This is a genomic window from Bacteroidota bacterium, assembly GCA_021300195.1.
Taxonomy (GTDB): Bacteria; Bacteroidota; Bacteroidia; order J057; family JAJTIE01; genus JAJTIE01.
Map to the genome: position 1 here is coordinate 1 of JAJTIE010000028.1, position 56,446 is coordinate 56,446.

The 56,446-nt window shown below is 57.1% G+C and carries 56 protein-coding genes and 1 pseudogene (1 of these 57 cut by a window edge); 16 read left to right on the forward strand and 41 right to left on the reverse strand.

All coding sequences use genetic code 11. The features are described 5' to 3' along the window. The 6 genes from LW884_06930 to LW884_06955 all read right to left on the reverse strand — a co-directional run. On the reverse strand, positions 1-748 hold a 748-nt coding region (locus LW884_06930), incomplete at its 3' end, for a hypothetical protein (GenBank protein ID MCE3008060.1). Beyond that, positions 735-1,544, reverse strand: coding sequence for a hypothetical protein (locus tag LW884_06935; GenBank protein MCE3008061.1), 810 nt, complete (start codon positions 1,542-1,544; stop codon positions 735-737). The genes LW884_06935 and LW884_06930, both read right to left, overlap by 14 nt. Positions 1,545-1,595: 51 nt before the next feature. Beyond that, a complete protein-coding gene (locus LW884_06940) occupies positions 1,596-2,054 on the reverse strand; it encodes a hypothetical protein (protein MCE3008062.1) in 459 nt (152 codons plus the stop codon). A 249-nt stretch (positions 2,055-2,303) separates the two neighbouring features. Beyond that, entirely contained in the window at positions 2,304-2,513 is a 210-nt protein-coding gene (locus tag LW884_06945; GenBank protein ID MCE3008063.1) for a hypothetical protein, read from the reverse strand. A gap of 39 nt (positions 2,514-2,552) precedes the next feature. After that, positions 2,553-2,957, reverse strand: a complete 405-nt coding sequence (locus LW884_06950; GenBank protein ID MCE3008064.1) for a hypothetical protein — start codon at positions 2,955-2,957, stop codon at positions 2,553-2,555. A gap of 65 nt (positions 2,958-3,022) precedes the next feature. Continuing rightward, on the reverse strand, positions 3,023-3,259 hold the full coding sequence (locus LW884_06955; GenBank protein MCE3008065.1) for a hypothetical protein: 237 nt from the start codon (positions 3,257-3,259) through the stop codon (positions 3,023-3,025). Positions 3,260-3,378: 119 nt separating this feature from the next. Between LW884_06955 and LW884_06960 the strand changes: the two genes are divergently transcribed. Further along, positions 3,379-4,125, forward strand: a complete 747-nt coding sequence (locus LW884_06960) for a LexA family transcriptional regulator (GenBank protein ID MCE3008066.1) — start codon at positions 3,379-3,381, stop codon at positions 4,123-4,125. 132 nt (positions 4,126-4,257) lie between these two features. Next, positions 4,258-5,172: a sulfite exporter TauE/SafE family protein gene (locus LW884_06965; protein MCE3008067.1), complete on the forward strand. Its 915-nt coding sequence runs from the start codon at positions 4,258-4,260 to the stop codon at positions 5,170-5,172. A gap of 13 nt (positions 5,173-5,185) precedes the next feature. On the opposite strand, the gene LW884_06970 is transcribed toward LW884_06965, so the two are convergent. The 13 genes from LW884_06970 to LW884_07030 all read right to left on the reverse strand — a co-directional run bounded on the left by LW884_06970 (position 5,186) and on the right by LW884_07030 (position 17,617). Beyond that, entirely contained in the window at positions 5,186-5,797 is a 612-nt protein-coding gene (locus LW884_06970; GenBank protein MCE3008068.1) for a TetR/AcrR family transcriptional regulator, read from the reverse strand. Beyond that, on the reverse strand, positions 5,772-6,053 hold the full coding sequence (locus LW884_06975; GenBank protein ID MCE3008069.1) for a DUF2892 domain-containing protein: 282 nt from the start codon (positions 6,051-6,053) through the stop codon (positions 5,772-5,774). Before LW884_06975 ends, LW884_06970 begins: the two co-directional genes overlap by 26 nt. Positions 6,054-6,131: 78 nt before the next feature. After that, positions 6,132-7,526, reverse strand: a complete 1,395-nt coding sequence (locus tag LW884_06980) for a hypothetical protein (protein MCE3008070.1) — start codon at positions 7,524-7,526, stop codon at positions 6,132-6,134. Positions 7,527-7,547: 21 nt separating this feature from the next. Next, complete coding sequence (locus tag LW884_06985) at positions 7,548-10,022, reverse strand: hypothetical protein (protein MCE3008071.1); 2,475 nt, start codon at positions 10,020-10,022, stop codon at positions 7,548-7,550. A 32-nt stretch (positions 10,023-10,054) separates the two neighbouring features. Further along, complete coding sequence (locus tag LW884_06990) at positions 10,055-11,146, reverse strand: hypothetical protein (protein MCE3008072.1); 1,092 nt, start codon at positions 11,144-11,146, stop codon at positions 10,055-10,057. A 60-nt stretch (positions 11,147-11,206) separates the two neighbouring features. Continuing rightward, positions 11,207-11,872: a hypothetical protein gene (locus tag LW884_06995; protein MCE3008073.1), complete on the reverse strand. Its 666-nt coding sequence runs from the start codon at positions 11,870-11,872 to the stop codon at positions 11,207-11,209. Between the two features lie 3 nt (positions 11,873-11,875). After that, positions 11,876-12,784, reverse strand: a complete 909-nt coding sequence (locus tag LW884_07000; protein ID MCE3008074.1) for a hypothetical protein — start codon at positions 12,782-12,784, stop codon at positions 11,876-11,878. Beyond that, positions 12,781-13,209 carry a hypothetical protein gene (locus LW884_07005; protein MCE3008075.1) on the reverse strand — a complete coding sequence of 143 codons (429 nt, stop codon included), beginning with the start codon at positions 13,207-13,209 and terminating at the stop codon, positions 12,781-12,783. The genes LW884_07000 and LW884_07005 overlap by 4 nt, the downstream gene beginning before the upstream one ends. Continuing rightward, positions 13,202-13,654 (reverse strand): phage holin family protein, encoded by a 453-nt coding sequence (locus tag LW884_07010; protein ID MCE3008076.1) that lies wholly within the window; start codon positions 13,652-13,654, stop codon positions 13,202-13,204. The genes LW884_07005 and LW884_07010 overlap by 8 nt, the downstream gene beginning before the upstream one ends. Before the next feature lie 10 nt (positions 13,655-13,664). Continuing rightward, positions 13,665-14,273, reverse strand: coding sequence for an N-acetylmuramoyl-L-alanine amidase (locus LW884_07015; GenBank protein ID MCE3008077.1), 609 nt, complete (start codon positions 14,271-14,273; stop codon positions 13,665-13,667). Between the two features lie 121 nt (positions 14,274-14,394). Then, positions 14,395-15,273: a hypothetical protein gene (locus LW884_07020; protein MCE3008078.1), complete on the reverse strand. Its 879-nt coding sequence runs from the start codon at positions 15,271-15,273 to the stop codon at positions 14,395-14,397. Positions 15,274-15,330: 57 nt separating this feature from the next. Then, positions 15,331-16,086, reverse strand: a complete 756-nt coding sequence (locus LW884_07025; GenBank protein MCE3008079.1) for a Clp protease ClpP — start codon at positions 16,084-16,086, stop codon at positions 15,331-15,333. A 112-nt stretch (positions 16,087-16,198) separates the two neighbouring features. Next, on the reverse strand, positions 16,199-17,617 hold the full coding sequence (locus tag LW884_07030) for a hypothetical protein (GenBank protein ID MCE3008080.1): 1,419 nt from the start codon (positions 17,615-17,617) through the stop codon (positions 16,199-16,201). A gap of 178 nt (positions 17,618-17,795) precedes the next feature. Between LW884_07030 and LW884_07035 the strand changes: the two genes are divergently transcribed. The 3 genes from LW884_07035 to LW884_07045 all read left to right on the forward strand — a co-directional run bounded on the left by LW884_07035 (position 17,796) and on the right by LW884_07045 (position 20,279). Beyond that, on the forward strand, positions 17,796-18,023 hold the full coding sequence (locus tag LW884_07035; protein MCE3008081.1) for a hypothetical protein: 228 nt from the start codon (positions 17,796-17,798) through the stop codon (positions 18,021-18,023). Positions 18,024-18,135: 112 nt separating this feature from the next. Further along, complete coding sequence (gene miaA, locus LW884_07040; protein ID MCE3008082.1) at positions 18,136-19,035, forward strand: tRNA (adenosine(37)-N6)-dimethylallyltransferase MiaA; 900 nt, start codon at positions 18,136-18,138, stop codon at positions 19,033-19,035. Next, positions 19,020-20,279 (forward strand): MFS transporter, encoded by a 1,260-nt coding sequence (locus LW884_07045; protein ID MCE3008083.1) that lies wholly within the window; start codon positions 19,020-19,022, stop codon positions 20,277-20,279. The genes miaA and LW884_07045 overlap by 16 nt, the downstream gene beginning before the upstream one ends. On the opposite strand, the gene LW884_07050 is transcribed toward LW884_07045, so the two are convergent. Further along, positions 20,276-21,697: an MBL fold metallo-hydrolase gene (locus LW884_07050; GenBank protein MCE3008084.1), complete on the reverse strand. Its 1,422-nt coding sequence runs from the start codon at positions 21,695-21,697 to the stop codon at positions 20,276-20,278. The genes LW884_07045 and LW884_07050 overlap by 4 nt on opposite strands. Positions 21,698-21,998: 301 nt before the next feature. Between LW884_07050 and paaN the strand changes: the two genes are divergently transcribed. The 3 genes and pseudogenes from paaN (at position 21,999) to LW884_07065 (ending at position 24,606) form a co-directional block, all read left to right on the forward strand. Then, positions 21,999-23,672 (forward strand): phenylacetic acid degradation protein PaaN, encoded by a 1,674-nt coding sequence (gene paaN / locus LW884_07055; GenBank protein ID MCE3008085.1) that lies wholly within the window; start codon positions 21,999-22,001, stop codon positions 23,670-23,672. Positions 23,673-23,694: 22 nt separating this feature from the next. After that, positions 23,695-24,021: pseudogene (locus LW884_07060) on the forward strand (septal ring lytic transglycosylase RlpA family protein). A gap of 324 nt (positions 24,022-24,345) precedes the next feature. Next, positions 24,346-24,606 carry an SPOR domain-containing protein gene (locus tag LW884_07065; protein MCE3008086.1) on the forward strand — a complete coding sequence of 87 codons (261 nt, stop codon included), beginning with the start codon at positions 24,346-24,348 and terminating at the stop codon, positions 24,604-24,606. A gap of 105 nt (positions 24,607-24,711) precedes the next feature. Here LW884_07065 and LW884_07070 read toward each other — a convergent pair whose 3' ends face one another. From LW884_07070 to LW884_07110, 9 genes are all read right to left on the reverse strand, one after another. After that, a complete protein-coding gene (locus tag LW884_07070; protein MCE3008087.1) occupies positions 24,712-25,368 on the reverse strand; it encodes an LON peptidase substrate-binding domain-containing protein in 657 nt (218 codons plus the stop codon). Between the two features lie 33 nt (positions 25,369-25,401). Next, a complete protein-coding gene (locus LW884_07075) occupies positions 25,402-25,677 on the reverse strand; it encodes an ATP-dependent Clp protease adaptor ClpS (GenBank protein ID MCE3008088.1) in 276 nt (91 codons plus the stop codon). 218 nt (positions 25,678-25,895) lie between these two features. Beyond that, positions 25,896-27,383 carry an alginate export family protein gene (locus LW884_07080; GenBank protein ID MCE3008089.1) on the reverse strand — a complete coding sequence of 496 codons (1,488 nt, stop codon included), beginning with the start codon at positions 27,381-27,383 and terminating at the stop codon, positions 25,896-25,898. Positions 27,384-27,453: 70 nt separating this feature from the next. Further along, entirely contained in the window at positions 27,454-28,785 is a 1,332-nt protein-coding gene (locus LW884_07085) for a hypothetical protein (protein ID MCE3008090.1), read from the reverse strand. 299 nt (positions 28,786-29,084) lie between these two features. Continuing rightward, positions 29,085-30,329 carry a hypothetical protein gene (locus LW884_07090; protein ID MCE3008091.1) on the reverse strand — a complete coding sequence of 415 codons (1,245 nt, stop codon included), beginning with the start codon at positions 30,327-30,329 and terminating at the stop codon, positions 29,085-29,087. Between the two features lie 398 nt (positions 30,330-30,727). After that, the gene (locus tag LW884_07095) at positions 30,728-31,027 is read right to left on the reverse strand and encodes a hypothetical protein (GenBank protein MCE3008092.1); all 300 of its coding nucleotides are present in this window, start codon (positions 31,025-31,027) and stop codon (positions 30,728-30,730) included. Positions 31,028-31,086: 59 nt separating this feature from the next. Further along, entirely contained in the window at positions 31,087-32,139 is a 1,053-nt protein-coding gene (locus LW884_07100) for a sodium-dependent bicarbonate transport family permease (GenBank protein MCE3008093.1), read from the reverse strand. A 175-nt stretch (positions 32,140-32,314) separates the two neighbouring features. After that, the gene (locus LW884_07105) at positions 32,315-32,653 is read right to left on the reverse strand and encodes a hypothetical protein (GenBank protein MCE3008094.1); all 339 of its coding nucleotides are present in this window, start codon (positions 32,651-32,653) and stop codon (positions 32,315-32,317) included. 254 nt (positions 32,654-32,907) lie between these two features. Continuing rightward, complete coding sequence (locus tag LW884_07110; protein MCE3008095.1) at positions 32,908-34,110, reverse strand: HesA/MoeB/ThiF family protein; 1,203 nt, start codon at positions 34,108-34,110, stop codon at positions 32,908-32,910. 195 nt (positions 34,111-34,305) lie between these two features. Here LW884_07110 and LW884_07115 point away from each other — a divergent pair, with 195 nt between their 5' ends. Then, a complete protein-coding gene (locus tag LW884_07115; protein MCE3008096.1) occupies positions 34,306-34,650 on the forward strand; it encodes a hypothetical protein in 345 nt (114 codons plus the stop codon). Positions 34,651-34,790: 140 nt separating this feature from the next. Here the strand turns inward: LW884_07115 and LW884_07120 are convergent, their stop codons facing one another. Further along, positions 34,791-38,243 carry a pyruvate carboxylase gene (locus LW884_07120; protein MCE3008097.1) on the reverse strand — a complete coding sequence of 1,151 codons (3,453 nt, stop codon included), beginning with the start codon at positions 38,241-38,243 and terminating at the stop codon, positions 34,791-34,793. Between the two features lie 70 nt (positions 38,244-38,313). Continuing rightward, entirely contained in the window at positions 38,314-39,522 is a 1,209-nt protein-coding gene (locus tag LW884_07125; protein MCE3008098.1) for an anthranilate synthase component I family protein, read from the reverse strand. 598 nt (positions 39,523-40,120) lie between these two features. Between LW884_07125 and LW884_07130 the strand changes: the two genes are divergently transcribed. Beyond that, the gene (locus LW884_07130) at positions 40,121-40,651 is read left to right on the forward strand and encodes a hypothetical protein (protein MCE3008099.1); all 531 of its coding nucleotides are present in this window, start codon (positions 40,121-40,123) and stop codon (positions 40,649-40,651) included. A gap of 37 nt (positions 40,652-40,688) precedes the next feature. Here LW884_07130 and LW884_07135 read toward each other — a convergent pair whose 3' ends face one another. Further along, positions 40,689-41,423, reverse strand: a complete 735-nt coding sequence (locus LW884_07135; protein MCE3008100.1) for a tetratricopeptide repeat protein — start codon at positions 41,421-41,423, stop codon at positions 40,689-40,691. Positions 41,424-41,550: 127 nt separating this feature from the next. On the opposite strand from LW884_07135, the gene LW884_07140 reads away from it, so the two are divergent. Continuing rightward, positions 41,551-43,002, forward strand: coding sequence for a catalase (locus LW884_07140; protein ID MCE3008101.1), 1,452 nt, complete (start codon positions 41,551-41,553; stop codon positions 43,000-43,002). An 81-nt stretch (positions 43,003-43,083) separates the two neighbouring features. Here LW884_07140 and LW884_07145 read toward each other — a convergent pair whose 3' ends face one another. Then, the gene (locus tag LW884_07145; GenBank protein ID MCE3008102.1) at positions 43,084-43,935 is read right to left on the reverse strand and encodes an SDR family oxidoreductase; all 852 of its coding nucleotides are present in this window, start codon (positions 43,933-43,935) and stop codon (positions 43,084-43,086) included. A 136-nt stretch (positions 43,936-44,071) separates the two neighbouring features. Between LW884_07145 and LW884_07150 the strand changes: the two genes are divergently transcribed. Continuing rightward, positions 44,072-44,434: a helix-turn-helix transcriptional regulator gene (locus LW884_07150; protein ID MCE3008103.1), complete on the forward strand. Its 363-nt coding sequence runs from the start codon at positions 44,072-44,074 to the stop codon at positions 44,432-44,434. A 145-nt stretch (positions 44,435-44,579) separates the two neighbouring features. Here LW884_07150 and LW884_07155 read toward each other — a convergent pair whose 3' ends face one another. Both LW884_07155 and mnmE read right to left on the reverse strand, forming a co-directional pair. After that, a complete protein-coding gene (locus tag LW884_07155; GenBank protein MCE3008104.1) occupies positions 44,580-46,733 on the reverse strand; it encodes a hypothetical protein in 2,154 nt (717 codons plus the stop codon). Positions 46,734-46,913: 180 nt separating this feature from the next. Beyond that, on the reverse strand, positions 46,914-48,263 hold the full coding sequence (gene mnmE / locus LW884_07160; GenBank protein MCE3008105.1) for a tRNA uridine-5-carboxymethylaminomethyl(34) synthesis GTPase MnmE: 1,350 nt from the start codon (positions 48,261-48,263) through the stop codon (positions 46,914-46,916). Between the two features lie 110 nt (positions 48,264-48,373). On the opposite strand from mnmE, the gene kbl reads away from it, so the two are divergent. From kbl to ribD, 3 genes are all read left to right on the forward strand, one after another. After that, the gene (kbl, locus tag LW884_07165; protein ID MCE3008106.1) at positions 48,374-49,573 is read left to right on the forward strand and encodes a glycine C-acetyltransferase; all 1,200 of its coding nucleotides are present in this window, start codon (positions 48,374-48,376) and stop codon (positions 49,571-49,573) included. Positions 49,574-49,663: 90 nt separating this feature from the next. Then, complete coding sequence (locus tag LW884_07170) at positions 49,664-50,620, forward strand: threonylcarbamoyl-AMP synthase (protein MCE3008107.1); 957 nt, start codon at positions 49,664-49,666, stop codon at positions 50,618-50,620. A 117-nt stretch (positions 50,621-50,737) separates the two neighbouring features. Continuing rightward, the gene (gene ribD, locus LW884_07175; protein ID MCE3008108.1) at positions 50,738-51,835 is read left to right on the forward strand and encodes a bifunctional diaminohydroxyphosphoribosylaminopyrimidine deaminase/5-amino-6-(5-phosphoribosylamino)uracil reductase RibD; all 1,098 of its coding nucleotides are present in this window, start codon (positions 50,738-50,740) and stop codon (positions 51,833-51,835) included. Here the strand turns inward: ribD and LW884_07180 are convergent. Genes LW884_07180 through LW884_07190 form a run of 3 tightly spaced genes read right to left on the reverse strand, consistent with a single transcriptional unit; the run spans position 51,798 to position 54,452 of the window. After that, positions 51,798-52,289, reverse strand: coding sequence for a gliding motility lipoprotein GldH (locus LW884_07180; protein MCE3008109.1), 492 nt, complete (start codon positions 52,287-52,289; stop codon positions 51,798-51,800). The two genes, ribD and LW884_07180, sit on opposite strands and share 38 nt — an antisense overlap. Beyond that, positions 52,286-53,362 (reverse strand): tetratricopeptide repeat protein, encoded by a 1,077-nt coding sequence (locus tag LW884_07185; GenBank protein ID MCE3008110.1) that lies wholly within the window; start codon positions 53,360-53,362, stop codon positions 52,286-52,288. The genes LW884_07180 and LW884_07185 overlap by 4 nt, the downstream gene beginning before the upstream one ends. Then, positions 53,340-54,452, reverse strand: coding sequence for an aminotransferase class I/II-fold pyridoxal phosphate-dependent enzyme (locus tag LW884_07190; protein ID MCE3008111.1), 1,113 nt, complete (start codon positions 54,450-54,452; stop codon positions 53,340-53,342). The genes LW884_07185 and LW884_07190 overlap by 23 nt, the downstream gene beginning before the upstream one ends. Positions 54,453-54,515: 63 nt before the next feature. On the opposite strand from LW884_07190, the gene LW884_07195 reads away from it, so the two are divergent. After that, positions 54,516-54,776, forward strand: coding sequence for a hypothetical protein (locus LW884_07195; protein MCE3008112.1), 261 nt, complete (start codon positions 54,516-54,518; stop codon positions 54,774-54,776). A 16-nt stretch (positions 54,777-54,792) separates the two neighbouring features. Here the strand turns inward: LW884_07195 and LW884_07200 are convergent, their stop codons facing one another. The 3 genes from LW884_07200 to LW884_07210 form a co-directional block, all read right to left on the reverse strand. Continuing rightward, positions 54,793-55,191 (reverse strand): biopolymer transporter ExbD, encoded by a 399-nt coding sequence (locus LW884_07200; protein MCE3008113.1) that lies wholly within the window; start codon positions 55,189-55,191, stop codon positions 54,793-54,795. After that, positions 55,188-55,868 carry a MotA/TolQ/ExbB proton channel family protein gene (locus tag LW884_07205; protein ID MCE3008114.1) on the reverse strand — a complete coding sequence of 227 codons (681 nt, stop codon included), beginning with the start codon at positions 55,866-55,868 and terminating at the stop codon, positions 55,188-55,190. Before LW884_07205 ends, LW884_07200 begins: the two co-directional genes overlap by 4 nt. A 140-nt stretch (positions 55,869-56,008) precedes the next feature. After that, a protein-coding gene (locus tag LW884_07210; GenBank protein MCE3008115.1) for a lytic transglycosylase domain-containing protein crosses the window boundary here: on the reverse strand, positions 56,009-56,446 show its 3' portion. Its footprint extends 558 nt past the window's final position; 438 of the gene's 996 nt are visible here — the last part of the coding sequence; its start codon lies beyond the right edge, outside the window — the gene reads right to left on this strand; its stop codon occupies positions 56,009-56,011.

Sequence of the window (56,446 nt, forward strand, 5' to 3'; positions counted from 1 at the left end):
AGAATAGCTCGTGGGTAATCTCTTCCATCCTGTTATCAGCGGTCAGGTAGAAGACCGTAAAATAACTCCTCTCGCTTTCTTCTTCTGCTTCTTCGATATGATACTTTACTATAAAATAAGCCTGATTTCTAAACTTTCTTTTGTAATAAGAAATCCTTTTACGGGATTGGCGATCAATACTTTTTAGAAACGAATGCAGGGAATAGGAATTCAGCTTGAAGTAGGAATTTATAAAACTATCCAGCTGCAAGGTTCTGGTAGTAGGTGGCCCCGGCAGCTGGTAGTAAATGACCCTAGTTCCTATTTTATTTCCATCAAAAAACGGGTTGGTCAAGTAAATAAAAAATAACTCCGAATCGCTGAAACCACACTCCCTAAGCGCAGCATTCTCCCGTATCTCTGCATAGGAACCGAACTCCAGGGCCTGGCACCTTTCCTTGTCGATAAGTATGAGAGGACCATAAATTTCAGCATGTGAATTCATAGAATACTTAAAAAGTATTTTCTTACCACAATCAATTGGTAAACTTACAATGCCCCTTGGAGGAGAAGGGATATATATAAGTCCGGGCGGTGCTATCATTCTTTTGGTCTCCAGATAGTTAGCTGCCAACTGAGTACCAAATCTTTTGTCATATATGATGCAACATAAGTAATCTATGTCACACTTCTTTTTCTGGGCATATCCAATTCCGGAACAGAAGAATGGAAGGACAACAATTAAACTAATAACCTTATCTGGTTTCATAATATCTGTATTCATAATATTCCGAAAACTTTTCACTTTCTATCTCCAGCTGTTTCCTATTCCCAACTGGAAATAATGGATGATCCAGATAAGCAAAAACTCCCCAGTTTTCCAAGTAGTATACAACATGAGCCAATTCATGGACTAATACAGACATCAAGGTTAATGGAGGCACTATTCCTATGTAATTTTCAGAATAATTCTTTTGTGCATTCGTTCTATTTTTTGCTGAATCGTGCGAGATTCTAGCAGTATATAGAGAAATATTTATTTCATGTTTTACTGGAAAATATACAGGAATTCCACTTATAGATTCTCCCAAAACTTGTGGCGGAATACTTACTATACCATAATGATTATTTTTACTATCTATAGTACCAGAATGTAAAACTATTCTCTGGCCCCATTGCACAATTCGATTCCTTAGATTTGTAGCTACCGGATTCTTGCTATAGTTAAATTCTTGAAGTAGGTCGGTAAATAGCTTGTAGTACTCCGTTTTCTGCAAGGATGGATGTACGGTGACTAAGTCCAGAAAGGTTCCTGGTTCTCCAGAGGGGGTCTGGTTCTGTATATAGTCTCTAAACTGTGCTCTTCCCAGCTCCAGGGCGCGGGTTCGGGCCTCGCTTGGGGGTTGGTTTTGGGCGATCAGGGTGTAGTCTACTACCATCTCTAGCCAGCGCTGGTCGCGCTTGGGCTGCTGTACGTAGCTGAGGATGTAGAGCTTGTCGGCCAGAAAATGGGCGAACTCGCTGGGGTCGGGCGGGGGGAGGGTTTTGGTTGGTGTGCGTTGCATGGGTGTGTTGCTTAAAGATAACAGAAATTGGGGTACCTAGTCGGGGGGGGGCTAGAGGCAGCGCCGGTATTCGAAACGGTAGCTGAGCACATCGGCCAGCAGCTGGTTCCACAGGCGGGCTGGCTGGGTGCCGGCTAGCAGCAGGTAGCCAAAGCCTTCGGGCTTCCAGTTGTGCAGGCCGCGCTGTACCTGCTCTACCAGGGCAAAGCGGGGGCGGCCTGCCTGGGTGCCCTGGGCGGTGGTGTAGCTGTCGCCCAGGTGCTGCTGGATGAGGTGCAGGCTCAGGCTGCCCTGTGCGGTGACGATACGGCCCCTGGGCTGCTCCCAGCGGAGGGCCTGAAACTCGATAAAGGCGGCGGGCCAGCTGTACACATGGTCTACCGAGCGCTCGGGCTGGCCGTTGTAGTGGTCTACAAATACGCAGCCCAGGCTGTGTAGCTTGGTGCTTAGGGTTCTAAATGCGTGGTCCAGATCTGTAGACTGGGTGTTGGTGTTTGGGTTCGCTTGCATGTTCTTGGGGTTTGGGTGGAATGGAAAAGTGTTTGCGGTGTTGTTTGCGTGTGTTTGTAAAGGAGGTGGCTTGTATTGCAAGTACGTGGCGGCAGGCAGCGGGTGCAAGACATTTTTTTATGAGAGCGGTGGGCGTGCGGCATCCGCGCAGACCGGGCAGTGGCCAGAAGGGCGTGGGGGCTGGGTGCCCCCTGGTGTGCACGGTGGCATCTGCCCGGCTGCGAGCCGGATGCTGCTGCGGCTGGCCTGCTAGCTTTGTGTTTCTCTGCTCAGTATCCGCTCGATGGTGAGCGGTGCCAGGCAGAATTCATCGCTTAGCTGGTTCAGCACGTCGTCTAGCCGCAGGCGGTGCTGCTCGTATAGCTCACGAAAGCGCTCGCAGATTTTTTCGTTTCGGCGCAGGGTCATCTGGCGGCGCTTTTCGTGGTGCGAGGTGGTGGGGTTTGGGGGGATGTTCATTTGGAAAAAAATTTGAATGATGAATAAAATAATTGATAATCAGATTTTTACCTCAAACTGTGTTTCGGTACAGATGCCCAGGCCCAGCTGCTCGAGTGCCAGCCGTGTTGCAGGGTCTTCGAGCAGTACCTTTAGCTGGCTGATGGCGGGCTGCAGCTTCAGTGCCTGCGGAAAGGCGGCGTATACGGCCTGTGGGCTGTACTGGGCGGCCAGTAGGGCGGTGCTGCGCTGCACGTAGCATAGCTTGCCGTGTGGCAGGGTGTAGGTCTGCTGGTGGGCAAACCATTCGGGGTTTCGTGCTGCCAGGGCTTCCAGCAGATTTTGCAGGGCGTTCAGTTCCTGCTCTGCTGTCCGGCGCGCGGCTTTCTGGTATGCGTAGGCCTGCAGGAGCTTGTCGGCGGCCTGTGCATCGGCCTGGAGCTGGGTGGGGGAGGGGTGTTTCATGTGCATGATTGTTGGATGTGTGTTTGATACAGGTGGAATATACAGAATTGAACAAATAAATAGAATTAATCTATAAATAGGCCAGACTCATCGAAAAAAATACAATCCGGGTCGGACAGATTCTCTAGTCCATACAAGGTAGGATCTGAAGCGGATTCGGCAAAGTCTTGCAAAGCCGAAATCATGGCAAATTCCTCGTTATCAGTGTTTTTTGAGCGAAAATTTCGGATGAATTTGCTGGGAGTTGCCTGCGGGTTGAATCTTTCTCCCGGCTTGGCCTGTCTATTTTTTGATTGTTGCATAGCTTTGAATGTTTGCTACAAATCAAAAGACTCAATCTATATCTTGCAAGGCGTATTTCTATGTTCCTTACTGGATAGGTCGGTCTTCGTACCTTTTGCGCCACAAGCCCAACCAAACGATGACAGAAGCCCAACGCCTTCGCCAGGTTCGCAAAGCCCTGGGTATCAGCCAGCAGCAGATAGCCTACACCTTGGGCCTAAAGCAGGGGAGCTACAGTGACGTGGAGCGGGGAAAGGCCAGCATAAGTGCCAGCCTGATGAAGCGCCTGATGGAGTGCTACCGGGTGAACCCCACTTTTTTGCTCACCGGCTCGGGGCCCCTGTTTCTGCAGGCCGAGCTAAGCCCCCTGCACCCGGGCGCACCGCAGCTGCCCAATGTGCCCCTGGTGGGGCACGAGCTGGTGCCAGCATACATGCTGCACCGCCAAGACCCCACGTGGTACCTGGCCCTGCCCTACCTGCACCTGCCAGACCTGGAGCCGGAGGTCCAGCACTATGCCTTTCAGGTACGGCAGGAGGCCATGGCGCCCACCCTGTATCCGGGCGACTATGTGGTGGGCCGGCCCTGTGCTATCCAGGATGTGCAGGACAACCGGGTGTACATCATCTTTGTACGAGATGGTGCCTGGGCCATACGCCGTGTGCTAAACCGCTATGAACGGGATGGCACGCTGATCCTGAAAAGTGATAACAGTGGCCATGCCACCTACCCCATACCCGCCGATGCCGTAGACCACCTGCTGGCCGTGGAGCGGAAGATTAGCGCCAAGCTGCATGGCCCAGAGAATGTGTACGACCGGCTGAATAAGCTGGAGCAGGAGCTGTGGGATCTGAGAAACGAAATGCAAAAGCGCCCCGGCAGCTAGCCCATGGGCAGGCGGGGCGCAAGTATAGAAGGACGGGCATGCGGGTGGTTTCTGGATTTTTATCAAAATAAAAAACTGAAAAAAATACATTTAGTTTTATTTTGCAAAACAAAAACCTTCATATTTGCACACGTGAAACAGAAAACCAAAACGGCCCGAATATCTGTGCGCTGGCAGTGGATACTGAGTGGCCTGCTAGGCACCCTGGCGGCACTGGGCCTGCTGCTGCTGGGCAGCAGCAGCCTGCGCCACAGCATGGGTGCTGCGGTAGGCCAGCTGTGGGCGTATACCTGGGCGCATGCCAGCACAGACTTTTATCTCTTTCTGCTTGCAGGTTTTGCCGCACAGATGGTAGATGGTGCACTGGGCATGGCCTACGGCGTTACGGCTACTACCACGCTGCTCAGCGTAGGTGTGCCCCCTGCCGCTGCCAGTGCCAGTGTGCACAGCAGCGAAATCTTTACCAGTGGGGTAAGTGGCCTTATGCACCTGCGCTTTCGGAATGTGAACACCCGACTTTTCCGTAAGCTATTGGTGCCCGGCATGCTGGGTGCCATACTGGGCGCTTTTTTCATCTCCGAGCTGGAAGCCCTGTTTCAGTATGTAAAGGGCTTTGTTGCCATCTATACCCTACTGCTGGGCGTGCTGATTATCCGCAAGGCCGTTCGGAAGAAGCGTAAGACCAAAAAGTTCAAGCGCGTTCGCCCACTTGCCTTTGTTGGTGGGTTTTTGGATTCTGTAGGGGGCGGCGGCTGGGGTCCGATTGTTACCACCACGCTCATAGCGGGTGGGCGGGCACCCCGCTACACCATAGGTAGTGTAAACCTGGCCGAGTTTTTTGTGGCGGCAGCCAGCTCCGTCGCCTTTGTAACCCTCATCGGGCTTACACATCTCCAGATTATTGCAGGGCTTATCCTGGGCGGCCTTATTGCGGCACCACTCGCTGCCCACCTGAGCCAGCGGCTGCCCATCCGCACCATGATGATTACCGTAGGCTGCGTGGTCATCCTTGTCAGCCTGCGCCTCATCCTGCTGGCTTTCTTATAGGGGGTAGTGGTACCTACGTTTGGCGGGGGCCTGCTGGTACCTGGCTTGCCATTAGCACGCCCATCCAGCTCTGTAGTAGTCGAAATGCCCTTTCGTTCTTGAAAGCCTTCATGTACAGCAGGCAGCCCTCCAGGAGGGCAAGCATCATGGAGGCCATTTCTCGTGCGGGGAGGGTGGCTGCAAGCTCGTTCGTATGCTGCGCATGCTGTATGCGCGCTTCCAGCACATCTTCCACCCGGCTGAACACCTGCTGCAGGGACGCACGGAAAACCGGATAATCGTCTGCCAGCTCCAGGCTAAGGTTGCCCGCCATACATCCCAGAAAAAACTTCAGCGTCTCGGTATAATCTTTCTCTAACTGGATCAGGAAGTTTTGGGTCTGATCCTGGAATGGTACATCCATGTTGCCAAAGGCTTGCCGGAAGCGACCAACAAGCTCCTCGCCGTACCTGTTCAGTACGGCGAGGAAGAACTCATTCTTAGACTCGAAGTAGTTGTAAAAAGACGACTTTTCGATGCCGGAAAGCCTACAGATCTCAGCTATACCCAGTGCGTGATAGCCGCTTCGCCACACAGCCACGTGGCAGTCGGCAATGATTTTATCCCTGCTTGTTTTTGCTTTCATGGCTCTGTACGGGCCTGGCCTTGCCCGTTGTATCTATGCCCGCAATATAGTGCATGGGGCACTTGCCGGATATACCCGTGCCAAGCATGGCAAACACAACAACCAGCACCACAATACCCAGCCCGCCCGCTACGGTACCAAAGGCAAAAAGACTGATACCTGCTGCGGCAATCAGTAGCCGGATAATTCGTTCTGTTTTGCCTACATTCTTGTGGAAAGTAAAGCTGAAGGCCTTGATCGGATTGTGAAGTTTCATAATTATTAGGGAATAAGGATTAAAAAACCAGAACAAGAACGACCGATCGGTCATATTGGTTCATTGCCTTCCTGATTTTTAACCTGCATTCAGGTTTTGGTACTCCGCTACTTGCACCTCGGCCACCGCAGGGGCTAGTGGACTTTGGTTTTCGGGCCATTGTATCTCGTATTCGCCGGTAAAAACCAGGGGAATCCACTGCTGTAGCTGGGGCTGATACAGCTGCACATAGTCGTGAGAAAGGGCTGTTATCAGCTTTTCGTGCAGGGCTTCTGGCAGATAGTCCACCTCCAGTTGGTACAACTTGTCCACCCGCTCCTGTAGCTTGATGCTGATACCATCACTACGCTTGTATACCCGCCGCTCGTGCTGGCTCCGGTAGTTGCGCAGCTGTAGGGGTAGCCGCAGCTGGTTCCAGGCTTCTATCAGCTCGCTGCCATTGGCCGGATCCTGATACACAAAGTCGGCCTGGTCATTGGCACTGCGGTAGCGCAGCAGCTGGTAGGGCAGCGTGCCCGCTACTACCTCAAAGGCACCGCTCACCCAGCCCGTGGATACACCCTGCAGCCGTAGCTGTAGCTGATAGCAGCCAGGCTGTAGTGCGGCAGGTAGCGAAAATGCATAGACACAGTAGCGCCCGGTGGCCGTGCTACCGGTGTAGGAGAATACCCGGCTTTCGCTACGGGCACCGTCTACCTGGTAGATTGTGCGGGCATCTACCTGGTTCAGTGCTGTCTCTACCCCTGTTGCTGCGTTCTTAAGCGAAAAAACCAGGGCCGGATACGTTGCCGTAGTAGCGCTATAGAGATAAAGGGGCACGTATAGCGTGTCTCCCTGCCTAAATTGCAGGGGGGGGAGTGTCTCGGTTACTTCCGCATTCGCAGCGGTGTCTGCCTCTGCCAGGAAATAGCTGGAGCGAAGGACCGGGAGCTCGGTATAGCCGGTAAGCCGGGTTCCGTTGAAAAGATCGAAGTCCGCCAGGCTTGGCGGCAGGGTAGTGCTACTGCCCAGGCCCAGGTACTGGAATTCTCCGTAAGGCTCTGTCCGGAGCTGATTGTTGGTATCGTTGCCTGTCCGGAAAAGGATCAGCCCCCCTACAGCCCGCAAGCCAGGCCACAGGGGGATAAACTCCATGTAGAAGGCCGTTACACTGGTATAGATATTCAGATGGCCGATGGCTACTTGCTGTAAAACCAAATCTGCCTGCAGTTTATATCCGGCTATGTATTCGGGCAGACCGACCCCAAAGCGGGCCAGATTTTCCATCCCATAGCTGGGCCCGAGCAGTAGGTATCGGTTTAGCTGATAGGTGGTAGAATTCGCCTGCCGGTATAGGGCCTGGGCGTTTAGCACCGTGTGGATGGTCTGCAGGGCTCGGTACTCAGCTGGCAGTATCAGCTGGGGCGTATCGGGCACAAAGCGGATGAAACTGTGCCTGGGGCTGTGAACCTGAAATTGGGTGAAGTCGAACATAGGGGGTATATAAGAGTTATGTCAGTTTTGGGCCTTTACCAGTGTCCACTTGGCCATTCCCTGTGCAGGCTCGTACTCCAGGCTGCGCAGGTACCAGCGGCCGTTGGCCAGCTCGCTATCTTGTATTTGGATGGGGCTGTAGCGGTCCTCCTTCAGCTGCAGATACTGTTCCCAGCTGAGGGGGTAGCTAAAGCGTAATTCCAGGGGCTGATAATACCGCCGAAGGCTCGGGCCAAAGTAAGTGCGCTGGTAGCTACGGTCTGGTGCGGGGAAGTTCTCGAAGGAGTCTTGCAGGGTGCCATCCAGCAGGGCATAGCCCTCGCGGTTGTTGCCCTCGTAGTAGCTCTGTCGGATGGTATTGATGGCCTGGCCCGCCCACAGGATGGGTGCCCAGCGTTTCAGATTTCGCTGGGGTGCCAGGCGGAGGTTCAGCGAGCGGGTGCCGTCCAGCAGGTTGCCATTGGGGTCCGTACTCAGGCTCACAAAGGATTCGGTCCGTTCAGACTGGGCAGGCCCGTTGTACGTCTGTCCATCGGCGTGCGTACCGCTCCGGCGCGAGGTGCAGATGAAGAAACGGTCGGCATCATAGGCGGTGTCTGTGCTCGCATTTTTGTTGCCCTCTATGCGTCGCACTTTTTCTATCACATACCCGCTTGTTATAAACTTGCAGCGTATGTCCAGCTGGTTGCTGCTGTACTGCAGGTCGGCCTGGTACTCGCGCTTCGTGTTGAATTCCTCCAGGCCATTCACGCCCTCCACGTCCGCTTTTTCATAGCCCGCCAGTATGCGCGTATAGTGCTCTCGTTCCAGCACCCTCAGCTCATAGTCCTTTATTGCGGCCAGGCTGAGCACGTGTGGACCGGTTTTATAGAAATAGGACTTTTTCTCTACCCGCAGCACCTGCTCCAGCCTGCCCTGCAGCAGGCTGGGTACAGGCTGGCCTGCGGGGCGGGGCTGTAGCTCCCAGCCTATGTTGTAGCAGGCGTTTAGGGCATCTAGCAGCTCCTCCAGGCTCATGTGCAGGGGCGTGGGCACGGTGGTGCCAAACTGGTCTGTCTTCTGCTCGATGCCCCGTAGCAGCAGTCCGTTGGTAACGAACAGGTTGTATCCGGCTCCATCCTGGCCCGATTCTGGCGCGAAGGGCTGGCTGCCCGCTGTGTAGGGCGAGGCCGGGTCTGTACCAAACAAATCACTCCAGGCGGTTACCCGGGCATCTGTAATCTGCTCCGTAAGGCGGGCCAGTGCCTCGTTTGCCAGGAAACCCCGCACCAGGGTGTTTCTATACGCATTGCTGTTGCGTATTTCCACGCGGAAAGCTTCCAGGAAAAACTGCACCTGTTGCCCCTGTCTCAGCACCGTATTCTGCGGGATGGGGGGCAGGGGTGGGGCGGGCAGGTAGTCTCCGAAGCCAAAGTGCAGATAGAAATACTCCAGGCTACTGACACTACCCGTGTTGTGCACAAAACTCAGGTCGAAGGTCTCTGTGCGAACCGTAGCAGTGGGCTCTCCATCGCTGGCAATGGGTGCCCCCTGCCATAGCCTGGTGCCCCCCGTGCCCTGCCCTGGCTCCGGGCTTTTTTTGAAGCGCACCACCGGATAGGCGGCCCAGCTGGCCAGGCCCCCGGGGCTGCTAATGGTTACCCGGAAGCGAATCCGGATCCGTAGCTGTAGGTTCTCGTAGCTGCCCACAGCCTGAAAGAAAGGGCTCAGGTTATTGGTGGGCCAGCCTCCGCCCCCCGTTATGCCAATAAGCGTACTGCCGAAACTGCCAGGTGTCTGGTTGCCGTAGTCTACAGGCAGCAGGCCCCTTAGTTCATCGGTCTCGAAGCTGTTGCTATTGTACACCGGGTCCATCAGCCAGTGCGCGCCGGAGAAGTCTCCATTCTGCACGGGCACATTCTGGTAGGCATAGGCTCCGGCACCGGTGTACTGGGCTATAGATTGCTCAATCAGTGGCTTCGGCAGTATCTCCAGCTGATAGTCCGCATAGTGGTATGTGGGTAGGCTGCTGCCATCCATGCTTTTGGCCGTCCGTAGGTCCACCTGTGCGTCCATTCGGCTCAGCAGCTGCTGGTAGTTGCCTTCCTGTTCAATGTTGGCATCGTACAGGGCCAGTCCGTCTTCGTACGTGTACCGCCCGTCGCCCAGGTTTACACGCCCGGTCAGAAATGTTTGCCAGCCCGCCTTGGGCTGTGCCGTCGGGATACGCCGCGTAGCGGGCTGATCCTGATAGCCCTGCGCATAGGGCTGGCTGGCAGCATGCTCTATGCGGCACCGCACCGGCTCATCTATGCCCTGGCTTAGGCCAAGCTGGTAGAGAAAGGTGGCCGCCTGCCCAATGAACTTGAGCGGCAGGCTGTATTCGGCCTGGATGCTGTGCCACTTAGGGTCGCGTTTCAGCTGGATGCTGGCTTCGTCCCAGCCAATGGGCTCCTCTACCACCAGCCAGTTTCCGCCATTCAGGCTTGCGTGCTGCAAACTAAATCTCCAGATCATAATTATATTGCTGACAAACAGGTTTTTATGTTCTATGACTTATAGCGTTGGTTTAGGTATTCTGTGCGCTGCACCTGGCTCTGCTCATACAGCCGGAAGCCCCTGGCATCCAGGTTCACCTGCACCTGCCGCAGTTTTCCCAGCTCTTTTTTCAGCCCTTGTATTTCTGCAGAGAAGGTTTTGCTGATGCGGGCACCGCTGTCTGTATACTCGTGGCCCGGCACGTGTGGGCTGAGGGCTCGTCCGTCATTTATTGCTTCCAGCAGGGGCAGATGGGCAGCCACCCGCTCTTTGCGCACCAGGTATTCGCCCCCCTCTGCCTCTATGGGGATGCCCCCTGCACTGTGGGCGGGCCCGCGCAGCACACCTGCCAGCTGGCTGGCCTCTACCAGGCCACCCGTGCGAAACTGCGGGAGCGGCTGGGCAGCAATGGCAGCTATCTGGGCCCCACCGGTAGCGCTGGCAAATGCAATGGCCGGGATATTGGCCGGAAAGGGTGCCGAGGCTACCGCCTTGGCTATGGCAGCGGCGGTGTCTACCGTAGCGCTGAAGAGATTGAGCTGCTTGGTGCGCCGGGCGGCAGCGGCCTCTACCTGGCGCTGTGCCTGCTCGGTACGCTGCACGGCAGCCTGCTCTTGCTGTAGCTGGGCCTCTTTCAGGCTAATCTCTTGCTGCAGATTTTCTTGGCGCATGCCCGATGCACTGGCCTCAGCCTCCTGTAGCAGGGCTATCTGTGCCAGGGTAGCCTCCACCTGCTCCTGCTGCTGCTCCATCTGCCTGCCCAGGCGGGCTTGATCCCTGGCCGTAGTGGCACTCAGGATGCCCCCTACCGAGGCACCGATGCCCTGGTAGTAGGCCACCAGGGTATCGGCCTGCCGGATCAGGCTTTTGCCTGTCATCTCGGCCTCCAGGCGGGCGGTGCGGCCCAGGTTTTTCAGGCCTGCCTCCACCCGGGTGGCCTGCAGGGCGGCACCCAGGCCCGCTATTCCCCTGGTAGTTTGGGCTGCAGATTGTGAGAAAGACCTTTGGGTCTTCTCCAGTTCGGCATATACCTTTTTGGCCTCGGCCAGCGCACTGGCCTGGGCCTGGCTCAGCTCAGGATAGGCTTCGGTTTGCGGATTCATGTTTTTGGGTTGTTTGTAGGGTTTCGAGTAGCAGCAGATAGTCGTACCAGCCCATGCGCCTTAGGGCTGCAATGCCCTCAGGGCGGTAGCCTCCTGCCTGATAGAGCTGTACCAGGCGGCGGTCTTCTGCTGTGCGTAGAGTAGCGTGCAGAGCTGAGACAGCTGGCTCAGTTTTATTTTTCGCTGGGCCTCGGAATAGGGCTTCAAATCGATGCCGGCATCCGTCAAGGGCCCTAAGTAGTGCTCCAGACCCAGCAGTGAGAAAAAACGCCTGAGCTGCTCGGCCTCCCGGTCCGCCAGGCGCCAGGCCTGTATCTTGCTGTAGGCATAGGCCGCATCGTAGCCGTAGGGGTTCTCGCTTTCGTCAAAGAATACCACGGCTGCCAGGCGGTACACCAGGTCTACATCAAAGGGCCAGCTTAGCCGCTCCTCCAGCGCATTCAGCCATTTGTAGGCCTCTCCGGTTTTGCGCTTGTCCAGCTGCTCCTTTACGGCTGCCAGGGTGGCCTGCACATAGCCGGCATCTACCCGCAGCCGGTCTTCCTCTATCAGGCCTACGGCCACCTGCATGCGTTCCCAGGGCAGGTTGTATTCGTTGGCAAACTTGTAGTAGGTTTTGCCCTGCCACTCAAAAGCCTGTACCACCTGGTGGCCCGGATCCAGCACCGCCCGGAATGGTTCCGGACGGTGTGTGGCTCCTGATCGGCGGCGTATATACCGTAGCATGGCCTAGCTTACTGTGAGGTTGAGAGAGAATGAAGCCGGGGTATAGTTGCTACCCGATTCCAGCTCGAAGTGGAATGTGTAGGTACCGGCGGGCATTACTAGCTGATTCTTTCGGAATGCGGTATAGAGCAGGTCGGGCAGATTCGGCTCTACCTCGGCCGAGAAGATCTCGAAGGTGTTGAGCACCTCGGTGCTGGTGGTGCCATTGTTGTATATTACCGAGACCAGGTCAATAGTCAGGCTGGTTGCAGGCGGCGGGTTGTAGGTAAAAAGGAAAGAGACATCGGAGTCTTCGTTATTGACTATCTCGAAACCGATGGTGTTCTCCTGCTCTTCTTCATCCGCACACACCAGCAGGGCCTCGGGCAGCCAGTAGTGCTGTGGGTGGCTGGTGGTACTCCACTTGAAGGTGTATATGTAGCGCAGCTCACTGTTGTATTCTCGTTCCACGGGCATGGTTACAGCTATGCCACAGGTAGCGTGGGTATTCCAGATCAGGCGCTCGGTGGCAAACCACAGCACGTGCCGCTGGCTGCGCAGGGCAGCATCGGCAAAGGCTCGGTTGCCCACCACATTCAGGTCTTCCACGGTGGCGCTGTGGTCCATGCCGGTAATGCGGGTGAGGGTGCCCCCATAGCCCTGGCTTTCATTGGGCGTGCCCCCGTCGTACTCGCCCAGCACATTGGCCAGGATGATGATCTTCCCGGCCGTATTGGCCGCCTGCCAGGCGGCTAGCTGGGCCGTGGCACTGTCTCCGGCCGCATTCAGGGCGCTCACCAGGGTGGGCTGGTAGTACTTGTCTACCAGGATTACGTTGCGAATGCCGCCGTGCTCGCTGCCAGGGCAGCACTGCCTTAGGTAGCTCAGGTCTGTAGCACAGCTGGTGGGATGAAAAGAAGGAAGGTTGTTCATAGGTATTTGCGAATGGAAAAAGTGAAACCAAGTACAAGAAGAAGGGCCCAAAAGGCGATGCCACTGTAGTGCCAGAAGCCCCGCCTGGCCCTAGCCCGGGTGTGAGTGGTATACTCGCGCACCACCTTGGGCACCCGGATGGTATCGGGCACGCAGGCTGCCTGCACCCGTACGAGCTGTAGCGCCGCCGTGCCCGCTGCCTGGCTGGGTAGCCATACGGGCTGCAGGCGCAGGCGCAGGCGGCCCGTGTCTTTCACGTAGGGGCGGGTGGGTAGCCAGGCTGCATGTAGCTGAGCTCCTGGGCTAACTACCAGGGTATCTCGCACCTCGCGCAGGGTAGTGGTGCCCAGCTCGCTGCAGGGGCTACAGGCCGCTAGTAGGCCCAGTAGCGGCAGTAGGGTAAGCAGCACACAGGGTTTACTCATGGCTAGGGGGATTTTTGTAGGTGTCTATCTTTTTGTACATCAGGTGGGCTAGCCGGGGGTCTATCCAGCCCAGCAGGCTCAGGTTTTTCAGCAGGCTGAGCAGCAGGATAACCACCATGGGGAAGAGCACCGCCTCGGGCAGCCAGCCAAACACGCGCTCTTTCTGCCCCAGGTTGTGCGCCACGCTAAGCAGAAAGGTATAGCTGACGAGCTTCCAGATGGAGCGCAGTGCCTTGCGGGTTTCGAAACGGCCCTGACGCCAGGCAAAGGTGGCACCGGTGCAGAAATCGGCCACTACTATGACAAACACCAGGTAATAGGTGAGGCTGGGGCTCCATACGTACAGGTGTACGTGGTGGTCCAGCCAGTGCCAGCCGAAGGCCAGGCCGAGGCTAGCCAGGTTGGCAGCCAGCCAATACTTGAAGCGAAGGCCGAGTCCGGCCATTTGTTCCACATCATGCCACATGCAGGTAGGGGAAAATGGTGTGCGTAAGGGTAGAGATGAGGGTACGATGGTGGGCTGCATAGGCAGCCATATCGGCGGCATTTGTCAGGAAACATACTTCCCACAGCACATTATGGCAGTTTGGCCGCATAATGGCTAGCCGGCCATGGTGGCTCTGGGCCTCGGTTTTCGGCAGGCCGCCGTTGTAGTGGTGCCGGTTGGGTATCTGCATGCACTGCGCTGCGGCTTTGGCAATCTCGTTGGCCAGGTTTACCTCGGTGCGGCTGGCAGCTAGTGGCACCAGGCACTCGGTACCGGTGGCCCTGGGCGATGCCGCGTTAAAGTGCAGGTCCAGCAGGATGTCATTCGGCCGGCACTGCTGTGCTATCTTCTGCACATCGGTTGCCAGGTCGTCGGCATCGTCGTCCACCAGCACCACCACGCCCCGGGCCTTCAGTGCCTGGGCCAGGTCATTCCGCAGGGCTATGGTCAGTTCGTTTTCTTTCAGGCCGTTGGCCACTGCTCCGGGGTCATCCCGGTGGTGGCCGGCGCGCAGGAAGAGCCGGGCTGGTATTTGCAGGTTCCGGCCCATCTCCTCGAATAGGGGATCCAGGTTCATGTAACAGGCGTGTTTGTTTTTGTTTGTTTGCAAAGGGGTAGCCCCGCAGGTGCCCCCGGTAGGCCGGGGGCATTTCTGCGAAGCCTGAAAAGGCTATCGGGCAGTAGGCCCAGCTAGCCAGCTAGGCAGTGGCGGTAATGATGGACCCAATCCCCTTGTTGCGGATGGGTAGTGCCAAAAAGCGCTGCTGGAAGCCGATGATGTCGCCCCGGGCATCGGGGTCGCGCAGGCGCTCAAACATATCCAGGCTGCCTACGGCTTTCATCACCTCCTCGCGCTGAAAGGCTATGGCACGCGTAAAGCGGTCTCCGGCGGTGAACACGTCGCCAAAGGCTTTCTTGCTGCCCGCGCTGTTGTACAGCGGCAGCTGCTCGTAGCTGTACACCCGGAAGCCATACAGCGCACCCGGCGCCCCCCCATCGGCATGGTTCATCATCTGGTTGAAGAGTACGCGATCTTCATTCCGCAGCTGCTCCATGGCGGTGCTATCCAGCACCAGCACGCGTCCCGCCTGAGTTAGCCGCATGGCATCAAAGCGCTGCGCCATCCGGGCAATGTCTGCATAGCTGAGCAAGCGATGGCCCCCGCTGAGTGCCCCAGTGGTGCTTACCACCGGCGTGTGTGTGCCATTGGTGCCCGGTGCATAGGCATGGGCGGCCTCATTGTACTGGCGCTGTAGCAGGGCCTGCTTGTGGCCATAGAGGATGCTGCTCATTTTGTCATAGCTCAGCTCGGCCTGCTCGGCATTGCGCACAATGGTGCTCTCCGTGTCATAGTACGCCAGGGTGAGGGTGATGCCAACGTCTGCCCGGGTGCTGGCCGGCACCGGATAGGTCGTGTTGTTCTTCAGCACGTTGGGGCTTACGCCTGCCTCTGCCAGGTTGATCACGTCATTCTGTACAAAGGCACTCAGGTCCAGTGCTTCGTTCAGAAAGGTGAAATCGGGGTAAAACTGCTCCTTGATTAGGGACAGCCATACTTCTTTGTTCAGTCCTGCCATGTTTGTTTGTTTTGGGGTTTATGATTGAAAACTAGAAAGACAGAGGGGGGAGGGTACTTAGGTGTGCTGCACGCGCATGCGGGCCAGCAGGGCCTCAAAGCGCTGGGGCTCGTGGCACTTCATTTCGGCCAGGCCAGCCGGGTCCTTGCGTGCCCAGTCCAGGTACTGCCAGCCGCTGCGCCCCTCATCGGCCTGTGCCAGGCGAATAATCTGGCTGGGGCGCTTCACTGGGCTGGCAGGGGTAGTGGTACGGCTGCCTGATGGGGCTTTGGGATAAAAGGCGGCCATCTGTAGCTCCAGCACCTCGTCTACAAAGCCCAGCTCCTGCGCGCGCCGGGCGGGCAGCCAGCGCTCAGCACGCAGCAGTGCCAGCATGTTGGCCTCGGGCATGCCCGTGCGCTGCACATACAGCTGCACAAACTGGCGCTCCATTTCCTCGCTTATGCGGGCGGCATCTGCCAGTTGGTCGCTTCGGCCGGTGGCCGTGGTGGTGGGCAGGTGCACCATCCACTCGGCCAGGCCGTCCATTACAATGCGCTGGCAGCTGAGGGCAATCAGCGTGGCCATGCTGGCACAGCTGCCCACTATGTAGGCAGTCTTTGGTGCCGGGTGGCTGCGTAGCAGGTGGGCAATGGCATTGCCCACGGGTACACTGCCCCCCGCACTGTTGATGAACACTTCTATCTGCTCGGCATCGGGCAGGGCCTCCAGCTGCTGGAGCACCTGCTGTTCGGTTACGTCCTCGCCTATATACCCCGTAAGGTGCAGGCGAATCGTTCCGGCTTGTTGGCTAATCTGTAGCGGCGTAAACATGCTACAAAGGAAAAGCCTCCGATTGTAAAATAAAAATTACATAAACTAATGATGTATAACTACTTACATCTTTAATCTGTATTATGACTATTTAAGTTTTTTCATGAAAAATCTAGCTGAGTACCACATATAGCCCGCGGCTGAGCACTGTTTTTGCCCCCTCTTGCACCTGCAGCATGGTAGGCCGTAGGGTGAGCAGTACGGTATTTTTCACGGCCTTGCTGTATACAGGCTGGGCTTCTGCTTGTTTCAGGATGCTGGCATTTTGTACGCCTGGCAGTATGTTTTCCTCCTCCAGGCGAAATCGGTCGAGTGGCAGGTTTTCGGCATAAAAGTCTGAGAAGCCCATCCGGCCCACCATCTGGTCTTCGGCCACCATGCCCAGGGTCTGCACCCTGTCCAGCAGTGCTGGATAAAGCTCGGGCAGCTGTGCATACACCGCCTGCACCAGCTGGGCCAGTTTGCGCGTGTTGGGCTGGGTGGCCCCGGCCTCGGCCTGCAGCAGGTTCTGTATTAGTTCTTGCCAGGCGGCATCGTTGCCCAGCCGGGCTACGGCGGCCTGCACCTGCCCCAGCAGGGTATCTGGCCCGGCTGGCGGAGATACGGGCTCTATGGCGGGTGGGAGGGCATCGCCTGGGGTGGGGGTGGGGTGAGCGGGCTGCTGGGGTGGGGGCACTGGTGCCGCAGGCTTCCCGGCAGCCAGCCGGGCCTCTAGCTGTACCAGTCGCTGCTCCAGGGCCAGCTGGCTGGGTGCCACGGCCTTGGCCTGCACCTGCTCTCGCAGTGCTTTCAGCTCCTCTTCCACTTTCCCAATGAATTCTACGGTATTATTCTCCAGGCGCTCCCAGCGTCTCTTCAGGTCTTCCTGCACCACCTGGGTATACGCCTGGGGGTCTTGTTGGCCAAAGTCTAGCTGCCCTAGCCTGCGTTCCAGTTCCGCCACATGGTTTTTTACCTTCGTCAGCCGCCTGCGGTACAGCCCGGCCAGGATGAACCCAAAGGCCACCACCGCTATCAGGTATACAGCGAACAAAACGTATACCAGTGTTTTTTCTAGCTGTCGCGTGCCGGTGTCCTTCACCTCCAGGGCTGGCTGTGGTGCTGTTTCTACTGGGGCAGGGGCCTCTGCCGATTCCACCTCCTCGGGCGTGGCTACATTGTCCAGTGCTTGCTCATCTGGCAGGCTGGGCAGCAGGCGCAGCACGCCCTCCAGGGCGGCTACAGCCTGCCTGGCGTGCTGGGTGGGATACCTTTTTGCCTCCTTTAGCGCACTTTGCACGGCAGGTTTTAGCTCGGTCTTTTGCAGTCCTCCGGCCTGATAGTTCTGCAGGGCTGCCGTTACCCCCCCCAGGCTGGTGGCCAGCCGGGTGGCCCCCTTGTTAGCCGGGTCGGCCTGGCGGGCAGCTGCATAGTGGGCCTCTACCGTTTCCAGCTCTGTCAGGTAGGTTTTCAGCTGCTCATCTTGTTGTTGGGCCCGGGTGGTGGTGCCCACAGCACAGAGTGCTATAAGCAGGACAAGGCATTGTTTCATGCCACCAAACTACAGAAACGACCGTAAAGGCAATAAACAGCTACCAGCCACTTATACACACCACTTGCTACTCAGCTAGGCTTGTAAAAAACATCAAAAAAAATTTGCGTCTGCTCTTGCATTTGTTCCGAGCAGTCCCTTATCTTTGTGCCATCAATTAATTTTTTTTACACACACAATGAAAAATCTTTTTGTATTACTGTTCGCCATGGCTGCGTTCACTTTCGTAGCTTGTGACAAAAAAGCTGAAGAGAAAAAAGACGAGACTGAGCAGAACGACGCTGCCAAGAACGAAGCAGAGCAAGCTGCTCCTGCCGTTGAGGAAGCTGCTCCTGCTGAGGGAGAAGAAGCTGCCAAAGAAGGCGCTGAGAAAGCTGAGCCCGCTAAAGAAGAAGCTGCTCACTAAGTTCTCTTTCTCAAAGAAACAGAAAAGCCTCCCTCGTGGAGGCTTTTCTCATTTATAACTCTTATTCTGCGGAAGCACGAGAACGTACCCACCCTGCGTGCTAAACTCGCGTATGCAACCCCGTCTGCTTGTACTCTGTGGTCCTACTGGCAGTGGCAAAACCGCCCTATCTATACAGCTAGCGCAACAGCTAGGCTGTAACATTCTCTGTGCAGACAGTAGGCAGATTTATCGCGAGATGGAGACCGGTACAGCAAAGCCAACGGTGCTGGAGCAGGCACAGGTGCCCCACTGGGGGCTAGACCTGGTGTTGCCGGCGGAGGCGTACAGCGCAGCCCGGTATGCCGAGTATGCACAGGCATGCCTTACACAGTTGTTCGCCACCCAGCAGCCTACACAGATCCTGTGCGGGGGCACCGGCCTATACATACAGGCTGTGTGCGAAGGCCTGGATGAGATCCCCCCCACGCTGCCGGAGACCCGCAGCCTGCTGGGCCAGCGCCTGGCAGCCGAGGGCCTGGATAGCCTGGTAGCCGAGCTGAAACGGGTGGATGCCGCCACCTGGCAGCGTATAGACCTGCGCAATCCCCGGCGGGTGCAGCGGGCGCTAGAGGTGTACTACGACACAGGCAGGCCGCTGAGTGCCTGGCAGGCAGGTGGCCCCCGCCCGCGTGCTTTTTCCGTTCAATACTACGCCCTGGACTGGCCGCGCGCGGTGCTGTATGCCCGCATAGACCAGCGCGTGGATGAGATGATGGCGGCAGGCCTGGTGGCCGAGACGGAACAACTGCTGGACCGCTACGGACCCCAGGCCCCAGGCCTACAGGCCATAGGCTATGCAGAGACGGTGGCCTACCTACAGGGGGCGTATGACATAGCCACCCTGACCGACCAGATAAAGCAACATACACGCAACTATGCCAAGCGGCAGCTCAGCTGGTTTCGCCGCCTGGCAGGGCTGCAGTGGCTAGCACCACACCAGGCACTACAGCAGTTATGCGCCAGCATTTAGCCGTATACCGCCAGCTGCCCGGGCAGACCTATCTGCTGAGTGCCGGAGAGTTTATGCTCCATCTGGTAAACAGTGCGTTTCTGCTCATCTTCAATATTTATCTATCCAAGCTGGGCTATGCGGATAGCCTGATAGGTAGCCTGACGAGTATGCGCTACCTGGGGGTTCTGCTGGCTGCCATCCCCATCGGGCTGTATATACGTGGCCGCCTGCTCCGGCCGCTTTTTCTTATCTCGGGCGTGGGCCTGCCGCTGGTGAGCTGCCTGCTACTGTGGGTAGTGCCGTGGCAGGTATGGAGCCTCACGCTGGGGCTTATGTTCCTGTGGGGGCTGCTGTTTGTGCTCATGCAGGTGTGCATCCAGCCCTACATGATCCGGCAGGTGCCGCCTGCGCACTATGCCGAGGCCTTTGCGCTACACTATGCCGTAGTACCCCTTAGCCAGGTAGCCGCGGGTGGGCTGATAGCCCTGGCGGGTATCTGGATGAACCCTGTGCCAGACGAACGGATTATCCTGCTCGGCATCTCTGGCCTGGGGCTGCTTTCGGTCTTCTTCTTTGCCCGGCTGCAGGATAACCTGGGGGCTAGCACGCACCCCCACACACTAAATCTGCGCAGCCTGCGTGGCAGCTATCAGTGGCGGCGCATCCTGCGGGCACTGATACCCACCCTGCTGCTGGCCACTGGGGCCGGCTTTACCTTCCCCTTCATCAATCTGTTTTTTTACCAGGTATTCGGCATCGATAGCGGCGCATTCGGCCTGATGGGGGCGGGTAGTAGCCTGCTGGTGTTTGGCATGGTGGTGGCGGGGCCAGCGCTGAAGCGTCAGTTTGGTTTCGGCTGGACCATTAGCGGCAGCCAGGCTATTGCGGTGCTGCTGCTCATTGGCCTGGCGCTTTGCCAGCTGTATGGCACCGCAGGCTGGGCTTTGCCCACGGCCATCGTCCTCTTCCTGTTCCGCGCCCCGCTGATGAAGCTGGCCCAGCCGATGGCAGGCGAGCTGACAATCCTGTACGTAGGGCCACGAAACCGGGAAATCATCAGTGCCTTTACCAGCAGCATCTGGAGTGGTAGCTGGGTGATTGGCAGCCAGCTATTTGCCCTGCTACGCGCCTACCAGCTGCCCTACTGGCAGATTTTTCTATTCACTGCGGCCATGTACACGCTGGGTATACTGGCCTACGCCAGGCTGATACAGGCGGTGGGCCGCATGCCCAAGGCAGAGGCTTCCGATCCGCTAAACTAGCTAAGGCCCAGCCGCGCTGCACGCTGCTGGCTAGGGCACGCGCCCTCGGCAAACTCCAGGCCCGCCTCCTGCTTGATGCGGTTATAGCCGCCATACACGTTCTGCAGGTTCTGGTAGCCAGCTCTTTTCAGGATGCTGCAAGCTATCATACTGCGGTAGCCGCCCGCACAGTGTACCACGTAGGGCTGATCGGGTTTCAGCTCGGCCAGGCGCTGCTGCAGGTCGGCCAGCGGCACATTCATGGCCTGCCGGATATGGCCCGTTTCGTATTCTCCAGGGCCTCGTACATCCAGGATCACCGCACCCATGGCCAGTGCCTGTGCAATGCTTTCGGCCTCTATACTACGCACCGTACCCGTCTGCTTTCCGGCCTGCGTCCAGGCATCCATTCCGCCCGCCAGATAGCCAGCCACGTTGTCGTAGCCTACGCGAGATAGGCGCAGGATGCTTTCCTCTTCCTTACCCGGCTCGGGAACCAGGGCCAGCCTGGCACCAAAGGGCACTACCGTACCTACCCACACAGCATACTGGCCATTCAGGCCTATGTTTATACTACCGGGTATGTGGCCTCTTTCGTAGTCGTCGGGGTTGCGGGTGTCTAGCACAAAGGTGCCTTGTTCCATCTCCAGCTCAAAGTCGCGCGGACTGAGCGGCCTGGCACCCCGCTCCATCACCACATCCAGGCTTTCGTAACCTCCCTTGTTCAGCCGTACATTCTCCGGGAAGTATGCAGGCGGAGGGAGTATGCCTGTTGTCAGCTCTTGTATAAACTGCGCCTTGCCGATGTTTTGCAGGGCATAGTTCACCTTCTTCTGGTTGCCCAGGGTATCGGTGGTTTCCTTGCTCATGTTCTTTCCACACTGGCTACCGGCTCCGTGGCCCGGATATACAATCACCGCATCTGCCAGTGGCAGTATCTTGGCATGCAGGCTATCGTACAGCAGTCCGGCCAGGTCCTCCTGGGTCAGGTCGGACTTTACTGCCAGATCCGGACGCCCTACATCCCCGATAAAGAGGGTGTCGCCTGTAAAGATGGCGTGGTCCTTGCCCGATTCATCTTTCAGTAGAAAGGTGGTGCTCTCCATGGTATGGCCCGGTGTATGCAGCACCTGTATGGTCAGGTCGCCTATCTGGAAGCAGGCTCCATCCTCGGCCACGTGTGCCGTGTAGCTCGGCTTTGCGTTCGGGCCGAAAACAATCGGCGCACCCGTTTTATGCGAAAGGTCGATATGGCCACTCACAAAATCGGCATGAAAGTGCGTCTCGAAGATATACTTGATGGTTGCGCCCCGCTGCCTGGCCAGCTCCAGATACGGCTCCGTTTCACGCAGGGGATCTATTATGGCGGCCTCGCCCTTGCTCTCGATGTAATAAGCGGCTTCCGCCAGGCAAGAAGTATACAGTTGCTCTACGTACATGACTCGGTGGGTTTTAAGTCTAAAGTTACAATTCTTTCGGTCGAATCCCAACTGCTACAACACGACTACTAAAAAAGTTGCATGTGCAGCAATATTACATGAAAAAGATATCATGTATACAGGCTTGAACGGCTTTCAGGCTGTGGATGTGGGTATCTGTGGCTTGCAGGCATGCGTACATCACCGTAGCTTACGGCTATTCGTATCTTTGTGTGCCGTAGGGAAACCCGGTCGAGGTCTCAACTGCCTGTTTTTCCGACGCGTGCAAAAATCCTTGAATACAGAATACCCAAAAATCAACATGAAATCAGTAGCCGAATCTCCTGCCATAGACAAGCACCTGGCTCTCCTGGAGCGTGCCATAGAGGCCGTACATGCACGCACCTTCTACGCTCCCTACGACGAAAACCCCAAGGCCTATGCCGAAGACGGAATGAAAACTGGCAGCACGGCCTACCAGGCCAGGCTGGGCCAGGCCTACCCCCTGCTGCAAGCGGGCGACAGCAGCCTGGCTGGGCAGGAAGTATCGCCCTATACCGGCGAGGCACTACGCATCAGCTACCCTGCCTTTTCTCGGCCCGAAGCCTACATTGAAGCCGCCCAGAAAGCCTATGAGCAGTGGAAGCGCGTAGACATAAAAACCCGTGCGAATATTCTGATAGAAAGCATCGAGCGGCTTAAGGACCGATTTTTCGAGCAGTCCTTCGCCACCATGCATACCACCGGGCAGGGCTGGATGATGGCCTTTCAGGCTAGTGGCCCACATGCCTCAGACCGGGCGCTGGAGGCCGTAGCCCTGGCCTACCACGAGCTGACGCGCTTCCCCGAGTACCAGAACTGGGAAAAACCCATGGGCAAGGTAACGGTGAAGCTGAAGAAACACTTCCGCATTGTGCCCCGTGGCGTTTCGCTGGCCATTGGCTGCAGCACATTCCCCGTTTGGAACTCTGTGCCGGGTATATACGCCAGCCTGATGACCGGAAACACCGTTATCGTGAAACCGCATCCCCTCGCCATTTATCCCATTGCCATAGTGGTGGAGGAGCTGCAGCAGGTACTGAAAGCCCAGGGCCTGGATCCGCACACCGTTCTGCTGGCACCGGATACAACCGAGAACCCCATCACGAAAAAACTCGCCGAAGACTCCCGCGTAAAGATTATCGACTTTACCGGTAGCAGTAGTTTTGGCGACTACATAGAGTCGCTGCCCAACAAGGTGGTTTTCACGGAAAAAGCAGGTGTGAACAGCATCATCCTGGACAGTACTGCCGACCTGAAGGAGACAATGCAAAACATCGCCTTCAGCCTGAACCTGTACAGTGGCCAGATGTGTACCTGCCCACAGAACATCTTTATACCCAAAGCAGGCATAAAGACAGGCGATGGGCAGGTGGACTACGCGCAGGTAGTGGAGGCCCTGACGGCGGCCATACGCGGGCTGGCTACGCACGAAAAGGCTGGACCTGCGGTGCTGGGTGCCATACAGAACGAGCAGACAGCCTGGCGTATAGAGGATAGCAAAAAACTGGGAAAGGTATTGCTAGACAGCCTGAAGATCGCCAACCCGGAATATCCGAAGGCCCGCACGGCAAGCCCCCTGGTGATGGAGGTGGCCGCCGACCAGCTGCAAAGCCTGAAAAGGGAGCATTTTGGCCCGATTGTACTCGTGGTGCCCACCGAAAGCACGGATGAGAGCATCCGGCTGGCGGCAGAGATAGCGAGCGAAAAGGGTGCTATCTCCTGCGGTGCCTGGAGCCTGGACCCGGCAACCCTGCATAAGATTTCGGACCAAATGGCTGATGCGGGCACTGCCGTATCGGCCAACCTGAGTGGCCCGATCTATGTAAACCAGAACGCGGGATTTAGCGACTTTCACGTATCGGGCGGCAACCCCAGCGGGAACGCCAGCCTGACGGACCCTGCCTTCATCGTCCGCCGCTTTACCCGTGTGGGCATGCGCATAGCAGCTTCCTAATCCGACACTAGCATTCCACTGTATGCAAAAAAAACTGCTCTGTCTCTATCTAGCTTTCTTACCCCTGTGGGCACTAGCCCAGCTAGGCTATACGCAGCGGGGCGAAGCCAGCTATTATGCCGACCGCTTCCATGGGCGCAAGACCGCCAGCGGAGAGCGATATGACAAGGCTGCCCTTACGGCTGCCCACCGCGAGCTGGCCTTTGGTACCCGTGTGCGGGTGCAGAACCTGGGTAATGGCAAAAGCGTGGTGGTTGTGATAAACGACAGGGGCCCCTGGAGTAGCCATCGCATTATAGACCTGAGTAAGGCGGCTGCGCAGCAGCTGGATATGATGGGGGCAGGGGTGGCAGAGGTGAAGATTGTCGTGATCTCGGACGACGAGCCCGCTGCAGCCACCACTCAGGCCGACGAGCCCGCTCCCCAGCCAGTGGCCAAGCCCGAGCCTGTGCCCGAGGTGAAGCCCGAGCCGAGGCCGGCTCCTGCACCCCCTACGCCAAAGCCTACACCCAGGGTGGAGCAGAAACCTGTACCTAAGCCCGAGCCAAAGCCCAGCACACCCCCGGTAGCCCCTCCACCCGCAGGGGCCGCTCAGAAACCGGCACCGAAGCCTGCTCCTGCACCCAAGGCTACTGCCAAACCGAAGCCCTACACCAAGGCGGGTACCTGGAACATGTATGGAGATTACCTGAAACCCGACGGATGGGGCCTACAGCTGGGTACTTTTTCCAGTGTAGACAATGCCCTCGCATTCTGCCAGAAAGTAAAGGAAAGTGGTTACAGCAAGCTGTTTATCCAGCAGATACCTGTAGGCAGCGGCTACACCTACAAGGTAGTGCTGGGTGCCTACAGCACGGTAGAGATGGCGCGCAGCTACGAAGCCGAGGTTAAGAAGAAGGGGTACGACAGCTTTGCGATAGCGCACCTGCCCTAGGCTGTTTTCCAGGCAGATAGGGTGGTATGCCTGGGAGCAGAAGAGGCAAGTAGAGAACCTTTCTGGACCTTTGTGCCAAGGAGTCTCGCGCAAGGGGTATGTGGCTCAGGATATACCCAGGCTGGCGTCAGACAGGTCGGCTGGCGGTATCGTTTTTATATGCCCGTTTTGCCGGATCTTGTTGCGTGTTAACTCCACGCCTCTTAGGGTGGGTAGTATCGACTGAAAGTGCGAGCGCAAGTAATGCAGCCGGTGCTGTTCACTTGGCAGTGCCAGCAGCTTCAGTTGCCCCTCATTGTCCAGCCCTGCTGTGTGGCCCAGCTGGTAGCTCAGTATGTGGTTCACATCTACACTGGGTACGCGTACGGTTTGGATCAGGTGGTGAAACTCCTTGTACAGCTCCATTACCTCTTCCCGTAGCTCCACACTGTAGCGGTCATCTTTATCCAGGATGCTCACCTCGGCCTCATGATAAAGGCTATTATCCGGCTCAAGCTCGAACTTGCGAATCCGGAAAGGATCCTCGGCCAGTACGCGTATATCCAGCCGACCATCGTCATACTGGTGCGCAATCTGGCGTACAGACATACATACGCCCACAGGGCTTATCCGCTTGCCAAAAACGGGTACCAAGCCAAACGGCTTATTATTCTCCCGGCAATAGGCTACCAGCTTCAGGTAGCGCGGTTCGAAAATATGCAGCGCCACCTCCTCGCCCGGGAAGGCAATAAGCTGGAGCGGAAAAATTGGCAACACAGACATTACGCCACAAACATACGCGCCAACGGGACTAGATCAGTGTATTTCTGCACTCAGCCTACGGTCCAGCAGGGCCGTACACCTGGGCTCCAGCTCGGTATAGCTGCCATGCTTCACAGCGTATTTGCCCTTGTAGTGTACAAACCAGGCACACTGCTCAGCCTGCTCAGCTGTGTGGCCGCACACCTCCATCAGGCACTGTATTACCCAGTCAAAGGTATTTACATCATCATTGTACAGTACCAGCACCTTTTCCGCCTCCGTTTCGAGCAGCGTAACAGGCTGCAGCAATTCTTGTACTTGAGCTTTCATGGCTGAATGAAATAAGTGTGTAAACGTACGGGTAAATATACAGAAATTGATGCCTCGTGCATAGCCAGTGGTACCGACTTTTCATCAGGCGTTTGGGATCCTTGAAGAAGGCGGAACCCTGTATTCGAGCCGGTCTCCTCTCGGCTCCCGTACAGAGAGGAGACTGGTATTGTTTTTTTCTGAAAATTACTGGCGGACATGAAGACTAGTTGCCAATCTTATTTTTTGAAGAAATCGAGGACATTAAAGCTTAATTCCAGGTAGAGAAAATCCGAATGATTGGCATGTTCCGCCAGTGCAGCCTCTTGTCGGTTCTTTACGAAAGATCCATTAACGAAGTGTGTATATCCAATATGCGCATCCACAAATTTCACGGGTTTGAATAAAACCCGTGCGTCTAACTCATGGCCCAGGAAGGTTCCACTTTTTCCCGTAACATCTCTGTTTTTTGTGCCGCCGAGTAGATTGTTGAATCTATCGGTAGCGCTGGCCAGCCAGTAGAAGCTGTATCCTCCATCAAACTTCACTCCCTTCAATAGCTCCAGTTCCACTTTCACTTTGGGTGTAATAATGTTTTCGGGTATTATGTAATCATTTGCCGACCAGGGTCGTGCGAAGCCAAAAAAGCGTTCGAATCGATTATTGTTTCTATCATTCGGGTTCTTGTCACCGCTTACATGTCCATAAAAGAAGCTAACTCGCGGCTTCGTTTTAAGTTCCTGAAATTTATACCCTACTTCTGCGGTCAGGGCAAAAGCACGGTGGGTTAATCCACCATCTTCTCCAAACTGCTGGGTGTAGGTAACGTCATAATTGATGTGTCGGTTTCGGAGCCATCCGTACAATCGGACACCCGGACTGTGAATCAGGCGATCCCGGTTGCCATTTGCACGTGCAGGTCGTTGTTTTAACCCCAGATAATAGGGCTCGATGGTTATCGCATCCGCCCACCTTCTCCAGTGCCCGATCACCGCCCAGAAGTCGCGGTTGTGGTCTGTTTGGTCAAATTCAGTAAGCAGCCGGGTAACCGGGCGCAGAGCCAGTAAGTCCAGTTGCCAATCATTGTTTTCCTGCCCAATGGCTGCACGGAAGCCCATGAAGTTGTTGGTCGTATTTCTCCAGCTATTCAGGGCAATTAGTCTTCTATCGGTAAACTCAAATGCCTGGCGTCCAAACCGTAGGAGGATAGGGCGCGCATTGCCTAATTTATCCCTGCCCAGTGCATGCTTAACATGCAATTCGGCATAAGCCTGGATAAGATCGGCCCGGTTAAACTCCTTGTCGTCCGGCTCAAACTTTCCATTTATCCGATGTGAGTCTTGAAACTCGATGGCAAAGCGGAACGGGTCTATCACGTTCTTTACCCCAAGGTAGGCCCTGGAACGTAGTAATAGTGGATAGTCTGTGGTGATTTCCGGTCTGCGCAGGTCATTATGCCGTATCTCAAATCGAGTCCGGTAGTCAAGCCCCACATCGAGCCAATCTATATTTTCGACACCCTTTATCCCTGTCTTTCCCAATTCTCGTACGTAGGAAGGTGGGTGTGTTTCACGCTTGGTCCCATAGGATCCAGGTTCCACATAGTAGCTCTTTTGTGCGGCCACCTTGTGTGGGTGTGCACTGGTATCTGGCCGGACGTTCTGTGCAGACAGTGCCCCCGAAAATAGCCCCGAAACAAGGATTGCGCCCAGGATTTTACTCTTCACTTTCTTGGTTATCTGCTGTATAACTAGTTTTCATTCGTCAGTTGGCCCTGGCGCTTGCATGGTAATGAGACTAGATGGACACCTGCCACTGTACCACATAGGTTCCTCTTCGTGTGTCGAGCTCCATCTTTCCGTCGGCTAGCTGCCTGTACACGGGTCGGCTTTGGTAGCCCAGGCTGATCTTGCTGCCCTGGCTAGCCACCAGCCAGTTTAGGCTACCTTCCCAGATGTAGGCAGGGCTATCCAGTGCCTCCAGCATATTCAGCTGCTGGCTAGCCACCACCTGTAGGGTACCCCATTGGCCCAGCAGCCCTGCAGGTAGCAGATAGCCCGCCTGCAGGTAATGCAGGGTGCCGGTGCCATTCAGGGGAAGCGAATTGCCACCTACAGTGGCCGGGTTGTTTACCCCCTGCATGCGCACATAGTTTTGCCCAAAGTCCATGTGCTGCAGCGCTGTGTACACACTTAGGGCACAGCCCTGGTGGCCCACAGGCAGCTCCATAAAGGCATCTATGCTTAGCAGCAGCATGTCGTCGGTCAGGGTATCCGGGTGTGCAGTGGGGGGTGCCTCTGCAGGCTTTTGCAGGCGCCACATGGCATCCTGCTGGTAGGTAATACCGGCACCCAGGGTGAGCACCCGTTTTTGCCCCAGGTAGGTGCCTGCTATGTAGGGGGTCTGGTTGCTCTCCTCGTCCCACAGCTGGTATTGCAGGTAGCTGTTCAGCTGGGGGGTGGGTGGGCGGCTGCTGAAGCTGGCTACCCCCTGGCGCAGGCGGTACACGCTGCTATCCACCTGCTTAACCGATAGGGGGCTGCTAAGTGCCAGCCGGTAGTCTAGTTTGCCTAGCTTCCCCTTAGCGTATATGCTCAGCTTTCGCAGAAACTGATCAGTCAGGTCATTGGTAGCCTGCTCGTACAGGGGTGCATCATAGCCCAGTATGTTTGCCGCGCTGGGTGCCGCATAGCGTGCCAGGCCGCTCCAGCCCGTCAGGCCCGCCCCCAGGCTCAGGCTGCGCGGATGCAGGGCTAGCTCGCCCACAGCATCGTGTATAAAAAACCCCTGCCTGCGAGCGCTGTGCCAGTTGAAGTTGTTTAGCCCATACTGGGTGTAGAAAAATACCCGTCCCCAGCCGCCGTACAGCTGGAAGCGTGTGCGACGCAGGCTGATGTCGAAGTACGAATCCCTAGCCGTACCATCCAGGCTGCTACGCGGGTTCAGCTCGGTATAGCGCACCCAGGTCTGGTTCAGGAAGGTGGCACGCACCCAGGCACTGCTATCCGGGCTGTAGTACTGAAGCTTTGGGGGTTTTGCGGCCGCATGCTGCGCTAGCAACACCACGGGGGCCAGCGTGCACACCAGGAGCAGGATGCGTGGTACATACCGGGGTGGGTGCTGATGCACGCGGACCAGGAAAAGGAAGGGGATTTTAAACGAGCAGATGCCGCCCAGTGGTCGGGAATACCCCGCGGCATGAGCCCGTAACACCTGTAGGGTCCGTAGTCTATCCACTATCCACCAGGCAGAGAGGAGAAATTCCATGATTTGGATTTTTGTTTTACGGAGCACAAAAATATAGATTATTATTCTGTTTTATTGAGATATAAATATTTTTTACAGATTATTATTTTTAATATTGATCGCTTTCTGCTCCTTTTTTCGAGCTTTTTCGGGGATCTCGCCCTTGCGCGGCAAGTAGGTTGCTATGACGTGGCCGATAGGCCGGGTAGCAGAGACAGCTGTTCCAGTTCGCGTTCCAGGCCCGGCTGAAACTTGTGGATGAGCCACACCGCGTAGACGCTGAAGGAAAGGATAAGCGCCACACAAATGCCCATGGCTAGTGCCATCCCGACAGGCACCCTTTTGAAGGTGTAGGCCGGGTTCTTCTTCCGCATGGCGCTGCGCACCAGGGGGAGTATGTATAGCACATTGATCAGGCTGCCCAGCAGCAAGAATCCGCCTGCTGCCCAGTGGCTGTCTTTTATTTCGGCCAGCAGCATCAGGTCTTTGCTATAGTACCCGGCTAGTAGCGGAAAACCAATGATGCTGAGGCCACACAGGGCTATAAATGCGGCCAGAATGCGCGTGTGCGGCATAAGTGGGCGTAGTTGGCCTGCGTGCACAGTTCCATAGCGCGCATTGTAATAGCCTGCTACAAAGAAGAGGCCAATCTTGGCTATGGAGTGGCTAAGCATATGCAACACCGCACCCAGCAGGGTGGCGGGGGTGCCTATCAGGATGGCCGTAAGAATGTACGACACCTGGCTGATGGTAGAGAAAGAGAAGCGTTGCTTTAGGTTCGGGGTGCGCAGGGCCTGCCAGGCAGCCACCACGGCATTTAGGCCCAAGGCATAGATGAGCCAGCCGGTATGCCAAAATTCGTGACTCAGGTCGTGTAGCAGGCTGGTCCCCAGTACATGCTGGCCAAACTTGAGCAGCACGATGGCACCCGTATTTACGATAGCCACGGTGTGCAGCAGGGCGGTGGCTGGGGCTGGGGTTATCTGGGTTTGGGGTAGCCAGGTGCTGAAGGGATAGATCAGGTTGGCCGACATGCCCAGCACGAGGCCCCACACGATGACGGCCGCTGTTTGTGGGCTATGCTGCAGGGCCTGGTTGATCCCATGGGCAAAGGAGGTATCGCCATACTGCCACTGATAGTACAGTACCGTGGGCAGCAGGATGAAGAGGGCTGGCAGCAGCATCTGTACCAGGTAGAGCATGCTAGCCCGGTAGCTCTCTATGCTCCGGCGGATGCGTATCAGCGGGAGTGCTGCCAAAATACCTGCCAGGTAGAATACCAGTAGCGTTATCATGTTTGCCGCATACCCATTTGCCGTTACAATGGTCATGCTCAGGCACATAAGCGCATAAAAGTGTGGCAGAAGCTCCTGGAAATGCCAGGGGGTATAGCTGTAGCTGTAGATGATGATGATAAACCAGGCCATGTTGGTAAGCAGGGCAAATAGCCAGGCATTGTTATCGAAAAAGAAGCTGAGTGCGTGCCCAAAAACAGCTGCTGATCGGCTATGGGGGTGGCAAGCAGCATGGCCACGTTGATGCCTGCTACCAGCAGGCTGAACAGGTGGTACGCCCGGCGATATCTGCTTGCTAGCGGAGCCAGCAGGGCCGGCAGAAGGGGAGAGAGCATCGTTACTACCATGGTAACCGGTGCTTCGGGTGCTGTCATACGGTTAACGTTTTAGGATAAAGCAATAGGGTGCCGTATGGGCATGGCGAGGCCACTACCCATATTACGTAGCACATCAAAACGTGAGAAAAAGAAGATCGGCGAGGAAGTTCAGGCCCATGTGGGCCGAACTATCTAGCTGGGAGAGAGAAATGCCTACGGAGTAGAGCCACTGTACAGGTCTACGTCTGAGCTGAACAGCAGGCCCCCATAGGTGTTTAGCAGGGGTACAATGTGGTCCAGCAGTCGGTCGTGCTGCTCTTCGTTGGCGATTAGGAAGAGGTAGATATTCTCGTTTGCCGAAATAACCCCATCAGAGAAGGCGTCGCCATGGCGGCCCCTGCCCTTTACGATGTTCATGACGGTAAAACCGCCGATTTTTTGTTGGTCCAGTATCTCGGTTACGTCATCCAGAAACCGGACCGGGACGATGATTTCAATCTTTTTGCGCATCATGGCTTTTCAAGAAATAAGGATCACAGGTAAGTAGCGGCCTGGGCCGTGCCCCCCATTTTTCACCAGAGGTTCTGGATAAGGTAGTAGTACAGGGGTATACCCATGGTAATGTTGAAGGTAAAGGTGATACCCAGGCTCATGGGTAGCAGCAGGCTCATATTGGCCTCGGGTACTGCCATGCGCATGGCCGCAGGCACAGCTATGTAGCTGGCACTGGCGCACAGGATGGTGAAAAGCAAGGCATCGCCCACGTCTAGCCCCAGCAGCCGGGCCAGCAGAATGCCCGGCAAGCCGATAGCGATTGGGAAAATGAGGGCAAAACCGGACAAAAAGGCACCGTTCTGCCTCAGGCTGCCCAGGCGCTTGCCCGCTATCAGCCCCATATCTAGCATATACAGGCTGAGCATGCCCTTGAAGATGTCGCCTACAAAGGGCTTCAGCTCTTCCTGGCCAGCCTTGCCCGACACGTAGCCGATAATGAGCGAACCAATGAGCAGCAGTACCGACCCGTTCAGAAAGGCCTCGTGCAGAATGCTTTTCATGTTGGCCTTGGGTTTTGGCGGCTCGATCGGGGCTTCTGCCCGGGCAGGTGCCCAGTTACTCAGGGCATCTCCCCCGGCCATAACCAGGGCTGGCTTAGCCACCTTGGCCGTAGTAGACATGCGGATGAGCAGGAGGCCCGAGATAATAGCCGGGCTCTCCATCAGGGCCATACCGGCCACCATGTACCCCCCAAAGTGGATGTGCTGGCTCTCCAGAAAACTGATGCCTGTGGCAAAAGTAACCGCGCTAACCGAACCGTAGGTGGCTGCTATGGCCCCAGCATTGGGCACATTCAGCTTCCAGCGCAGAATGCGATACACCAAAAAAGGTATGGAAAAGGATACCAGAATGCAGGCCAGCATAACGGTCGCTACGTCGGGATTGAAGCCGCTATGATAGAGCTCTTCACCTCCCTTTATTCCAATATCGAAAAGCAGATAGATAGACAAAAACTTGGCAATAGCCGGCGGAATTTCCAGGTCACTTTTTAGCACAACGGCCAGTACACCCAGGAAGAAAAACAGAACAGGCGGGTGTAATATATTGCCCAACAATGCGTCGAGATTCATGACGAAAAACTAGATGTGGATGAAGCACAGAGAACCCTGTATGTGCGGATATGCGCACCAGACAGGCAGGTGGGGGTGCCGGTTGCCCAACCTGAAGGGGAAGCCGCATGAACCGAGGCATGCAGCAACTGCGGCCCGCAAGCCGTAGGGTAGCGGGCGTGTGCAGCGATGGTGGCTATAATAACCAGCAACAATGGAGCGGCTGATGACCGGGGTAGGGAATATGCAGGGGGCAGGTAGACCGGATGTGTGCATGCTGCTGTAGCCACTGAATGGCTGGCACAAAAGGGAGATGTACACTTGCTGCAAAAGGCAAATCGGACGCTTCCGGCTGGCCGCCGTCTACGCCACTATGGGCCGCATATCGGGCCTGCACGGCATCAGACTCGGCATCCTCCTGTAGCCGCTCTTCCTCCAGCTCTACAGCTTCCACGATCAGGCTGCGCTCCAGCTGAACCCAGTCTTGTACGGCACCCAAGCTGCCATTTGCCAGCATCAGCAGGGCGGCAAACACAAGGGACAGATGACGGAGAAGAATTGGTCTCACAGCATGCACAGATCTGGGCAAAGGTAGATAAAACGTCTTGCTTCTGCAAATAGATTGCTAGATTCTGATTTCATATTTAGGCCTCTCGCTGCCTGCATTCAGTAGGAAAATTAGGGTTAAATACATGCTGAGGGGTAAGTATATCTTTGCATATTCTCTATGCAAGAGTAGGCGATAGCCGAAACCTCGGTATGGGCTGCCGCTATGCTACTGCGGAACAGCTAGTAGATCAGTAGCTCGGGGTCCACGTCCTCGCGATAGCGCAGTATGCCACCCTCCAGGTTATATACTTCTTCCAGTCCCTTTTGCATCAGCAGGCGGGCGGCCAGCCGGCTGCGGGTTCCATTCTTGCAATACACCACGTAGGTTACATCCTTACGGAAGCGGCCCAGGCTGGCCTCTAGCCTGCCCAGGGGGATTAGTCTGCCCCCTATGTTCACCAGGTCATGTTCGCCTGCATCGCGCACATCTATCAGGCTGAAGCTTCGCTCCTGGGCGGCCCATTCCTCCAGCTCTCTGGGCGTTATGGACCGCACCTCGACGGGGCGGTCAATCTGGGCAGGGGGTGGGGTGGGGGTGTCGGCCTCCTCCGGGCTGCGCCGGGCGCCGAACAGCTCGGGCCGGAGGGGTGGATTGGCTGCTACCTCTGGCCCAGCGCCGGGCCTTACCTCGGTCTGCGGTTCGTGCCCGAAGGAGACGGTAGAGAAGCTGTGGCTCAGGCCATCGAAGCTAAGGAGCCTACCGTTCAGTGGGGTGCCAAACTGGCCGGCAATCTTCAGCACCTCCAGGGCCATGAGCGAGCCTATAATGCCAGGTAGTATACCCAGCACACCCGCCTCGCTGCAGCTGGGGCTATTGTCCGGCGCCTCCGGGAATAGGGTGCGGTAGCCCGGGCCTGGCTTGCCAGCCTTGTCTTTCAGGTGAAAAACGCTCACCTGGCCCTGAAAGCCTAGCACGGAACCGAATACCAGGGGCTTTTGCAGCTTTTGGCATACCCAATCAATCAGGTACTTGGCCTCAAAAGTATCCGTTCCGTCGGCCACGATGTCGTATTGGGCTACAATCTCCGCGCTGTTCTTCTCCGTCAGGTGTTCCAGATGCAGCTGCAGCTGTACATGGGGGTTCAGCTTGCTTACCCGGTCCTTCAGTACTTTCAGCTTTTTTCGGCCAATGTCCGGGTGCTGATACAGCACCTGGCGGTGCAGGTTGCTCTCCTGCACCTCGTCCCCGTCTGCCAGGCCCAGTGTGCCTATGCCTGCGGCAGCCAGGTACTGGATGAGGGGCATACCCAAGCCCCCGGCACCTATTACCAGCACACGCGCGTCCTTTAGGCGCTGCTGTCCTGCCTTGCCCAGCTGTGGCAGGATGATCTGCCGCCCATAGCGAGCTAACTCCTCGGGCTTGAGTACAGGTGCAGTAGACACAGGTGATGGGTGCAGATTGCGTGAAGAAGCACAAACATACGAAACGCCAGGCAAGCCACTGTGACCAATGAGCACGAAAAGAATGCGATTCAGACTATAAAAGATGCGATTCGGGGCAAATAGACAACCTTGGCACGATTCTTACATATACAAACTATAGAGCGTAACCGAAGACTCACCTAAACATTTTGCGCCATGAAAAGTATAGCAATAGGATGGCTGGTGGTGATAGCACTGCTGTACGCAGAGTCGTCTCGTGCCGACCGGCCCGTACAGCTGCCCAGAAGTGAAGTGGAGTACCACACACCCAGCGGATATACCGATACGAAAGCCGATAGTACCGAGGTGCTGCTGCCCGACCTGGAAGAAGACCCGAATGCGCACCTGCCAAGCATACGCTGCTACCTGTACCGTATGCAAGGGGGGCACTGGGGGACCAACAGCCGGGGTATCAGGCAGTGGATGCCCGCCCAGCGCGTTCGGTATGAGGTGCCCTGCGACTGCCATGCCCTGCGGCTAACGCAGAACCCCATAGCCTAAATCCGCCCCCCGCAGGATACCAGGCGTGGCCGCGAGCTACACGAAATACGACCTGAAAGCTTGGAGGTTGATCGTGCGGAGACCCCATCCTGGGGTTTCTGCCTGTAGGGGCTCGGGTGCTGAAGTACGGAACGCTGTGCTTATTTCCCGGTAGAAATAATCAGGTCGGCGGCCTCCACCAGTGCGCCCGCTGCCAGGTGCACCTGCTGTATGCTAAGGGCTGCCGGGGCTGTAACGTGCGTTTCCATCTTCATGGCTTCGATGGTAAAGAGGGGGGCATTTTTTTCCACCCGATCCCCGGCCTTTACGTGTACCTTGGCCAGCCGGCCCTGCAGGGGGGCACCTATGTGGTTTGCCTCGGTGGCCTTGGCGTTCGCGGCCTGTATGTCTTTTATACTCAGGTCGCGGGCCTCTATGGCGCGGGTCTGGCCGTTCATGTCGAAGTAGACTGTACGCATGCCGTGCTCATTCGGCTCAGTTTTGTACAGATACTTGAGGATGAGCTTTTTACCCTCATCTATATTCAGTTCTACTTCTTCGCCCTCGCTCAGGCCGTAGAAGAACATGGGGGTGGGCATCACGCTTACATCTCCGTGTTCCTTTCGGTGTGCCTGCCAGTCTTCGTACACCTTGGGGTACATCTGGTGGCTCAGGAAGTCGAGTAGGGTTTTTCCGGAGCCGAATCGCTGCCGAAAACGGGCAAACTCTGCCTCTATGTCCAGCGCGGGCAGGTGTGCATTGGGCCGGTCGGTGTAGGGTTGTTGATTTTTCAGGATGAGCTGCTGGAGCTTTTTTGGGAAGCCACCTACGGGCTGCCCCAGGTCGCCGCGGAAAAAAGACACCACACTCTGGGGGAAGCTAAGGCTGTCGCCCCGCTCCAGGATGTCTTCAGGCGTTAGGTTCTGGGTGGTCATAAACAGGGCCATATCGCCCACCACCTTGCTGCTCGGGGTTACTTTTACGATGTCGCCAAAGAGCTCATTGGCCTTTTTATAATTCTGCTTAATGTCTTCCCAGCGGTCGCCTAGGCCCAGGGCCGTGGCCTGGGGGCGCAGGTTGCTATACTGCCCACCGGGTATCTCGTGCTCAAACACCTCGGCGGTGGCAGCCTGCAGGCCACTCTCGAAGGGGAAGTAGTACCGGCGTACCTCCTCCCAGTAGTTGCTGGCCAGGTTTAGCTGGGTCAGGTCTAGCTTGGGCTGGCGCTCGCTGCCCTGTAGCATGGCTACTACGCTGTTCAGGTTGGGCTGGCTGGTCAGGCCGCTCAGGCTGCTCAGTGCACAGTCCACTATGTCCACACCTGCCTCTATGGCTTCCATATAGGTGGCTACCTGCAGGCCGCTGGTATCGTGGGTGTGCAGGTGGATGGGTATGCTCAGGTGCTCGCGCAGTTTGGGTATCAGCATCCGGGCGGCGCGCGGCTTCAGCAGGCCCGCCATGTCCTTTATGGCCAGTATGTGCGCACCGGTATCTTCTATGCGGCGTGCCAGGTCCAGGTAGTAGTTCAGGTCGTACTTGGTGCGTGCAGGGTCGGCCACATCTCCGGTATAGCAGATGCACACCTCGGCCAGGCTATTGGTGCCCTTCACTACCGTTTCAATGGAGGTCTGCATATTCTCCAGCCAGTTCAGGCTATCGAAGATGCGGAAGATGTCCATGCCATTTTCGGCAGCTTTCTCAATAAACAGCTGGATCACGTTATCTGGGTAGGCAGCATAACCCACGCCATTGCTACCGCGAAAGAGCATCTGCAGCAGCAGGTTTGGCATGGCCTCGCGCAGGCGGTGCAGGCGTTCCCAGGGGTCTTCTTGCAAGAAGCGCATGCACACATCGAAGGTGGCCCCCCCCCACACCTCCATACTGAAGAGGTTGGGGTTGTTCCGTGCAAAGCTCTCGGCTATCTGCAGCATGTCGTGCGTGCGTACCCGTGTGGCCAGCAGGCTCTGGTGCGCATCGCGCATGGTGGTGTCGGTAAACAGGATTTGCTTCTGCTGGCGTATCCATTCTACCAGGCCGCTTCGTCCGTGCTGCTCCAGCAGCTGCTTGCTGCCGGGCGTGTAGGGTGTATAGGGGTCGTAGTCGGGCACCACGGCTTTGCCAAAGCGGGGTTTCTCGGCATACTTTCCGGCGGTTTCATGCCCGTTTATGATGATGTCGGCCAGGTAACCCAGGGTTTTGGTACCCCGGTTTTGCCCTACGCGCACCTGCATCAGCTCAGGGTATTCTTCCAGAAAGCGAACGGTGGCGCCGCCGCCCTGTAGCACCTCATGCTGTACCACATTCTGCAGGAAAGGGATGTTGGTCTTCACCCCGCGTATACGAAACTCACTCAGTGCGCGTGCCATACGCTGGCAGGCCCCCTTCAGGGTGCGGCCGCTGGCGGTTATCTTCACCAGCATAGAGTCGTAGAAGGGCGAGATGCGCATGCCTGCATAGCTGCTGCCCTCGTCCAGGCGGATGCCCATGCCGGCGGCATTGCGGTAGTGCACAATGCGGCCATAGTCTGGCCGGAAGTTTTCGGAGGGGTCTTCGGTGGTAATGCGGCACTGCACCGCGTAGCCGTTGGCCCGCACATCCTCCTGGCCGTTGATGAAGATCTGGGGATGATCCAGCGGATAGCCCATGGCGATCAGTAGCTGGGTGCGCACCAGGTCTATGCCGGTTATGGCTTCGGTTACCGTGTGCTCTACCTGTATGCGGGGGTTTACCTCTATGAAGTAGATGCTGTCGTCTTCGTCTACCAGAAATTCCACGGTTCCGGCATTCTGGTAGTCTACGGCATCGGCCAGCCGCAGGGCGTAGGCATATAGTTTGTCCTTTACCTCCTGGCTGAGGGTGGGGGCCGGGGCTATCTCCACCACCTTCTGAAAGCGGCGCTGCACGGAGCAGTCGCGTTCGAAGAGGTGGATGCGCTTGCCCTGGCTATCGCCCAGTATCTGCACCTCTATGTGCTTGGGGTTCCGCACAAATTTTTCGAGGAAGATGGTATCGTCGCCGAAGGCGGACTTGGCTTCGCCCCGTGCTTCGGCATAGAACCGGCGCAGCTGCTCGGCATCCTGTGCCACGCGCATACCGCGTCCGCCACCGCCTGCCGCCGCCTTCAGGATCAGCGGGTAGCCAATGCGCTCGGCCTCTTTCAGGGCATCATCTACGCTGGTCAGGGGCTGCGCATTGCCGGGCACCATAGGCACCCCCTGCTGCTGGGCCACCTCCTTGGCCCGCACCTTGTCGCCCAGCGCAGCCATGCTCTCGGGCCTGGGGCCCACAAACACGATGCCCTCCTCGGCACAGCGGCGGGCAAAGTGTACATTCTCGGACAGGAAGCCATAACCCGGGTGGATGGCATCTACCTGTTTCTTTTTGGCCAGCGAGATGATCTCCTCTATATCCAGGTAGGGCTTCAGGGGCTCGTCTTCCTTGCCTATCTGGTAAGACTCATCTGCCTTGAAGCGGTGCAGGCTGTATCTATCCTCGTGGGTGTAGATTGCCACGGTGCGCAGGCCCAGCTCGGAGCCGGCACGTAGTACACGGATGGCGATCTCGCCGCGGTTGGCTACCAGCAGCTTGGCGAATGGCCTTGCAAGTGTATGCATGTGGGTAAAGGATCGGGCTGTACTAGTGCGAAAATACGGACAAATGTAGCCTTTTATGGCCAAAATTGCGCTAATGTGTACTAGAAAAAAGGCTACCCTGCCGCAGGGCCAGGGCCTTGGTTTCGGTTTCGGCCCATTCGGCCTCGCAGTCGCTGTCTACGGTCAGGGCGCCGCCCACATGTGTGCTCAGCCTACCTGTGGGGCTGTGGTAGATAAAGCTGCGTATCACCACGGCGAAGTCATAGTTGCCTGCCGGATCTGTATAGCCCACCGCACCGCTGTATAGGCCCCGGCCCACAGGCTCCAGCCGGTCTATGGCCTGCATGGCAGCCACCTTGGGGGCCCCGGTCATGCTACCTGGCGGAAAACTGGCCTCCAGGGCCTGCCAGGGGCTGGCAGCTTGCTGCAGCACGCCATACACGCGGCTTACCAGGTGGTGCAGGGTGCTGAGTGTGAGGGGCTGGCACAGCTGTGCCTGCACGGTGCCGGGCACACACACCCGGCTCAGGTCGTTGCGTACCAGGTCGGCTATCATGGTGTTTTCTGCCCGCAGCTTCGGGTCGGTAGTTAGCAGCCGGTGCTCGGCCGCTTCCTGCCCAGCCCGGCGTACGGTGCCCTTTATGGGTTCGCTCAGCAGCAGCCCATTGCGGTGCAGCAGGTAGCGCTCTGGGCTAGCACTCATCAGGCACCACGCACCCAGGCGCAGGTAAGCAGCCATGGGTACCGGGCTTAGCTGCAGTAGCCGCTGCCACAGGCCCAGGGTATCTAGCCCCAGGGCCGTAGCCGTCAGCTCCCGGCACAGGTTCATCTCGTACAGCTCGCCCGCCCATAGCCACTGCTGTACCTGGCGAAAAGCACGCCCATATGCAGCCCGGTCCATCTGGGTAGCCAGTGCAAGGAGTACTGACTGAGGCTGGTCTATCACCTCCTCGTACGGATCCAGTGGGGGCATGGACCCATGCAGGCAGATCAGCTGATTGCCCTGCCGGGGGATGCCCAGCACGGTATCGGCCTCGAAGAATGCTTGGTCGGGAAAGGGAATGCCTGGCTGTGTGGTGCTGGCCAGCTGCTCCAGGCTGTTTTTCCACGCATAGCCCAGCCCGCCAAAGTACCAGCTCCCCGGCGGCGGCGGGGCTGCCTGCCAGCGGGTATCGCCCCGCACACCCACCAGCAGCCGCCAGGCACCTAGCCCGCCGGGGTCCTGGTAGCCGCAGCTGTCTAGCACCGCGCACTGGGGGTGTGCGCCCGCCCAGGCCAGCAGGCGAGTGCGAAGCTGCAAATAGGCCGAATCAGAAAAATAGTGCGGGGCCAAGGCCATAGGCTGCAAAGATACCACTTACCGAGGGCGACACTGCGCTCGCTGTATACGGGTACCCTGTGGAAAGAGAATGGGGCAGCCACCAGAACGCGCAGAGAGACTGCTTGAAAAAAAACAACTTTCTATTTACATAATAATGGATACATTTGTATCCGGATTGGCTAGGAAAGCCAAAATAAAGCTAAATATCACTCAAAACTATTTTTTCTCCTACCATGGCCCTGTACCCTTCCAGGTATGCTCTTGTCCTTTTGCTCTTTTTTCTGAACTCATTCTTTTCTGGCATCCGGGCTCAAGTGGTGCCCTGCGATGGTAGCCAGACAGAGTTTTTTAATTCCGTAATTACGTTGTCTTCTAGTCCTATTGAGATCACACTATGCCCAGAAACATCGGGAGCTAGTTTGAAAAATCTTCAGTTTCACTGGAATACGGCGGATGGTTCAGATGCAGGCATAGAATTTTGGAATTCCTTTTTTCAAATTTTACTTCCAGTGCTAAAATTGATAACCCCACTGGTTGCCGAGTAGTTAGTTTAGGTTGGGCTGGGGGCGGTACTTTTGTGGTTCACCTGATCGGCAGGGCCACCTGCGATGCCGTGCTAGCCAACAGCCAGTACCTGCTAGCCAGCGTGGATAAGAGCGGTACCCTACAGTGGCACTACCAGGGCGAAAAAGCCCTAAGCCAGCTGGCGCTGCAGCGCCTGGACAACCACCTGCAGCCCGTACAGGATGTGGCTACGGAGGCGTTCCCTGCTACTGCCGGCACCTTCGACCTGGCCAGCCTACTGGCTGGTGTGGAAGAGCAGGGCACCCAGTTTGTGCAGCTACACGCCACTGCCCTGGATGGGTCAGAATACACCAGCAATCCCATCCCCTATACCACAGCGGCCCTACGCAGCCAGCTGCGGCTGCTGCACAACACGTCTACCGGTACGTACTTTCTTAGCCAGGCCGTGCCCTACACCCTGCGCGACAGCCAGGGCCGTGCCGTGCGCCAGGGTAGCAGTGCCTATATAGATACCGATGGCCTGGCACCCGGCCTGTATGTGGTGCAGACCGCTACCCAGGCGTTCAAGCTATCAACCCCCTAGTGGGCGCGATCGGCTGTCTGTCAATTTGCCCACTTGCCTAGGGGCAGTTGCTGTTCCATATACTTTGGGCCGCTTCCGAGCCTAGTGAGATGGCCTGCTGCCAGGTGGTGCAGGCTTCCTCCTTTCGGCCCAGGTCGTACAGCAGGTTAGCCAGTTCGATGATGTAAAAGGGATCGTCGGGGGCCAGTTCAGCCGCCCGTTGTAGGTCGGCCAGGGCTGCTGCGTCTTCCGCCTCGGTTAGCTGCAGGTAGGCCCGCTCTACATAATAGTTCGGTTCATTGGGATTCATCCGAATGGCCTGCCCGAGGTCTTGCCGGGCCAGGTCGGCTTTCTCCCACAGCCGATATGCCACCCCCCGGTAGAAGTACAGCTCTGCATCGCCGCTGTCCAGGGCTATGGCCCGATTATAGTCTTGCACGGCCAGGTCAAATGCCTCGCTGTGCCGGTAGGATAGCCCCCGGTTGGCCCAGGCCTCTGTCTGGCTGGAGTCTAGCTGTAGCACGCGGCTAAAATCCTGTATTGCCTCTTGAAAAAGCTCGGAATCGTAATAGGCATTTCCACGGTTGAAGTAGGCGGCCAGGTAGTTCTCATCCAGTTCAAGGGCCCGGTTAAATGCCTCAACAGCCTGCTCGGCCTGGCCCGTGTTCAGGTAGTCTACCCCCTGGTTGTACAGCTGTATGGCAGCATCGGGCTGGGCCGCACAAATGGAATAGGCACTAACAAAGAAGCAGCAGGCAAGCAGCCTGATATAGGTGTATCTCCGTAATGGCATAGCAGGATGGAAAAACTATGGGGCTAAAATATTTTTACAATAAATACCTAGATAGGAATTATTCTTATCTGGGAATAGTTCTCATATTGACTCCGGAGAGCCAAATTAACCACAAAACTACCCGATCATGAAAGAAAAGCCAAAACTGACCACTAGCGCCGGTGCGCCGGTATCAAACAATCAGAACTCGGAAACTGCAGGGCAACATGGCCCGGTACTCTTGCAGGACTATAAGCTGATCGAGAAGCTGGCTCACCAAAACCGTGAGCGCATACCCGAGCGTGTAGTACACGCCAAGGGGTGGGGCGCACTAGGCACGTTTCGGGTAACCGGAGACATTACGAAGTACAGCCGAGCCAAGATCTTCTCGCAGGTAGGGAAAGAGACACCCGTACTGTCTCGCTTCTCCACTGTGGCGGGCGAGCTGGGCGCTGCCGATACCGAGCGCGACGTGCGCGGGTTCTCGCTGAAATTCTATACAGAAGAGGGGAACTGGGACCTGGTGGGCAACAATACGCCGGTATTCTTTATCCGCGACGGGTACAAGTTTCCCGACTTTATCCGCACCCAGAAGCGTCACCCCAAGACCAACCTGCGCTCTGCCACTGCCATGTGGGACTTCTGGAGCCAAACGCCGGAGAGCCTGCACCAGGTTACCATCCTGATGTCGGACCGCGGCATACCCCGCACACCCATGCACATGAATGGCTACGGATCGCACACCTTCAGTTTCTGGAACGATAAGAATGAGCGATTTTGGGTAAAATTTCACTTCAAAACACAGCAGGGCCACGCGCATTACACCAATGAGGAGAGTGCCAAGGTGATAGGAGAAACGCGTGAGAAGTACCAGGAAGAGCTGTACGGGGCCATAGAGTCGGGCCGGTATCCCCGATGGACGCTGTATGTGCAGGTAATGCCGGAGACCGATGCCGAGAAGACCCCTTACAACCCCTTCGACCTGACCCGGGTATGGCCGCACGCAGACTATCCGCTGATAGAAGTGGGTGTACTGGAGCTGAACCGGAACCCCGATAACTACTGGCAGTATATCGAGAACGCAGCCTACTCGCCCTCTAACGTAGTGCCAGGCATTGGCTTTTCGCCCGATAAAGTGCTACAGGCGCGCATCTTCTCTTATGCCGATGCACACCGCTACCGCCTGGGCACCCACTACGAAGCCTTACCCGCCAATGCACCAAAGTGCCCCGTGCACCACTACCACAAGGACGGGGCCATGCGCTTTTTTGAGAACCCCGGTCACAACCCGGATGCCTATTATGAACCCAACTCCTACGGCGGGCCAGTTGCGGATCCATCGGTAGCAGAGCCACCACTGCACATTAGCGGCGACGCTGCTCGCTATGCGCAGCAAGACCAACTGGGAGACTACAAGCAGCCGGGAGACCTTTTCCGCCTGTTCAGTGCCGAGCAGCAGCAGCGGTTGTTTTCCAACATTGCCGCTGCCATGCGGGGCGTACCCCGCGAAATCATAGAGCGCCAGCTGAAGCACTTTGACCAGGCCGACCCAGCCTATGGAGCGGGTGTGCGGGCGGCACTGGGTAGTGCACACAGCTAGGGGTAAACTAGCCCACCCACGACACGAAAAAGCCCCTGCCAGTACGGTAGGGGCTTTTTTTCATACAGTCTTCCGCTTGTGCTATAGCCAAGCCTGCTTGTAGTCGGCCACAAACTGCCTGAAGGCAATGGGTGACTGACCTGTAATTTTCAGCACTGAATCTGCAACACCGGCTGCATAGCCCGCCTTGATGATGCGGTTCAGGCTTTCGGTCATGTCGATTATGAAGGCAGGCATTCCCATTTTTTGCATGGCATCGCGTGCAGCCTCTTCGGGTACGTCTACAAACTGTACGGGCTTCCCGATCGTGTCAGACAAAATCTTTATAGCCTCTGCAAACGAAAGGTTTTCGCCCCCCGTTATGGTGATCTTTTGACCCAAATAGGGCTGAGGGTTCTTCAGAATCGCTGCGTTTACTCGGGCAATGTCCCGCACATCCACCCAGCCTAATTTTCCGTCTCCCACGGGCATGTACACGGCTCCTGTCTTGATCGAATCGGCCATGAAGTTTACAAAATTCTGCATAAAGCCGGAGGGCTGGGTGATTACATAGGGGATCCCACTCTGGGTAATCAGGTCGTCTATTGTGCCCTGTACCTTGGGCATCATAAAGCCCGCGTTGCTATCGGCACCAGCACCGCTAGACCGTACGAGGGTTTGCACGCCTGCCGCCTTAGCCGCCTCCACCGCATTTTTTGCATACTCAATCATCTGCTCTACCATGGGGAAAAGCAGAAAAACGGTGTTGGCCTGCTTGAAAGCCTGGACTAGGCTGTCCTTATCCAGAAAGTCTATAAAGACCTTTTCTCCCACACCCTGCTGGTCTTTCTCAGTGGTGGCCTCTAGAAATGGCACCGAAGCCTTGCGCAGTTCCTGTACGAGTTGCGATCCGATATTGCCGGTGGCACCGGTTACGAGTACTTTCTTTGACATAGTGAGTAAATGAATTGAAGTTTTTATTGGCCGAAGTACCTCCAATAGTTTACTTTGTGCAAGTAGTTACCCCATTGTTCTATTGTATCTATTTGGTTACCAAAGCTGATTATCAGCACTTTAATACTAGGAAAAAATGAAAGAAAAATCGCCCGCCTATGCCGAGCTGATCCAAAACTACACCCGATTCGACACCTGTCCGGTAACGGCTACGCTGGCGGTCATTGGGGGCAAGTGGAAGCCCATTATTCTCTACTTGATTAGCCACGACGTAAATCGCTTTGGCGAGCTACTGAAGATGGTAGACGGAATTAGCAAGAAAGTGCTAACAGCCCAATTGCGCGAGCTGGAGCGGGATGGAATCCTGCACCGTAAGGTGTATGCAGAGATCCCACCCCGGGTTGAGTATTCGATCACCGCCAAGGGCCTAACCCTCCGACCTATCCTGATCGCGATGCGCGAGTGGGGACTGGAAAATCTGGAAGGACTGGCCCGATAGAGCTGGCAGTACCTGTTGGCTAGGCTAATAGGACCGGTATGATGCCACAGCACCTGCTCGAACTAGCGAGTGGGCAATAAAAAGCCCCGCAGCGCGTACGCCCGGGGCTACAGTTATCCTATGCGTGGGTGTTTTCTCTGTTTCTCTATCGGATCCAGACCTGGTGTATGGTGCTATTGTTGGCATTGTCGGGGTTGTCGTCCATCTCCCACTGGCCTCCTGCATGGGCGGCGCCCCACACCCGGAATGTCCCGTTCTGCCAGAATGGCGCGTCTATCAAGGCTCCATTTCCCCTGTTGGTCCATCGGTTATCTGCCGAGGCTGGCATGAAGGCATTGTGCCCGGTCATGGCTACGAAGGCACTCCTCAGTGTGGTGATATTGAAGCCACCTGTTCCGGTTTTGGCATAGGCTACACCAGAGGGATCTGCAATATAGAAGTGCAGGGTGCGGCCATGCCCACTGCTACGGCCAAAGAAGCGGATCTCCGAGAATGAGAGCGTACTCATCAGGCTGTTTGCCCCTACGCAGGCTGCATGGCCCCAAAAGGCGGTTCCCTGCTCATTAACCCCAAGGCTGGTAGACCCAAGCAGGGGTAGGCTATTGGTCCGCACATTGGCAGCCGGGTTGGTGCCGCCCAGGTGGTTATAGTTCGCCACCAGGGTCCAGCCGCCGTCAGATTTGTCGCCGTTACCATCGGGGTCCATATCGCACTGGCACTGCATGGCGGCAAAATTGGTACCAGCTGTGCCATCGGGGTCTATGGTATATACGCCACTGTTGGCGGTGGGGTCTGCTATCAAGATCTGCAGGCAGTTCCGCGGCAGGGCATCTACTGTGAGGGTGTAGGTAACTGTGCGCTCTGTGATAGTAGCGCCGCAGGTGGTTTTTACCCGTACGGTATAGGGGTAGGTGCCCCCGGGCGTGGTAGTGGTAACCGCAAAGTTGAGCGTCTGTGCACAGGTAATTCCACAGTTATTGTTGGTTGCTGTAGCGGTAATGCCGGGGTAGGTTTCGTCGAAGGTGGTTTCAGCAGTGCCCGGCTGGCTACCGGCCTGAAAGATATTCAGGAGGGTACTAACAGTTGTGTTTGCCTGCTGGGTTGAACCCGTACTACTGGAGAGAGCGAGCGACATATCGCAGCCCGTAATGTTCAGCGTTACGAAAGAATACTTGGTAACGCCACAAGTAGTACTGTGCTGAAACTGTAGCAGATAACTGCCCACGGTAGCAGTGGAGGCCACCGCAATGGTCGGGTTTTGCACTAGGGTACCACCCAGGGCGAGGTTGGCCCCCTGATTGGTAACGCCTGCCAGCGTTACGCCAGTAATCGTGTTGAGCAGCACGGTGGTCACTGCGCCGGGTGTACCTGCAATGGCCGTAAAGTTTATCGGGAAAGATTCACTGGTATCACGATCCACATTGAATGTTCCGCCGGTGTTGGGCACATTGTTGTAGTCGCATCCCAGTGGATCGCCACAAACGGACTTCCAGCTGCCAGATAGGTAAAACTCCACGCAATTAGTTGTTGTGTTGAAAATTACCAGGCCATTGGTGGGCCCCGAAATAAGATCGCGCTGCGCGGTGGTCATGCGCGGTGGCAGCATACCCTGAGAGGTAGAAGCTACCTCCAGGGCAGCAGATGCAGTAGTGGCACCGCTGCCTATGCCCACCCGGCCACTGACACTGGTATTACCGGTAATGGCCACTCCGGTGTTGTCCATCAGCACACGCTGCACACCGGCGGTAGCCACCGCCAGCTGCCCCACAGCAGGGCTATAGATACCGGTATTGGTGCTGCCGGTAAAGGAGTAGGCAGGCGCGCCTACCGTACCCAATATACCGCGCACATGACCGGTGCTGACTACCTGAAACAGGTCGCCATTACCCACGGTGAGGGCGGCTGCCGGGCTGGCATCGCCTATGCCTACATTGCCAGCGGCGCTGATGCGTACACGTTCCAGCGCACTGGTGCGCAGCACAAAGTCAGTCGCATCGGCCGTGCCCAGGTAGTCCACGGCGGAGTTGGTGCCGGTGTTGCCCGTCAGCTGCCAGTTGCTGGTGGCGCTCAGGCTTTGCCAGGTGGTGCCGTTGCTCACCTGCAGGCTGGTGCCGTTCCACCGCAGGGCACCAGCGCCCACGGTGCCAGCTGCCGTGCCGGTGCTACCGGCCCTTATCTCGCCGTTTACATCCAGGGTGGCAGTGGGGGTGGTGGTGCCGATGCCCACGTTCTGGGCACGCAGTCCGGGTAGCATGGGCAGGATAAAGAGCAGGTAAAAGGCAGCAAACTTTACTTTCATTAATTTTTAAAATTGTACGGTTAGCGTCTGACGATCATGCTATTGTACGTATGTTAGACTATTTTGTTTGGAACTCAGACGCAAATATACGATTGACTTATTTTTCTACCTACTCTACAGGAAAAAACGGAGATTATATTTCTATAAATTCTGAGCTCAACTTTATCCTTATTAAGCTATTTATTTTCCTATACAAAATTTTGAGAAGATGGCGCCCAGCACCTCATCGGTGGTTACTTCGCCGGTTATTTCGCCCAGGTGCTGTAGGGCCAGGCGGAGGTCTAGTGCTACCATTTCGCCGCTCAGGCCCATCTCTAGGCCCTGCCTCAGCTCCTGTAGGGCCGTGCGGGCCGCGGTTAGGGCGCTATAGTGTCGCTGGTGGGTTATCAGGGTATCCTGCCCCCCCTGCAGGGCCTCGGCATGCTGCACCAGCTGCTGGCGCAGGGCCGCCAGGCCCAGCCCGTCTCTTGCCGAGAGGCGCAATACCTCGGGTGGGGTGGGGTGGGTGGCGGGTAGCTCCGTCTTGTTGGCCAGATACAGCGCCCGTGCCCCCTGTGGCAGGGGCAGGCTGCCAAAGTACGCGTGGGCAGTTTGCCAGTCTTCGGCCACCGCATCGTACAAGAAGAGCACCAGCGCGGCCTGGCTTAGCCGCTCCATACTGCGGCGTATCCCCTCGGCCTCTATGGCATCGCCGGCTTGCTCGCGCAGGCCGGCCGTATCTGTCAGCCGGAACGAAAAGCCCCCCAGGTTCAGGCGGTCTTCTATCACGTCTCGTGTGGTACCGGGTATATCGCTCACTATGGCGCGGGCATCCTGTAGCAGGGCATTCAGCAGGGTGCTCTTCCCGGCGTTTGGTCGCCCCAGGATAACGGTAGGAATGCCTTCCTTCAGGGCATTACCCGCCGCAAAGCTGCCTGCCAGGGCTTCCACCCGCTGCAGGGCGCTGTTTATGGTATCCACCAGCTGGCTACGGTTGGCAAACTCTACGTCCTCTTCGGCAAAATCCAGCTCCAGCTCCAGCAGGGCAGCAAAGTGCACCAGCTGTTCGCGCAGGGCCTTCAGCTCGTGGGATATACCACCCCGCAGCTGCTGCATGGCCAGGCGCTGGGCAGCCTCGCTGTCTGCCGCTATCAGGTCGGCCACGGCCTCGGCCTGCGATAGGTCCAGCGCCCCGTTCAGAAAAGCACGGCGGGTAAACTCGCCCGGCTGGGCCAGGCGCGCACCCCGCTGGCACAGCAGCTGCACCAGCTGCCGCAGGATGTAGGGGCTGCCATGGCAGCTGATCTCCACCACCTCTTGGCGCGTATAGCTGCGGGGTGCGCGAAACACACTGATCAGCACCTCATCCAGCACCTGGTCGGCCTGCACGATTCGGCCAAAGGCCAGACGATGGCCCTCAAGCTGTGTGAGGTCGGCCCCGTGGAACACCCCATTTACCAGGGCTATGCAGCCCGCGCCACTCAGGCGCACCACGGCCAGCGCACTGCCTGCTGCCGTAGCCGGGGCTACGATGATGTCGGTATCGGTCATGCGCCTCAAATATCGGCAGCTTTTCGGCAGTTACCGCCTGTGGGCTATGCGGTATAGCTGTATATTTGCGGCCTCATATCGATAAAAAAACCCACGCTACCATACCCACCATGTACGACACCCTGAAACCCCGGCTACAACAGGAACTGAAAGATACCCAGGAAGCAGGCCTCTTCAAGCGCGAGCGCGTAATAGCCAGCCCGCAGGCCGCCGAGATTCGCCTGGAGGATGGCAGCGAGGTGCTGAACTTCTGCGCCAATAACTACCTGGGCCTCAGCAGCCACCCGCGTGTGGTAGAGGCCGCCAAAAGGGCTATTGACAGCCATGGCTATGGCATGAGCTCGGTACGCTTTATCTGCGGTACGCAAGACCTGCACAAGCAGCTGGAGCACGATCTGTCCGCCTTTCTGCAAACAGAAGATACCATCCTGTACGCGGCCTGCTTTGATGCCAATGGCGGGGTATTCGAGCCTTTGTTTGGGGCCAATGACGCCATCATCTCCGATGCGCTGAACCACGCCAGCATCATAGACGGGGTGCGACTGTGCAAGGCACAACGTCTTCGTTATGAGCATAATAACATGGAAGACCTGGAGCGATGCCTGAAGGAGAGCCAGCACTGTGAGAACCGCATTATTGTAACCGATGGGGTCTTCAGCATGGATGGCACCATAGCCCAGCTGGACAAGATATGCGACCTGGCCGACCGCTACCGGGCACTGGTGATGGTAGACGAGTGCCACAGCATGGGCTTTATGGGCACCACCGGCCGTGGCACCATAGAGCACTGTGGGGTAATGGGCCGCGTAGACATCATAACCGGCACCCTGGGCAAGGCCCTGGGCGGTGCCATGGGCGGCTTTACCTCGGGCCGTAAGGAGATAGTGGAAATGCTGCGCCAGCGTAGCCGCCCATATCTGTTTAGCAACAGCCTGGCGCCCAGTATCGTAGGTGCTAGCATCGAGGTGCTGAAGCTGCTGAACGAAACCACGGAGCTGCGCGACCGCCTGGAGGAAAACACCCGCTACTTCCGCGCCCAGATGGAGGCCGCCGGTTTCGACCTGAAGCCCGGTAGCCATGCCATCGTGCCCGTGATGCTGTACGATGCCCCCCTAAGCCAGAAGGTGGCCGATGCCCTGCTACAGCGCGGCATCTATGTCATCGGCTTTTACTACCCCGTGGTGCCCAAGGGGCAGGCGCGCATCCGCGTGCAGCTAAGTGCGGCACACACCCGCGCCCAGCTGGATAGGTGCATACAGGCCTTTACGGCGGTAGGCAAAGAGCTAGGGGTGCTGAAACAGGCCGTATAGCCTGCGGATAGCTGCCAAGGTGCGCTTGTTTGCCCGATATTTTGTATCTTACCGTTGTACGTCGGTGCAAGCATTCAATCAGCCCCTACCATGCCTATCGGTACAGACATCCAGCTAGCGGCAGAGGCCTTACGGGCAGGTATGCTTGTGGCCATCCCCACCGAGACGGTATATGGCCTGGCTGCCAATGCGCTGGACGATACCGCGGTAGCCGAAATTTTTCGGGTGAAGAATCGCCCACACTTCGACCCGCTGATTGTACACGGCCACAGCGCCGATCAGCTGTTTGGCTACGCAAGCGAGATACCCGATGCGGCCCGGAAGCTGGCCGAAACGTTTTGGCCGGGACCCCTGACCCTGCTGCTACGGCGCACACCCACCATACCCGACCTGGTAACTGCCGGAGGCCCGCTGGTAGGCCTGCGCGTGCCCAAGCACCCCCTGACCCTTGCCCTGCTCCGCGAGATTCCGTTTCCGCTGGCGGCTCCGTCGGCCAATCCATTCGGCTACGTAAGCCCCACCACGGCCCAGCATGTGGAAGACCAGCTAGGCCATGCTGTGGCCTACATACTGGATGGGGGAAGCTGTGATGTGGGGGTAGAGAGTACCATTATAGGCTGGCCCGGGGGCCGCGCCACCGTGTACCGAAAGGGCGGACTGCCGATAGAAGAAATAGAGCAGATAACAGGCCCCCTGGAGGTACGGGAGCACAGCAGCAGCCAGCCCGAGGCACCGGGCATGCTCCGGCAGCACTACAGCCCAGGCAAGCGCATCCTGCTGGGCGACATACGCACCATGATCGAGACCCTGGGTGCCGACCCCCATACGGCTATTCTCAGCTTTGCCGAGGCCTACCGCACCCCCTATAGCTGGGACTATGTGCTGGCACCCGATGGCAAGCCCGAGACAGCTGCGCGCAACCTATTTGCCGCCCTGCGCAGCATGGACCGACCGGAGATAGACCTGATACTGGCCGAACTACTGCCCGACACAGGCCTGGGCCGGGCCATAAATGACCGCCTGCGCCGGGCCGCCGCCAATGAATAACCAACCGGCACAGCTGCATGGGCTGCACCCGTGGCTGGTACCGAGCGGGCGGAAACAAGCCGGGCCGCCTATGCCCCGTGTGGGTAGTGGCACTGGGCACAACTACTGGCCGAAGGTATGACCCAACCAGCAGATAGTGCCTATATGCAGCGGGCGGTGGAGCTGGCCTACCGGGCGCAGGCCGCCACGCGAACCAACCCGCTGGTAGGGGCTGTGCTGGTGCATGCAGGCCGCATCATCAGCGAGGGCTACCACACTGCCTATGGGGCACCCCATGCCGAGGTAGAGGCCCTGAAGCCAGTGCCACACGACCCAGACCTGCTGGCCAGATGCACCCTGTATGTTACCCTGGAGCCCTGCACGCACCACGGAAAGACCCCGCCCTGCGTCGATCTTATCATTGAAAGGGGACTGAAGCAAGTAGTTGTAGGCCAGGTAGATCCGAATCCTGTGGTATGTGGTAGTGGGCTGCGTAGGCTGCAGGAATCGGGCATTTATGTTAAGCTGCTGCAGGATGAAGCCAGTGCCCGGCTGCTCCAGCCCTTTGCAACACAGCAGCTCGCGCAGCGGCCCTGGATCCACCTGAAGTGGGCACAGACCCACACGGGCATACTGGGCAGGGTGGGGGAGCGGCTGCTGATTACCGGTCCGGCTGCCCAGGTGTATACCCACCGGCTGCGGGCGAAGCACCAGGCTATCCTCATCGGGGCGGGTACGCTACAGGCCGATCAGCCCCGCCTTAGCACCCGCCAGTACCCGGGTGCCGATCCCGAAGTTTTTGTACTACAAAGGGCAGGCAAGCTAGGCCCACACCACCTGGAGGCACCGGTATGGGTAGTGAATGCTAGCCGAGACGGCCAGGCAGATGGGGTGCACTACCTGCGGGCTGCCTGGGGAGACCAGGGGGCAGACCTAGGTGGCCTGATGCGGCAGCTGTACCAGCTTGGGGTAGGTACGCTACTGGTAGAGGGCGGCAGCCGGGTACTCCGTTCGTTTCTGTCAGCGGGCCTGTTCGACGAGATAAGTGTGCTGACATCAAATGACGTTTCATTAAATGAATTAACATTAAATGTCCATGCATCTGAATCTCCATGCTGGATAGAAGCACCCAGGGCGCCGGTTGTGCTCCGGCAAGAGATGCAGTTGGGGCCAGATACCCTGTGGTACTACCGGCGGCCTACGGCTCCTGCTGGCGGGGCCGGAAAGCCAGACTGATTTCTTCCACCGCCTGCAGTGTATCCGTGCGCATCCACTGTTTCAGTGTGAAACGCCACTGGCCCGGCTGACCCAGGCGCAGACTGTCCGTCAGGCTGGTCTCAAATCGGTGGCTTCCGCCTTCCGGTTCCCCATACCAGTTACCCGCTGCGTCCATCAGCATAAGCTGCAGGTTGCGCTCGCTCGCCGGGCCAGTGGGGGGCTGTACGCGTATCCGCACCCACATATTCTGGTAGGGGTAGTCTTCGGCTACTACCAGCCCCAGGCGCAAGCTGCCCGGGTGGTTCAGCAGGCTGGTATCCTGCAGGCTCCAGCTGAGCACCACGCTGTCGCTCAAGGCCCAGAATCCGTCGTCAAAGCGGTGGCTACTAACCGGATGGGAGGGGCCGCAGCCTGCCAGGAGGCACAGTAGCAGTAGGCTGCCCACCCAAATATGCCTGCCGGGGTACCTCATGCGTTTACCTCCAGGGCGGGCAGGTACTGTAGCTTGCGGGCTTGCTCCAGGGCTACTTCGGCATTATCGGGGTTGCCCAGCTTGCTGTGTATGCGGTACAGCAGATAGTGGGCAGAGCCTCGCTTGGGTAGCAGGAAGAGGGTTTGGTGCACATAGTCCAGTGCCTGGCCATACTGCTGCTGCTCGTAGTAGTAGTAGGCCATGTGTTCCTGTGCCGTGGCCTTGGCTATACCCATTTCGTCTTGTTTGATAATAGCCTCCCAGATCTGTAATGCCCATTCCGCTTCGCCAATGTACAGGTAGGCCAGGCCCACGTTTACATTCAGCATGGGGTCGGAAAAGGGGGCCACCCGTATGATGCGCTCGTAGGCATCCGACACCTTTTTGGGCTGCTTCTGCCTGCCACTGGGCATAAAGGGATTTCGTGCCTCGGGTGGCCTGTTTTTTCGTGCCACCTCGGTCAGCTGTTTGCGTATGCGCTCCTTGCCCTGCTCGGCCTTGCCTTGCTCTATCTCCAGGATGCCCCCCATCAGTTCGGTATAGAAAGGATCCCGTAGGCCTTTGCGTACGCCCTCCAGGCTCTCGTAGGCACGCTTCAGGTCGCCCATCTGCAGCATGGCCTGCATACGCAGCATGCGGTAGGCCTGTAGCCCGGGCTGCCGTTGCAGTATCTGGTCTATCTCCTCCAGGGCCGCCTTTGGCTGGCCGTTGGCAATCATCAGGCTTAGGCGTGTGTCTCGCACAAACTGGAAGAGGGGGAAATTGATTTCGATCTCTTTGGCCTTTTGTATCGCCTCATCATAGCGTTTGCCGGCTATGGTTTCCATCAGGTCTCGCACGCGGTCTGCCTCACCGCTGCGCTTTACCAGCAGTTTATAGGCTATCCAGAGGATAACCACCGAGATGCCCGCCATCAGGATGATTCCGGTGGGCCCGGCTTCTATCAGGAAGATAAAGGTGATGTGCATACCAGCCGCAATATAGCACAGAAAACAGTGCACGTGGGGTAGGGTAGTCTCCCCCCCCCCCTGCACCTGCGGGGTGTAGGGCCTATTGTCGGTCTTGTAGTTCATACAGGCAGGCCACCACCTCGGCCATTTCCTCCGGCTTCATGCGGTTTCCGCTGGGCAGGCACACACCGGTTTCAAAGTGCCGTTCATCATTGCCGCCCCCATAGTAGGGATACTGCCGGTACAGCGGCGTTTTGTGCAGGGGTTTCCACACCTGCCGGGCCTCTATACCCTGCTGCTGCAGGGCTTGCACGGTCTTCAGGGGGCTTACGCGCTCGCTATGCGCCACGGTTAGCCAGTGTGTGTGAAAGAAGCCCTCGGGCTCGGGCAGGAAGCGGTAGTGCGGCTGCAGGGTATTGGTATACGCCTGGTGGATCTCGCGCCTGCGTGCTATCTGCTCATCAAACCGGCCGAGCTGCGCCAGGCCGATGGCAGCCGACAGGTGGGGCATACGGTAGTTGTACCCCAGCTCCTTATGGTCGTACCAGGGTAGCCGGAGGGTGGCCTGGGTAGCCAGGTGGATGGCGGTCTGGATCGGCTCGGGCCAGGCGCTTACCAGTGCGCCGCCCCCGCCGGTGGTAAATAGCTTGTTGCCATTGAAGCTGTAGCAGCCCATGGTGCCGATGGTGCCTGCCTGCCTGCCATGCTGGCGTGCCCCCAGGGCTTCGGCAGCATCTTCGTACAGCAGCACCTGGTGCTCATTGCACAGGGCCAGTATCTCTTCCGCCTGCGCCATCTGCCCATATAGATGGGCTAGTATGACAGCCTTGGGCTTTTTGCTCTGCTTTTTCAGGTCGTTCAGGGCTATGGCTAGCCAGTAGGGGCTCATGCCATAGCTATCCGGCTCGCAGTCTACAAAGATCGGGCTGGCACCGCAGTACAGCACCGGGTTTACCGTAGCTACGTAGGTAAAGCTGGGCACCAGCACCACATCGCCCGGGCCAGTGCCTATCAGGCGCAGGGCCAGGTGCAGGGCAGCTGTGGCACTGCTGAGGGCAGCGGCGTGCCGGGCACCGGTAAGCGCGCATAGTTTCTGCTCAAACTGGCCCAGGTAGGGGCCGGCTGGGGCTATCCAGCCTGTTTCAAAGGCCGCATTCAGCAGGGCCTGCTCGGCGGCGCCTACATCCGGTGGGGATAACCAGATCTTGTACATACCGCTAAGTTACAATATCTTTATGCCCAGTTCTTATTTCTTATGCGACCAAGATTCTGCCGGATGATACCGGTACTAGTCGCTTGCTCTCTTTCTTTTCTATACGCGTGCAAAAATCCGAAGGATGATGCGCAAGCCATTGTAGATCAATACTGTAACTGCCGAAAGCTGAAGCAGGAAGATAAGCGCGTGTGCGAGTGGAAGCTGAGGCAGATGATAGAAGAGTATGAGGCCGAATACCGCTTTGGGGTGGAGGATAGTACGACGCAGCAAGAAATACAGGGGCTAATCCGCGGGGGTGTGCGGGCTTGTTTGTCGGAATAAAATGCCCCCTTATAGCTTACTTGGCCTCCAGGGCTAGTACGAGCTTCAGCTTTAGCTTTTTCACTACATCCATTATTTCTACCATATTCTGCACGGGTACATCCCGGTCTATCTGCAGGTTTACGGTGGGTTCTTTCAGGTTGGCTGTAGCGGCGGCAATCTCGTCTTGCAGGTCGGCCAGGGGCACCTCCTTCGAGTCTACATAGTAGCGCAGGTCTCGGGTAACGGCCACGTTTACCATGCGCTTGCTGATTACGTTGCTGCTCTCGGCCTGGGGCAGCATCAGCTTGATGACGCTGGGATTGGTAATGGTGCTGGCAATGAGGAAGAAGAGCAGCAGGAAGAACATGATGTCCGTAAGGGCACCCGTGCTTACCTCGCTGGTAGGCCTTCTTCGGGAAGCACGAAAGTTCATGAGGGCTTGTATAGGAAGTCGATAAACTCATTGGCCGCCACCTCTAGCCGCACCAGGGTGCGGTCTATCTTCACATTCAGCCACACGTGCAGGGCATGTGCCACTATGCCCACCAGTAGGCCCGCGGCAGAGGTAACCATCTTTTCGTAGAGGCCCTCTGAGATGGCGCCGATCTCCAGGTTGTCGGCCACCGTTATGCCCGAGAAGATCTTGATCATCCCGAAAACTGTGCCCAAAAAGCCCAGCATAGGGGCCATGGTGGCCACAGCGCTTAGTAGGCTCATATTCTTCTCCATGGCTGCTACGGCCAGCTTGGCCTGGCTTTCCATGCCGCTCTCTATCTCGGTAATGGGTGAGCCTAGCCGATGGACACCTTTCTCGTAGATGCGGGCCAGGCTGCTTTTGTCGGCTCGCAGTAGGGCCATTGCGCCGTCCACATTTCCGCTCACCACCTGCTGCTGCAGGCTTAGCAGCAGGCTACGGTCTAGCCGGGCGGTTCGGTTTATAACAGCCAAGCGTTCGAAGAAAATGTAGATCGCCAGAAAGAGCAGCAGGAAAATGGGGATCATGATGGTGCCGCCTTTTACAATCAGATCCATCAGAGAGAGATCCAACTGGGAGGCGGCAGACTCTGTAGCCTGTGCCAGCGATGAATAGAAGGTAAACAGCAGTGCCATGGGGTAGAAAAACGCTGCCAAAGAAACGAAGAATGTGTGTGGTGCGTAGGGGGCAGGGTGCTGCTTTTGTGCACAGCACGACTGGGGTGCTGGGTAATTTTCCACAAGCGCATCCACCCGATGCCCGGGTTTCACACAACCTAGCCTCCCGGCTGCGGGGGCGGTGTACTATCGGCAGGGGGCCTGTAGGTACCCAGCCTGGGCTGCTGCAGGGGCAGCCACAGCTCGTAGCGCTGCCCAGCCGCTACGGGCAGGCTGTAGCTCTTTAGCCAGGGGTTATACCAGTTCAGGGTGCGGTAGTCTAGCCCCTGCGTGCGTGCCCACGCAGCCAGGTCGTCTATGCTACGGGTTACAGCCAGGGTGCGGTAGGCCAGGGGCTGGTATCGCTCAGACGGTGGAACCCGGTAGCCATACTGCTCGGGGTGCTGCAGGATGTACTTGTAGGCCAGGATGCGGAAGAGATAGCGGCTGGTTTCCTCATTCAGGTACAGCTGATAAAAGCCCTGTACGCCCTGGCGCTGCTGGCCGTAGGCTACCCCCCCTGCGCCCATGTTGTAGCTAGCCGCAGCAAGGGTCCA

What these genes read in the sequence shown, in the direction of transcription:
- LW884_07045 (MCE3008083.1), top strand. Translation starts at nt 19,020, where the DNA reads ATGCGCCAGCATTTAGCCGTATACCGCCAGCTGCCCGGGCAGACCTAT.
- LW884_07065 (MCE3008086.1), top strand. Translation starts at nt 24,346, where the DNA reads ATGTATGGAGATTACCTGAAACCCGACGGATGGGGCCTACAGCTGGGT.
- LW884_07015 (MCE3008077.1), bottom strand. Translation starts at nt 14,273, where the DNA reads ATGAACCTGGATCCCCTATTCGAGGAGATGGGCCGGAACCTGCAAATA.
- LW884_07030 (MCE3008080.1), bottom strand. Translation starts at nt 17,617, where the DNA reads ATGAAACAATGCCTTGTCCTGCTTATAGCACTCTGTGCTGTGGGCACC.
- LW884_07095 (MCE3008092.1), bottom strand. Translation starts at nt 31,027, where the DNA reads ATGATGCGCAAAAAGATTGAAATCATCGTCCCGGTCCGGTTTCTGGAT.
- mnmE (MCE3008105.1), bottom strand. Translation starts at nt 48,263, where the DNA reads ATGACCGATACCGACATCATCGTAGCCCCGGCTACGGCAGCAGGCAGT.
- LW884_07050 (MCE3008084.1), bottom strand. Translation starts at nt 21,697, where the DNA reads ATGTACGTAGAGCAACTGTATACTTCTTGCCTGGCGGAAGCCGCTTAT.
- LW884_07000 (MCE3008074.1), bottom strand. Translation starts at nt 12,784, where the DNA reads ATGAACAACCTTCCTTCTTTTCATCCCACCAGCTGTGCTACAGACCTG.
- LW884_07120 (MCE3008097.1), bottom strand. Translation starts at nt 38,243, where the DNA reads ATGCATACACTTGCAAGGCCATTCGCCAAGCTGCTGGTAGCCAACCGC.
- LW884_06955 (MCE3008065.1), bottom strand. Translation starts at nt 3,259, where the DNA reads ATGCAACAATCAAAAAATAGACAGGCCAAGCCGGGAGAAAGATTCAAC.
- LW884_07180 (MCE3008109.1), bottom strand. Translation starts at nt 52,289, where the DNA reads ATGAGGTACCCCGGCAGGCATATTTGGGTGGGCAGCCTACTGCTACTG.
- LW884_07070 (MCE3008087.1), bottom strand. Translation starts at nt 25,368, where the DNA reads ATGTCTGTGTTGCCAATTTTTCCGCTCCAGCTTATTGCCTTCCCGGGC.
- LW884_07115 (MCE3008096.1), top strand. Translation starts at nt 34,306, where the DNA reads ATGAAAAGTATAGCAATAGGATGGCTGGTGGTGATAGCACTGCTGTAC.
- LW884_07205 (MCE3008114.1), bottom strand. Translation starts at nt 55,868, where the DNA reads ATGGCACTGCTGTTTACCTTCTATTCATCGCTGGCACAGGCTACAGAG.
- LW884_07025 (MCE3008079.1), bottom strand. Translation starts at nt 16,086, where the DNA reads ATGTTTACGCCGCTACAGATTAGCCAACAAGCCGGAACGATTCGCCTG.
- paaN (MCE3008085.1), top strand. Translation starts at nt 21,999, where the DNA reads ATGAAATCAGTAGCCGAATCTCCTGCCATAGACAAGCACCTGGCTCTC.
- LW884_07035 (MCE3008081.1), top strand. Translation starts at nt 17,796, where the DNA reads ATGAAAAATCTTTTTGTATTACTGTTCGCCATGGCTGCGTTCACTTTC.
- kbl (MCE3008106.1), top strand. Translation starts at nt 48,374, where the DNA reads ATGTACGACACCCTGAAACCCCGGCTACAACAGGAACTGAAAGATACC.
- LW884_06935 (MCE3008061.1), bottom strand. Translation starts at nt 1,544, where the DNA reads ATGCAACGCACACCAACCAAAACCCTCCCCCCGCCCGACCCCAGCGAG.
- LW884_07020 (MCE3008078.1), bottom strand. Translation starts at nt 15,273, where the DNA reads ATGGCAGGACTGAACAAAGAAGTATGGCTGTCCCTAATCAAGGAGCAG.
- LW884_06945 (MCE3008063.1), bottom strand. Translation starts at nt 2,513, where the DNA reads ATGAACATCCCCCCAAACCCCACCACCTCGCACCACGAAAAGCGCCGC.
- LW884_07100 (MCE3008093.1), bottom strand. Translation starts at nt 32,139, where the DNA reads ATGAATCTCGACGCATTGTTGGGCAATATATTACACCCGCCTGTTCTG.
- LW884_06970 (MCE3008068.1), bottom strand. Translation starts at nt 5,797, where the DNA reads ATGAAAGCAAAAACAAGCAGGGATAAAATCATTGCCGACTGCCACGTG.
- LW884_07150 (MCE3008103.1), top strand. Translation starts at nt 44,072, where the DNA reads ATGAAAGAAAAATCGCCCGCCTATGCCGAGCTGATCCAAAACTACACC.
- LW884_07075 (MCE3008088.1), bottom strand. Translation starts at nt 25,677, where the DNA reads ATGAAAGCTCAAGTACAAGAATTGCTGCAGCCTGTTACGCTGCTCGAA.
- LW884_07185 (MCE3008110.1), bottom strand. Translation starts at nt 53,362, where the DNA reads ATGAACTACAAGACCGACAATAGGCCCTACACCCCGCAGGTGCAGGGG.
- LW884_07090 (MCE3008091.1), bottom strand. Translation starts at nt 30,329, where the DNA reads ATGGCCTGGTTTATCATCATCATCTACAGCTACAGCTATACCCCCTGG.
- LW884_06940 (MCE3008062.1), bottom strand. Translation starts at nt 2,054, where the DNA reads ATGCAAGCGAACCCAAACACCAACACCCAGTCTACAGATCTGGACCAC.
- LW884_07195 (MCE3008112.1), top strand. Translation starts at nt 54,516, where the DNA reads ATGATACCGGTACTAGTCGCTTGCTCTCTTTCTTTTCTATACGCGTGC.
- LW884_07135 (MCE3008100.1), bottom strand. Translation starts at nt 41,423, where the DNA reads ATGCCATTACGGAGATACACCTATATCAGGCTGCTTGCCTGCTGCTTC.
- LW884_07170 (MCE3008107.1), top strand. Translation starts at nt 49,664, where the DNA reads ATGCCTATCGGTACAGACATCCAGCTAGCGGCAGAGGCCTTACGGGCA.
- LW884_07140 (MCE3008101.1), top strand. Translation starts at nt 41,551, where the DNA reads ATGAAAGAAAAGCCAAAACTGACCACTAGCGCCGGTGCGCCGGTATCA.
- LW884_07145 (MCE3008102.1), bottom strand. Translation starts at nt 43,935, where the DNA reads ATGTCAAAGAAAGTACTCGTAACCGGTGCCACCGGCAATATCGGATCG.
- miaA (MCE3008082.1), top strand. Translation starts at nt 18,136, where the DNA reads ATGCAACCCCGTCTGCTTGTACTCTGTGGTCCTACTGGCAGTGGCAAA.
- ribD (MCE3008108.1), top strand. Translation starts at nt 50,738, where the DNA reads ATGACCCAACCAGCAGATAGTGCCTATATGCAGCGGGCGGTGGAGCTG.
- LW884_07200 (MCE3008113.1), bottom strand. Translation starts at nt 55,191, where the DNA reads ATGAACTTTCGTGCTTCCCGAAGAAGGCCTACCAGCGAGGTAAGCACG.
- LW884_07155 (MCE3008104.1), bottom strand. Translation starts at nt 46,733, where the DNA reads ATGAAAGTAAAGTTTGCTGCCTTTTACCTGCTCTTTATCCTGCCCATG.
- LW884_07005 (MCE3008075.1), bottom strand. Translation starts at nt 13,209, where the DNA reads ATGAGTAAACCCTGTGTGCTGCTTACCCTACTGCCGCTACTGGGCCTA.
- LW884_07010 (MCE3008076.1), bottom strand. Translation starts at nt 13,654, where the DNA reads ATGGCCGGACTCGGCCTTCGCTTCAAGTATTGGCTGGCTGCCAACCTG.
- LW884_06950 (MCE3008064.1), bottom strand. Translation starts at nt 2,957, where the DNA reads ATGAAACACCCCTCCCCCACCCAGCTCCAGGCCGATGCACAGGCCGCC.
- LW884_06960 (MCE3008066.1), top strand. Translation starts at nt 3,379, where the DNA reads ATGACAGAAGCCCAACGCCTTCGCCAGGTTCGCAAAGCCCTGGGTATC.
- LW884_06990 (MCE3008072.1), bottom strand. Translation starts at nt 11,146, where the DNA reads ATGAATCCGCAAACCGAAGCCTATCCTGAGCTGAGCCAGGCCCAGGCC.
- LW884_06980 (MCE3008070.1), bottom strand. Translation starts at nt 7,526, where the DNA reads ATGTTCGACTTCACCCAATTTCAGGTTCACAGCCCCAGGCACAGTTTC.
- LW884_06995 (MCE3008073.1), bottom strand. Translation starts at nt 11,872, where the DNA reads ATGCTACGGTATATACGCCGCCGATCAGGAGCCACACACCGTCCGGAA.
- LW884_06985 (MCE3008071.1), bottom strand. Translation starts at nt 10,022, where the DNA reads ATGATCTGGAGATTTAGTTTGCAGCACGCAAGCCTGAATGGCGGAAAC.
- LW884_07190 (MCE3008111.1), bottom strand. Translation starts at nt 54,452, where the DNA reads ATGTACAAGATCTGGTTATCCCCACCGGATGTAGGCGCCGCCGAGCAG.
- LW884_06975 (MCE3008069.1), bottom strand. Translation starts at nt 6,053, where the DNA reads ATGAAACTTCACAATCCGATCAAGGCCTTCAGCTTTACTTTCCACAAG.